51 protein-coding genes and 1 pseudogene (2 of these 52 cut by a window edge) are annotated in these 57,671 nt (G+C 54.8%); 35 read left to right on the top strand and 17 right to left on the bottom strand.

Going from position 1 to position 57,671, the window contains the following annotated elements; all coding sequences use genetic code 11:
* From BISA_RS06560 to BISA_RS06550, 3 genes are all read left to right on the top strand, one after another.
* Positions 1-1,455, top strand: the 3' portion of a protein-coding gene (locus tag BISA_RS06560) for a hypothetical protein (protein WP_033890926.1). It extends 1,203 nt beyond the left edge of the window; only the last 1,455 of its 2,658 coding nucleotides appear in the window; its start codon lies beyond the left edge, outside the window; it ends in the stop codon at positions 1,453-1,455.
* Positions 1,456-1,539: 84 nt separating this feature from the next.
* A complete protein-coding gene (locus BISA_RS06555; protein WP_161786499.1) occupies positions 1,540-2,385 on the top strand; it encodes an HAD family hydrolase in 846 nt (281 codons plus the stop codon).
* A 2-nt stretch (positions 2,386-2,387) separates the two neighbouring features.
* Complete coding sequence (locus BISA_RS06550; RefSeq protein ID WP_033890923.1) at positions 2,388-3,221, top strand: nitrilase-related carbon-nitrogen hydrolase; 834 nt, start codon at positions 2,388-2,390, stop codon at positions 3,219-3,221.
* Between the two features lie 248 nt (positions 3,222-3,469).
* Here BISA_RS06550 and BISA_RS06540 read toward each other — a convergent pair whose 3' ends face one another.
* Positions 3,470-4,321 (bottom strand): SDR family NAD(P)-dependent oxidoreductase, encoded by an 852-nt coding sequence (locus BISA_RS06540; protein WP_033890920.1) that lies wholly within the window; start codon positions 4,319-4,321, stop codon positions 3,470-3,472.
* A 166-nt stretch (positions 4,322-4,487) separates the two neighbouring features.
* Positions 4,488-5,336: an aldo/keto reductase gene (locus BISA_RS06535; protein WP_152597207.1), complete on the bottom strand. Its 849-nt coding sequence runs from the start codon at positions 5,334-5,336 to the stop codon at positions 4,488-4,490.
* A 301-nt stretch (positions 5,337-5,637) separates the two neighbouring features.
* Between BISA_RS06535 and tenA the strand changes: the two genes are divergently transcribed.
* The gene (tenA, locus tag BISA_RS06530) at positions 5,638-6,375 is read left to right on the top strand and encodes a thiaminase II (RefSeq protein ID WP_033890919.1); all 738 of its coding nucleotides are present in this window, start codon (positions 5,638-5,640) and stop codon (positions 6,373-6,375) included.
* Between the two features lie 77 nt (positions 6,376-6,452).
* Here tenA and BISA_RS06525 read toward each other — a convergent pair whose 3' ends face one another.
* Together BISA_RS06525 and BISA_RS06520 are read right to left on the bottom strand one after the other, a co-directional pair.
* A complete protein-coding gene (locus BISA_RS06525; protein WP_033891192.1) occupies positions 6,453-7,073 on the bottom strand; it encodes an alpha/beta hydrolase in 621 nt (206 codons plus the stop codon).
* Positions 7,074-7,104: 31 nt separating this feature from the next.
* On the bottom strand, positions 7,105-7,476 hold the full coding sequence (locus BISA_RS06520; RefSeq protein WP_033890918.1) for a nucleotide pyrophosphohydrolase: 372 nt from the start codon (positions 7,474-7,476) through the stop codon (positions 7,105-7,107).
* Between the two features lie 68 nt (positions 7,477-7,544).
* Here BISA_RS06520 and BISA_RS06515 point away from each other — a divergent pair, with 68 nt between their 5' ends.
* The 18 genes from BISA_RS06515 to BISA_RS06430 all read left to right on the top strand — a co-directional run bounded on the left by BISA_RS06515 (position 7,545) and on the right by BISA_RS06430 (position 28,338).
* A complete protein-coding gene (locus BISA_RS06515) occupies positions 7,545-9,686 on the top strand; it encodes a DUF2075 domain-containing protein (protein ID WP_033890917.1) in 2,142 nt (713 codons plus the stop codon).
* Between the two features lie 94 nt (positions 9,687-9,780).
* Positions 9,781-10,872, top strand: coding sequence for a tRNA (adenine-N1)-methyltransferase (locus tag BISA_RS06510; protein ID WP_033890916.1), 1,092 nt, complete (start codon positions 9,781-9,783; stop codon positions 10,870-10,872).
* A 140-nt stretch (positions 10,873-11,012) separates the two neighbouring features.
* Positions 11,013-11,570, top strand: coding sequence for a SixA phosphatase family protein (locus BISA_RS06505; protein ID WP_033890915.1), 558 nt, complete (start codon positions 11,013-11,015; stop codon positions 11,568-11,570).
* A 181-nt stretch (positions 11,571-11,751) separates the two neighbouring features.
* Entirely contained in the window at positions 11,752-14,055 is a 2,304-nt protein-coding gene (gene metE, locus BISA_RS06500; protein ID WP_033890914.1) for a 5-methyltetrahydropteroyltriglutamate--homocysteine S-methyltransferase, read from the top strand.
* A 201-nt stretch (positions 14,056-14,256) separates the two neighbouring features.
* Positions 14,257-15,102: a methylenetetrahydrofolate reductase [NAD(P)H] gene (metF, locus tag BISA_RS06495; protein ID WP_033890913.1), complete on the top strand. Its 846-nt coding sequence runs from the start codon at positions 14,257-14,259 to the stop codon at positions 15,100-15,102.
* A gap of 99 nt (positions 15,103-15,201) precedes the next feature.
* Positions 15,202-18,438: a bifunctional [glutamine synthetase] adenylyltransferase/[glutamine synthetase]-adenylyl-L-tyrosine phosphorylase gene (locus BISA_RS06490; RefSeq protein ID WP_420308640.1), complete on the top strand. Its 3,237-nt coding sequence runs from the start codon at positions 15,202-15,204 to the stop codon at positions 18,436-18,438.
* Between the two features lie 133 nt (positions 18,439-18,571).
* Positions 18,572-19,534, top strand: coding sequence for an aspartate carbamoyltransferase (gene pyrB / locus BISA_RS06485; protein WP_033890910.1), 963 nt, complete (start codon positions 18,572-18,574; stop codon positions 19,532-19,534).
* Positions 19,534-19,953 carry an aspartate carbamoyltransferase regulatory subunit gene (locus BISA_RS06480; protein WP_033890909.1) on the top strand — a complete coding sequence of 140 codons (420 nt, stop codon included), beginning with the start codon at positions 19,534-19,536 and terminating at the stop codon, positions 19,951-19,953. The genes pyrB and BISA_RS06480 overlap by 1 nt, the downstream gene beginning before the upstream one ends.
* Entirely contained in the window at positions 19,950-21,470 is a 1,521-nt protein-coding gene (locus BISA_RS06475; protein ID WP_033890908.1) for a dihydroorotase, read from the top strand. Before BISA_RS06480 ends, BISA_RS06475 begins: the two co-directional genes overlap by 4 nt.
* A 155-nt stretch (positions 21,471-21,625) precedes the next feature.
* Entirely contained in the window at positions 21,626-22,600 is a 975-nt protein-coding gene (gene pyrF / locus BISA_RS06470) for an orotidine-5'-phosphate decarboxylase (RefSeq protein WP_033890907.1), read from the top strand.
* A gap of 32 nt (positions 22,601-22,632) precedes the next feature.
* Complete coding sequence (locus BISA_RS06465; protein WP_033890906.1) at positions 22,633-23,457, top strand: dihydroorotate dehydrogenase electron transfer subunit; 825 nt, start codon at positions 22,633-22,635, stop codon at positions 23,455-23,457.
* Positions 23,445-24,437 (top strand): dihydroorotate dehydrogenase, encoded by a 993-nt coding sequence (locus tag BISA_RS06460; RefSeq protein ID WP_420308631.1) that lies wholly within the window; start codon positions 23,445-23,447, stop codon positions 24,435-24,437. The genes BISA_RS06465 and BISA_RS06460 overlap by 13 nt, the downstream gene beginning before the upstream one ends.
* A 5-nt stretch (positions 24,438-24,442) precedes the next feature.
* On the top strand, positions 24,443-25,138 hold the full coding sequence (gene pyrE / locus BISA_RS06455; protein ID WP_033890904.1) for an orotate phosphoribosyltransferase: 696 nt from the start codon (positions 24,443-24,445) through the stop codon (positions 25,136-25,138).
* A 116-nt stretch (positions 25,139-25,254) separates the two neighbouring features.
* Positions 25,255-25,449 (top strand): hypothetical protein, encoded by a 195-nt coding sequence (locus tag BISA_RS06450; protein WP_051917381.1) that lies wholly within the window; start codon positions 25,255-25,257, stop codon positions 25,447-25,449.
* An 87-nt stretch (positions 25,450-25,536) separates the two neighbouring features.
* The gene (locus BISA_RS06445; protein WP_033890903.1) at positions 25,537-26,688 is read left to right on the top strand and encodes a DUF2974 domain-containing protein; all 1,152 of its coding nucleotides are present in this window, start codon (positions 25,537-25,539) and stop codon (positions 26,686-26,688) included.
* Positions 26,689-26,777: 89 nt separating this feature from the next.
* Complete coding sequence (locus BISA_RS06440) at positions 26,778-27,476, top strand: hypothetical protein (protein ID WP_033890902.1); 699 nt, start codon at positions 26,778-26,780, stop codon at positions 27,474-27,476.
* A complete protein-coding gene (locus tag BISA_RS06435) occupies positions 27,473-27,748 on the top strand; it encodes a hypothetical protein (protein WP_033890900.1) in 276 nt (91 codons plus the stop codon). Before BISA_RS06440 ends, BISA_RS06435 begins: the two co-directional genes overlap by 4 nt.
* Positions 27,749-27,774: 26 nt before the next feature.
* Entirely contained in the window at positions 27,775-28,338 is a 564-nt protein-coding gene (locus BISA_RS06430; RefSeq protein ID WP_033890898.1) for a hypothetical protein, read from the top strand.
* Positions 28,339-28,400: 62 nt separating this feature from the next.
* Here the strand turns inward: BISA_RS06430 and BISA_RS06425 are convergent, their stop codons facing one another.
* On the bottom strand, positions 28,401-29,324 hold the full coding sequence (locus tag BISA_RS06425; protein WP_033890897.1) for a LysR family transcriptional regulator: 924 nt from the start codon (positions 29,322-29,324) through the stop codon (positions 28,401-28,403).
* Between the two features lie 148 nt (positions 29,325-29,472).
* Between BISA_RS06425 and BISA_RS06420 the strand changes: the two genes are divergently transcribed.
* Positions 29,473-29,700 carry a helix-turn-helix domain-containing protein gene (locus BISA_RS06420; RefSeq protein WP_161786500.1) on the top strand — a complete coding sequence of 76 codons (228 nt, stop codon included), beginning with the start codon at positions 29,473-29,475 and terminating at the stop codon, positions 29,698-29,700.
* A 145-nt stretch (positions 29,701-29,845) separates the two neighbouring features.
* Here BISA_RS06420 and BISA_RS06415 read toward each other — a convergent pair whose 3' ends face one another.
* Positions 29,846-30,475: an HAD family hydrolase gene (locus BISA_RS06415; protein WP_033890896.1), complete on the bottom strand. Its 630-nt coding sequence runs from the start codon at positions 30,473-30,475 to the stop codon at positions 29,846-29,848.
* Positions 30,476-30,534: 59 nt separating this feature from the next.
* Positions 30,535-32,379 carry a bifunctional ADP-dependent NAD(P)H-hydrate dehydratase/NAD(P)H-hydrate epimerase gene (locus BISA_RS06410; RefSeq protein WP_033890895.1) on the bottom strand — a complete coding sequence of 615 codons (1,845 nt, stop codon included), beginning with the start codon at positions 32,377-32,379 and terminating at the stop codon, positions 30,535-30,537.
* A 235-nt stretch (positions 32,380-32,614) separates the two neighbouring features.
* Between BISA_RS06410 and BISA_RS06405 the strand changes: the two genes are divergently transcribed.
* Entirely contained in the window at positions 32,615-34,216 is a 1,602-nt protein-coding gene (locus tag BISA_RS06405) for an ABC-F family ATP-binding cassette domain-containing protein (RefSeq protein ID WP_033890894.1), read from the top strand.
* Between the two features lie 11 nt (positions 34,217-34,227).
* On the top strand, positions 34,228-34,935 hold the full coding sequence (locus BISA_RS06400) for an SDR family NAD(P)-dependent oxidoreductase (protein ID WP_033890893.1): 708 nt from the start codon (positions 34,228-34,230) through the stop codon (positions 34,933-34,935).
* A gap of 201 nt (positions 34,936-35,136) precedes the next feature.
* Here the strand turns inward: BISA_RS06400 and BISA_RS06395 are convergent, their stop codons facing one another.
* On the bottom strand, positions 35,137-35,778 hold the full coding sequence (locus tag BISA_RS06395) for a hypothetical protein (RefSeq protein ID WP_152597198.1): 642 nt from the start codon (positions 35,776-35,778) through the stop codon (positions 35,137-35,139).
* A gap of 95 nt (positions 35,779-35,873) precedes the next feature.
* Positions 35,874-36,848 (bottom strand): AbaSI family restriction endonuclease, encoded by a 975-nt coding sequence (locus tag BISA_RS06390; RefSeq protein WP_033890892.1) that lies wholly within the window; start codon positions 36,846-36,848, stop codon positions 35,874-35,876.
* Positions 36,849-36,920: 72 nt separating this feature from the next.
* Between BISA_RS06390 and BISA_RS06385 the strand changes: the two genes are divergently transcribed.
* Positions 36,921-38,003, top strand: a complete 1,083-nt coding sequence (locus BISA_RS06385) for a helix-turn-helix transcriptional regulator (RefSeq protein ID WP_051917380.1) — start codon at positions 36,921-36,923, stop codon at positions 38,001-38,003.
* Here BISA_RS06385 and BISA_RS06380 read toward each other — a convergent pair.
* The 6 genes from BISA_RS06380 to BISA_RS06355 form a co-directional block, all read right to left on the bottom strand.
* On the bottom strand, positions 37,991-38,518 hold the full coding sequence (locus BISA_RS06380) for a hypothetical protein (protein ID WP_152597199.1): 528 nt from the start codon (positions 38,516-38,518) through the stop codon (positions 37,991-37,993). The genes BISA_RS06385 and BISA_RS06380 overlap by 13 nt on opposite strands.
* 290 nt (positions 38,519-38,808) lie before the next feature.
* Positions 38,809-40,338, bottom strand: coding sequence for an ABC transporter ATP-binding protein (locus BISA_RS06375; protein ID WP_033890888.1), 1,530 nt, complete (start codon positions 40,336-40,338; stop codon positions 38,809-38,811).
* Positions 40,338-41,090, bottom strand: coding sequence for an energy-coupling factor transporter transmembrane component T (locus tag BISA_RS06370; RefSeq protein ID WP_033891186.1), 753 nt, complete (start codon positions 41,088-41,090; stop codon positions 40,338-40,340). The genes BISA_RS06375 and BISA_RS06370 overlap by 1 nt, the downstream gene beginning before the upstream one ends.
* Positions 41,091-41,179: 89 nt before the next feature.
* A complete protein-coding gene (locus BISA_RS06365) occupies positions 41,180-41,830 on the bottom strand; it encodes an MptD family putative ECF transporter S component (RefSeq protein ID WP_033890887.1) in 651 nt (216 codons plus the stop codon).
* A gap of 291 nt (positions 41,831-42,121) precedes the next feature.
* The gene (locus BISA_RS06360) at positions 42,122-43,531 is read right to left on the bottom strand and encodes a sensor histidine kinase (protein ID WP_051917379.1); all 1,410 of its coding nucleotides are present in this window, start codon (positions 43,529-43,531) and stop codon (positions 42,122-42,124) included.
* A gap of 75 nt (positions 43,532-43,606) precedes the next feature.
* Complete coding sequence (locus BISA_RS06355) at positions 43,607-44,278, bottom strand: response regulator transcription factor (RefSeq protein WP_033890886.1); 672 nt, start codon at positions 44,276-44,278, stop codon at positions 43,607-43,609.
* Between the two features lie 184 nt (positions 44,279-44,462).
* Here BISA_RS06355 and BISA_RS06350 point away from each other — a divergent pair, with 184 nt between their 5' ends.
* The 9 genes and pseudogenes from BISA_RS06350 to BISA_RS06310 all read left to right on the top strand — a co-directional run bounded on the left by BISA_RS06350 (position 44,463) and on the right by BISA_RS06310 (position 55,968).
* Complete coding sequence (locus BISA_RS06350) at positions 44,463-45,365, top strand: hypothetical protein (RefSeq protein ID WP_033890885.1); 903 nt, start codon at positions 44,463-44,465, stop codon at positions 45,363-45,365.
* 130 nt (positions 45,366-45,495) lie between these two features.
* Positions 45,496-46,329 (top strand): hypothetical protein, encoded by an 834-nt coding sequence (locus BISA_RS06345; protein ID WP_033890883.1) that lies wholly within the window; start codon positions 45,496-45,498, stop codon positions 46,327-46,329.
* A 19-nt stretch (positions 46,330-46,348) separates the two neighbouring features.
* Complete coding sequence (locus BISA_RS06340) at positions 46,349-47,464, top strand: peptidoglycan-binding protein (protein ID WP_033890882.1); 1,116 nt, start codon at positions 46,349-46,351, stop codon at positions 47,462-47,464.
* Entirely contained in the window at positions 47,461-48,141 is a 681-nt protein-coding gene (locus BISA_RS06335) for an ABC transporter ATP-binding protein (protein ID WP_033890880.1), read from the top strand. The genes BISA_RS06340 and BISA_RS06335 overlap by 4 nt, the downstream gene beginning before the upstream one ends.
* 10 nt (positions 48,142-48,151) lie before the next feature.
* Positions 48,152-49,351: an ABC transporter permease gene (locus BISA_RS06330; RefSeq protein WP_033890879.1), complete on the top strand. Its 1,200-nt coding sequence runs from the start codon at positions 48,152-48,154 to the stop codon at positions 49,349-49,351.
* Positions 49,352-49,411: 60 nt separating this feature from the next.
* Entirely contained in the window at positions 49,412-50,965 is a 1,554-nt protein-coding gene (locus BISA_RS06325) for a DUF3375 domain-containing protein (protein WP_033890878.1), read from the top strand.
* A pseudogene (locus BISA_RS06320) lies at positions 50,940-51,579 on the top strand (DUF4194 domain-containing protein); the annotation flags it as partial. The gene BISA_RS06325 and the pseudogene BISA_RS06320, both read left to right, overlap by 26 nt.
* A gap of 212 nt (positions 51,580-51,791) precedes the next feature.
* Positions 51,792-55,316: an ATP-binding protein gene (locus tag BISA_RS06315; protein WP_033890877.1), complete on the top strand. Its 3,525-nt coding sequence runs from the start codon at positions 51,792-51,794 to the stop codon at positions 55,314-55,316.
* A gap of 37 nt (positions 55,317-55,353) precedes the next feature.
* Positions 55,354-55,968, top strand: coding sequence for a pyridoxamine 5'-phosphate oxidase family protein (locus BISA_RS06310; protein WP_051917378.1), 615 nt, complete (start codon positions 55,354-55,356; stop codon positions 55,966-55,968).
* A 21-nt stretch (positions 55,969-55,989) separates the two neighbouring features.
* Here the strand turns inward: BISA_RS06310 and BISA_RS06305 are convergent, their stop codons facing one another.
* A complete protein-coding gene (locus tag BISA_RS06305) occupies positions 55,990-56,868 on the bottom strand; it encodes a nucleoside triphosphate pyrophosphohydrolase (RefSeq protein WP_051917377.1) in 879 nt (292 codons plus the stop codon).
* Positions 56,869-57,000: 132 nt separating this feature from the next.
* A protein-coding gene (locus BISA_RS12535; protein ID WP_081890045.1) for an MFS transporter crosses the window boundary here: on the bottom strand, positions 57,001-57,671 show its 3' portion. Its footprint extends 646 nt past the window's final position; only the last 671 of its 1,317 coding nucleotides appear in the window; its start codon lies off the right edge, out of view; it ends in the stop codon at positions 57,001-57,003.

Below are 57,671 nucleotides of genomic sequence, written 5' to 3'. Positions count from 1 at the left end.
TATGTGGACCCGATTGTGGAAGATTGCGAGGAACTTATCCGCTCTGCCGCTGCTGGTATAAAAGCACGATGCAGACTAATCATCTCCCGGCGATTCACATCTACAATCCGCGCCACCATCGCACGTGATCTGTTAAGCGACTTTGCAGAGAGCGACTGTGTGGTAGTCCATTCAGACAGTATTATTTTGGAACGTTCCATCGCGATGGTCGAGCCACGTGCGGATCGTCTGGCGCGCACGTTTCTCGTCGATGACGATGTAGTGGTGTTCACCGTGCCACTTGATGAGGCCACGCTACAGACCGAACGGCCGCAAGACTTTATGGAGGCGCTGCGACTTGCCGATGTCGTTGATGGAATGCCGCTTACCCACGAAGGCGGTCGCAACGGAATCCTTGACCAAAACCACGCCACTGATAAGGACCTTGATATCGTCAGACGAGCGTTAAAAAAGCGTATCGAGCATGCCAAGACTGAAGCTCGTTTCAACGATATTGTCACCAGTGCAGACGACGACTATGACGCTGAGCGAGACCCCGCGCTCAAGGGACTGCGTGAATGTCTTGATGTGCAGATTAACGCGTTGTTCGGGGCGCGATTCTCTCTGGAGTCCGTCAAATGTGATGACCTGTTCGACCCACCCGTCACTATGGGGCAGCGTAACAAATGGTTGCGTCCCACAGCCGGGCAACTAGGCGTGTGGGCGGCTAATTACGTGCTCAATCTTAGGCGTCATGAGCTCAAGGAGCTTGACAAGTCAGTGTATCTGCCGCACTACCTTGCTGCGAAAGGACTGAAAAGCGCCATGATTGGTATGCTCGATCATATGCTTGGTGTTACCGCTATGCTGGGCATCGAACGGGCTCAGGTGGACGTTGACGAATACCGTGCATTGCATCTACTGCGCATCGACCAACATCCTGAAGATACAGATGCGCATGGCCACGCTGCCATACTTAGGCCGGACCGGGATTTCACCGTGTCGTATCTGACCAATGTGCTGAGTCACGCTCGTCCGGGTCTGTGTCTTGTAGATGCCTACAACGAGTGTAGCGTACAGGGAGCTGTGGAAGATTTGCATATGCTGCTGCAAGTTTCTGATGGCGATTATGCACGTCAACATGGTTTTGATGATGATTACATTGTGTACTCCAAACAAAGGGCGGATGATACAGCGCTCGCTCTGATGCTTGCCACAATTGAGAATCTGGATGGCATACAGCCGCTCATCAAGGATTACGATGTAGCGCGAGCTGTTGCCGAGCAGGCAAAACAGACGTATATGATGTTCTGGCATGCACGAGATGAGAACGATGCTGTACCTGCAGATGATGTCGACGATATTGCCGGTCATGAAGCTGATATCACCGATGCCGGTAACATGATGCTGATGATGTTGGAACAGGCCTACACGCGTCTCATGGAAATAGCTGAGCCAGGGTATAAAGACTGGTGAGGGCCTTGTTGAAGAGCATTACAACAAGAGACAAAAACTGGTGTATTCAAGCCTTGATGATTGGGTATGCGATGAAGGGACATTTTGATGGTTTCGAGCAAACTCGTTTTCATTGATATCGATGGGACTTTGGCGGATGAGAACCATGTGGTGCCCGAATCCGCGCAGGAGGCCTGCCATGAGGCGCAGCGCAACGGGCACAAGCTGTTCATCTGTACCGGTCGCTCTATGCCGAAAATCGAGCGCAGTATTTTGAATCTGGGCTTCGACGGCGTGGTGTCCGTAGCCGGTGCGCAAGCGAACGTTGGCGATACCATCCTGTTCCAGCACTTAGTGCCGGCTGCGGCAGTGGATGCGGCGATGGAATACTTCAAGCTGCACCACATTGAAAGCTATCAATGGCAGGGTGCGGACGGCATGTATATTTCCGAAGGATACTGCCGCCATTTGGAGTCCAAAGGCAAAGCATTCAACCGTGGTGAGTTTGCGAAGTTCTGGCATCGTATCGACGAGGTGGAAGTGCCGTTCGGCTCAACGCTGGGCGAGACCATCAAAGTCAGCAAAGGCTCGTACTTCACCGGTCCGAACCCGGATGTGACGTTTGAACAGACCAAGCGTGATTTGTCGCCCTGGTTCGAAACTGTGCACGGCTCATACGACAAGATCTCTCCGAACAATGGCGAACTGCTGATCAACGGTATCGATAAGGGTACTGCCGTGCGCAATGTGGCCGATGCGCTTGGCTACACCATCGCAGACACGATTGCCATCGGTGATTCGGACAACGACACTGCCATGCTGAAGGCCGCCGGTACGTCTGTGGCGATGGGCAACGCTATCCATGACATCGAGAAGTTCTGCGATCTGCAGACCACTGATATCCACGATAACGGCCTTGCCAACGCCTTCCGCACCCTCGGGCTGGTGTGACAATGCGCGAAAAGCAATGGTGCACTGCGGAGCTGCCGGCAGCCATCGCGCAGTTCACTGTGGCACGGGGACCAGAGCGCAATCTCGAGATCATTGACGGATTCGCTGGCGAGGCAGCCGCCCAAGGTGCGCGATTGCTAGCGCTTCCCGAAGGACTAATCGCGCGCGATGGTGATGATGATGCGTTCGCGGCAACTCATGCGCAACCCATTGATGGACCGTTCGTTTCCGAGCTCAAAGCCATAAGTGCCAAACGAAATATCACGTTGATGGGCACGGTTCATATCGCTCCAGCCGAAGATTCGGCAGACGCCCGCGTATCCAACGTGTTCCTGGCGATTCGTGACGGCGAAATTATGGCGGCTTACCGCAAACTGCACTTGTATGATGCGTTCTCGGCCAAGGAGTCCGCAGTGGTCAAACCCGGTGAGGCATTGCCGCCCATCATCGATATCGATGGTTGGAAAATCGGTGTCATGACCTGCTACGACGTGCGTTTTCCTGAAACCGCGCGCTCTCTGGCCGTGCGCGGAGCTGATGTAATAGTGGTGTCAGCAGCATGGGTACGCGGTTCGCTCAAGGAATATCACTGGAAACTGATGACTGCTGCGCGGGCGGTGGAGAACACGTGCTATGTGCTGGCTTGCAGCGAGGTAAGCAGTCGCAACATCGGTTGCAGTCGTATCATCAGCCCACTTGGCGAAGTGCTCGCCGAAGCCGGAAGCAGCGCCGCGGAACTCATCACCGTTAATCTTGATCGCAATGCTCTCGATGCAGCACGGCGAGCGCTGCCGGTCCTGCGCAATCGTCGTTTTGCCGATCCGCAACTACGATAGACGGTTTATTGAACGATAGAACGACAAGGCGGTACGTGTATGGATGAGCGATGGGTAAAAGCGCTGCAGGCTAAGAACATTACTGTTCGAGGGAATGCAAATGGTGCGAATACCGAAGTCGGTCAAGCTGGGAATAAGAAGAACAGCGCATATAAAACGGCTGCGCGTGGAACGTCGAATGTATCGATGAGGCACGCACAGCCGTTCAAAGCCACAGGTCACAAAGGTGGCATCAGTCGGCAGGGAAGTTAGTACACGGAATAGCCGCCATCTACCTGCAGATTCGTGCCGGTGACATACGAGGATGCGTCGCTGGCGAGGAACAGCACTGCGGTGGCGATTTCCTCATTCGTGCCGAAGCGTCGCATCGGCACAGGAGCGGTCATCATATCGTGTGCTTCGGGAACGATACGGCCTTCGAAAATACCAGACCACACGTAGCCGGGGGAGACGGCGTTCGAGCGAATGCCATACGGTGCCAATGCGGCCGCAAGATAGCGCGCATATTCATAGATACCGGCTTTGGAGGCACCGTAAGCGGCCACTGGGGAAGGACCGCCGGCGATGAAGTTCGCATTATGCGCAGACAATGACGAGGTGAACACCAGAGAGCCACCGTGATTGTGCTCGCGCATGATGTGCTGGGCAATCTGTGCGGTCAGGTAAGCGCCAGTCAGATTGATATCGATGGTTTTCTGCCAAACTTCGTATGGCTCGTCAGCATCATCGCCGGGCACATTCACACCGGCATTGATGAACGCCACATCTACGGTGCCAAGCGCGTCAACCAGCGAGGTCTTCAGCGCATCGACCTGTGCTTTGTCGGACACATCGCAGTAGAGCGGCACGACCTTCACACCATAACGCTCAGACAGTTCTTGAGCGAGCGGCTCAAGCGTTTCCTTGGTGCGCGGCAAATCAACAATTGCCACATCGGCACCGGCTTCGGCCCAGGCAGCGGCCACATTGCGGCCGAGTCCGCCCGCGCCTCCGGTCACGAATCCTTTCTTGCCAGCAAGCGAGAAGCGGTCCATGATGCGGTGGGATGGTTCTTTCCATTGATCAAGCGGGTACTGATCGAAGACGGATGCGTCGGTCATAATGTTCTCCGTTCTATTCGGTGGCGGCGTCATTGTTGCCATCAACGTCAGCGAGCCTATCACAGATAATCGGGTTATCTGCGATAGGCTCGCGTAAAAGTTCAGGAAGTTAACATTTATGTAGTGAACAGTATGTGAAGCTGTGCACCACAGTCACTGCAGGAGGTCAGTCTTCCTCATGCCAATGTGGATTCTGACCGAAGGTGTAACCCTCCGGATTATCCATTGCGGCGATGTCTTGCATATCCTGCTCATCCAGCTCGAAACCGGTCAGCTCAAGGTTTGCGCGCTGACGCTCGGCATGCATCGACTTCGGAATTGCCACATCACCCAACTGCAGATGCCAGCGCAAAATTGCGGCCACAGGGGAGACACCATGCTTTTCAGCGATACGCACGATGGTCGGATCCTTGAGCATCTGGTTGGCGCGGCCAAGTGGGCTCCATGCCTCGGTGATAATGCCATGCGCGTCATCGTAGGCACGCTGCTCGTTCTGCTGGAAGAACGGATGCAATTCGACCTGATTCACGGCCGGAGTCACGCCGGTGGCACGAATCAGCAAGTCGATATGACCGGGCAGGAAATTGCTCACGCCAATATGCTTCACAATGCCTTGCTTTTGCGCATCGACCAGTGCCTGCCATGCTTCCACGAACTGGCCCTGGGACGGGTTCGGCCAGTGAATCAGATACAGGTCGATGTAATCCAAACCCATGCGAGCCACGGATTCCTCAATGGTCACGCGGGCCTGATCATACTGATGATGACGGCCCGGCAGTTTTGATGCCACGATGATATCCTCGCGCGGCACTTCGGATTCGCGAATCGCCTTACCGACGATGCCCTCATTCTCATAGTTGAATGCTGAATCAATCAGACGGTAGCCGACCTCAAGCGCAGACTTGATAGCCTCAGCACCCGTGAAACCATTGACCTTATAAGTGCCGAAACCAATGGCCGGCAGCTCCAGACCATCATGCGCCTTGCGAACAGGAATCGCAGGCGGTTCCATCAGTGCCATACTGAACTCCTTTGTTATAGTTCGTCGATGTTTGCGCCGCTGTATGCGCATTCAATCGGCATGTAATCGGTTACTTCAGTGTCCACTATAGTGAGGCGATTTCGAGGATTATTGCATTACGCGGGCTGTGGACGGGCTGTTGCAAACAGTCCTGACCCCGTATAATGAGGCCGTTGCAGGGGAACTCGATGCGTTCACGTTCTGGCGAACTGGCGGAAGGTGAAGTACCGGGTTGAGAAAGGCGAGACGCCTGACCCTTGGAACCTGTTGGTCAACACCATCGAAGGGAGCAATTATGGCATTCGATGCCGCCCAATTCGGCCCGATTACGCTCGATCATCTGCCGCCATTCGCCGAGCGTCTGCGCCAGGCCGCCAATCATGTGTGGGAGGAAGGCTACAACCAGCCATTCCTGCGCGAACTCGGCAATGGTACACTGGCCCGCGAAAAATTCGCATTCTACCTGTTGCAGGACTACCGTTATCTGAACGATTACGCCAAAGTGCATGCGCTCGCACTCACCAAGACGCAAGATCCTGAAATCATGCGATTCATGGCCAACGTGCAGAACGCGATCTTCAACGTGGAATCCGCCATGCACCGCAAGTACATGGCCAGCTATGGCATCAGCGCCGACGAGATGAATAATGTGCGCCAGTCCGCATTCGCTCGTGCCTACACGTCGAACATTCTTTCCATCGCCTACGGCAACCCTCTCGTTGATATTCTCGTGGCTGTACTACCGTGCGCGTGGGTGTACGCCGATTACGGCCAGCGTCTTGCTGCCGAGTTTGCTGACTCGCTCGAAGGCAACCCGTACAAGAGCTGGGTTGACATGTATAAGACCGAAGAGTTCTGGAGCTCCTCGGCATGGCTGATTGCGCATATTGAAGAACTCGTTGAGGGCCTGAGCGAGGAGCGCAAGCAGGAGCTTGAGGACATCTTTGTGGTCGGAGTGGAGAACGAATACATGTTCTGGGCCTCCGCCTACGACATGCAATATTCCTGGAAGCCCGAATGGGACGTGCGCTAAAGCACAGGCAAAGTCAAAATATTGATTAGAGTGCGGTGGCATCTTGCAGATAAATACGATGCCACCGCATTGTGTTGTTATAGATTGTTGATGAAGTCGCGAATATCGGCAATTTCCTTATCGCAGATGGCGTGGGTCATGCTTGGGTATTCATGGTGAACGAAATCTCTACTGGATTCCAGTACCTTGCGCGCGTTGATTTGATCCTGAAGTGGAATGGTACTGTCCAACGAACCATACGCTAGGAAGAATCGGGTGTAGGAATCCGGGAGCCGCGCTCCTATTTCGCCTTGAAATGATGGGCTGAGCAATATCGCTGCGTCGAATAGGTACGGGTGTGACTTGACGAGACGGTACGAGAGATAGCCGCCTTGTGAGAATCCGATAAGCACCTTGCGTCGATTCCGGAAAACCGGTGCGTCAATCAATTGCGTCAACGCTTCGCCAACCGCTGTGCATTCGCGCTGTCGTTCATCCACGCCGCATCCATCCGGATACCAGTAATGCCCGCCCATATATGGCCTTGAATAGGTGCCGCGGAACGACAGATAATCGGGCTGCTCGCTGGTACCTGCATACACCGCGTCAATGATGCGCACCATTTCACTCTCGTCGTTCCCATACCCGTGGAACATCAAGAACAACGGAGGAGCATTGTCTATAGGCCCATCAATGCGTACGCTGATTTTCCCATTCATCTGAAGTCGCATGGTAGTGCTCCTATTGCAATTATTCTTTAATAGCTTCTTTGCTGTCCGATCTTGCATTGAGATGTCTAGTTTCATATTCATTGAAATTATTGCGAACGGCTTCGGATGGATATTTGCGCTTTGTTTTAGCTAATTTATTCATGATGATGTTATCCATATCAACACCGAGTGCGTCGGCCATCATAATGCAGTATGTGAGTACGTCGGCCAATTCTTCTTGAGCGTGTTCCGCATCCGCGGCAGGGGCTTCCGGAACCCATTGATAATACTCCAATAGTTCCGCTGCCTCAATGCAAATGGATTTCGCTAAATTGGCCGGTGTATGAAACTGTCCCCAATTACGTTCTTCTGTGAACTTATGTATCGCCTGGATAGTGCTGTCGCTAATCATATCTGTCATTCTAGAACCTGCTGGATGTCGTTAACGCGGACTTTGACGACGATGTACATAATGTATATATGGGCATTGAACATTTGAAACCGACCATCATCAAACTTCCGTATGGTAAATATGCGGAAGAAGATTTCGAAGATGCGTTGAACAAACGTTCTCATAGCCCTTTAAAGGACATGATTGGGTACGGTTCTAACTTGGAAGAAATCATGTCTTACATTCTGTCGTATCCAACGGTATACATCGTGTATTCGGAAGGAAAGAACCGGTATTCCAGCAAAAAAGAATATACGGCATATATCGGTGAAACAAATGATATACGGCATAGAACATTAGAACACCTCGCGCAGGATTCTCGGAAACGGGATGATTGGCGGGAAGTTGCTGAAGCAGTTGACAAGGATGTTGATGCGTTCGAGCAGTATGTGATTGCGCATCCGATGTTCAACAAGTCTTTAACCCTAGATGTTGAAAATCGTCTTATGCATTACATGTCGAGTACTGAGTCAGTCAAGAGACTCAATAATCGACGTACGAATGCGCAGGGAAAATATTACACATCTGATCAGTTCGACAATATTTTTTCCAAAATATGGCTGGGATTGCATCAGGATGATCCTGAACTTTTTCCAACAGAGGAAATCATCCGTGATTCGGCATTATTCAAAGCCTCGCCTTTCCATCGTCTCAGTTCTCACCAAATCGATGCTGAAGAGGAGATTCTTGCACAACTTGATGCATTATTCATGGCACGCCAGCATGATGCTGATTCGGTAAAGAATTCCAAGCTTATTTTTGTCCAGGGTGCTGCCGGAACAGGGAAGACCGTGCTGTTGAGCCACCTGTTTTACCGTATTGCTACGGAAATTGGTATTCAGGGTGATACATATTCCGAAGATGAAGAACAGCCAACATTGAATTCTTGGCGGAAGAATAGTCTCTCCACATATCTTCTGGTCAATCACAAGGAGCAGGTACACGTTTACAACCAAATTGCTGTAAAGCTTGGATTGCAGAAGAAATCAAACGAAGTGGTGATGCTGCCTAGTCAGTTCATCAATCGTTTTAGTGAAACGAATGGTCATGGGCGAGGCATCCCCGATAAGCCGAAAGGTGAAGCAGATATTGTGCTTATCGACGAGGCCCATCTTCTTACGACGCAAGGTACTCAGGGCTACTCAGGCAAGAACCAACTTTATGATATTCTCCGACGCGCGCGTATGGTCATCGCGGTATTCGATCCGGAACAAATACTTCAGGCGCGGCAGCAATGGCATTCGTCTGCTCTTGAACGGTTGTTCCCAAAGGAAATTAATAAGGCGATGAATGAGGAAAGCGCTCAGAGTGTCGGGAAAATCGGTGATTTCAATACTGTTTGTTTAGGTGAAGAAGACGGGCTGCCATCCATGCCTATCGATGTTGCTCATATTCAGTTGAGGGACCAGTTCCGCATTGCGGCAAGTCAAGAAATTGTCGATTGGATTAATCGGTTTGCTGAAGGAAAGGATTTTGGGCCGATTCCGCAAGACCATGCAAACTGCGGTCCCGATAGCCGGCCTTATGACATTAAGGTGTTCGATTCCCCTGTTGCGCTCTTTGAAGCGATAAAGGAGAAATCGCAACTTACTGCTGGTGGATGGAATGGTTCCGGATTATCCCGTGTGCTCGCTACATATGATTGGAAATATTCCTCATCTGCCAATGACGATGATCCCAATGGATACTGGAATGTGATGATGCATTGTGATGACTCAGGACACTGGCATATGGGCCTTAATAATGGTGACGATAAAGGGTATATTTTGGGCGATACGGATCAAAGTCGTTTCTGCAAGCCTTGGAACTATCAATTGACCGATCCCGCCCCAAAGTCTATCGATAAGGATTTGGCATGGGCGGAAAAGGAATATACCATCGATGAAATTGGTTCCACCTTCACCATCCAAGGTTTTGATCTGAATTACGCTGGAGTAATCATTGGCCCTTCAGTGCAATATCGAAACGGAAAAATTCTCTTCAATCCTCAAAAGAGCCACAATTATTTAGCAACCAACAAACGTAAGGATTTGGAGACAAACTATTCTGAAGAGAACATTAAGCATGAACTGAATGTTCTCCTTAAGCGTGGAGTGCATGGCTTGTACCTGTTTGCGGTTGATGAGGGACTGCAACAGCATTTGAAGGAGTGCTGTGCCCTGGCTCGCTAGAGTAAGGAGAGATTTTCTCATGACATCATTAGACTGAGTCGTCTTATATCAGATTTGAAAGCGAATTCATTGAGCTATCATCGAGGAGTAATCCATGAATCCTAGGCGTGGAGCGTTTGTTGCGGGCGAGAAGGTGCAGTTTACCGACCGCAAAGGTAAGAAGATCACCGACCAGCTGGTGCCGGGCGGCTCCACGCAAACCGAGCATGGACTCATCTTGCACGACGATGTGATCGGCGCCGTGGAAGGCACAGTGATCACCACTGTGCATGCCAAGCGTGAGGCGCAGGTCAATCAGGTCTATCCGGAGAAAGACAAGAATAAGCCGTGGAAATCCTCGCGTGCCATCGGCGGTTGGGAGTATGCGGCGATGCGCCCGCGTTTGGCTGATTATGTGCTTTCGATGCCGCGCGGCGCGCAGATCATGTATCCGAAAGACATCGCTCAGGTGATTCAGCTTGGCGATATACGCTCTGGCTTGCGTGTACTGGAATCCGGCGCAGGTTCGGGCGCGATGAGTCTGAACCTGCTGGATGCCGTGGGGGAGTCCGGCCATCTGACCACCATCGAATTGCGTTCCGAATTCGCCCGCGTGGCTGAGGCGAACGCCACACTGTATTACGGTGAGAAGCCGACTTGGTGGGATTTATTGACCGGTGACTTCGACTCCGTGGCCGCCGATTTGCCAGAGCATTGGTTCGACCGCATCATGCTCGACATGATTGACCCGTGGAATCGTTTGGAGCATGCGTATAGGGTGATTGCTCCCGGTGGTGTGCTGGTCTGCTACGTGACCACCACCACTCAGATGAGCCGACTGGCTGAGGCGTTGCGTGCGGCAGGCTGCTGGACCGAGCCGCAGATTCAGGAGACCCTTGAACGCACTTGGAAGGCGCAAGGTTTGGCGGTCCGTCCGGATCATCAGATGATTGGCCACACTGGTTTCTTGGTAATTTCGCGTGCAATGGCACCAGGCTTCGCCGCTCTGAAGAAGCGTGAACGCTACTCGAAGGACACGGTAACCGACGTGGATGAGCTGACCGACGAGCAGCGCGAAGCACGCTTGGAGGAGCTGGAATTGCGCGACATCTCCGACCACAAGCTGCGCAAGGTGCTGCGCGATTTGGATCGTCAGGTGAACGAGCTGGGTGAGCTTGATAAAGGCGAGGAATCTGCTGCCGCCTAGAAATTCAAGATGTTTGTCGACTGATTTTTCTTGTGGATGCATGCCGATGAATATGTGAACGCTCACAACGGGCTATACTGGAATGACTTTGTGTTGTTCGTTGTGAGCTGTGCAAAACCTTGAAGAGAGGGAGCCTCGAAGTGGGCATCAAGCTGAACAAAGTCGCCAAGGCGGCCAAGAAATACAAGCATATTCTCATCATCATGAGGCATGCCAAAGCCGAACCCTTTGGCGGCAAGGATGATTTGGAACGCGAGCTCACCGATAAAGGCCTGAAGCAAGCCAAAACCGTTGGTAAAGGTATTGAGGCTCTTGGGCTTAAGCCTGACCAGATTTCCTGCTCGGCGGCAACGCGCACACGTCAGACCTTGGATCGCATGCTGAAAATTTTCGGCGACGATCCCATTGTGGACTATCGCATCAACCTGTATGACGGGGGAGTGCAGGCTGTTTTCGATGAGCTTGCCCACGTTAAGCCAAAGCAGCGTGTGTTCATGATTGTTGGTCATGAGCCTACAGTGTCCATCGCTTCGCAGTGGATTGCCTCTGCGGATTCTGATGCCGAGCGTCTCGATCTGCTGAACCTTGGTCTCTCGCCAGCGTCTTTGGTGATTTTCGGCTCTGATAAGCCGTTCGACGAATGGCAGGTGCATAGCGGCGATCTGCTCGCCGTAATCAACGTCAAGGATTTTGACTGATTCCCTTTGACCGGTCTGACTACCCCTCAGTCGGCCAAGCCGACAGCTCCCCTGACAAGGGGAGCCAACGAGGACGGCTATAAGTTTGCTCTATAACGACACTCAAAGTGTTCTTATGAGTCTGAATCTGTGATGTTTTGGTAGCCTAAGTCGGGTTACGAACGCATACATTGGAGGATTCATGTCCACTCTGACTTCCGTCTCCGGCTTCCCGCGCATCGGGCAGAACCGCGAACTGAAGAAGATCATCGAAGGTTACTGGAAGGGCGCCAACGATCTGGCCGCCGTCAAGTCTACCGCCGCCGAGCTGCGCGCTAAGCACTGGAAGCTGCAGCAGGCCGCTGGCATTGACCTGATTCCGAGCAACGACTTCAGCTACTACGATCAGATGCTGGATACTGCCATCCTCCTGAATGTGATTCCGAAGCGCTATGAGCGTCTCGCCTTCGAAAACCAGGAAGACACGCTTTTCGCAATGGCGCGTGGCTATCAGGGCGAAAAGGGCGACGTCACCGCTCTGCCAATGAAGAAGTGGTTCACCACTAACTACCATTATCTGGTGCCCGAAGTTGAACCCGGCGAGGAGATCAAGCTCAACTCCACCAAGCCGTTCGACGAGTTCAACGAGGCCAAGGCCCTCGGCATCCTCACCAAGCCGGTGCTCATCGGCCCGTACACCTTCCTGAAGCTCGCCCGTACCGATCAGGCCACCGAACTTGAATACGACAAGGGCCTCGTCAACGCGGTTGCCGCCGTCTACGCTGAAGTGCTCACCAAGTTCAACGAGCTGGGTGCCGAATGGCTGCAGCTTGACGAGCCGTACCTCGTGCTCGACAAGGAGCCGGGCGACGTGGAACTCTTCAAGACGCTCTACACCAAGATTCTGGCCGCCAAGGCCGGTGTCAAGGTGTTGCTCAACACCTACTTCGGTCATATCGCCGACGTGTACGAAACCGTGAATCTGCTCGGCTTCGACGGCATCGGTCTGGACCTGAACGAAGGCCGCGAAGAAAACCTTGAAGCCGTGGCTAAGTACGGCGTTGCTTCCAACACCACCATCTTCGCCGGCGTGGTCAATGGCCGTAACATCTGGCGCAACAATTACGCCACTTCCCTCGGCCTTGTGGACGCACTGAAGCAGGTTACCGACAATGTGGCCGTCTCCACCGCATCCTCCCTGCTGCATGTACCGTTCAGCACCGAAGGTGAAACCGGCATTCCGGCTGAAGACCTGAAGCACTTCGCATTCGCCGTCGAAAAGCTCGACGAACTTAAGGAAGTCGCCGTACTTGCCGACGCTACCGAAGACGAGAAGAAGGCTTCCGAAGCCCTCGCCGCCAACCAGGCCTTGTTCGACGGCACTCGTGTAGCCGCCGACCCGGCAGTCGCCGATCGTGTCAACGGCCTGACCGCTGATGATTACGTGCGCCAGCCAGCTCGCGAAGAGCGTCAGAAGCTGCAGCGCGAAGCCCTTGGCCTGCCTCTGCTGCCCACCACCACCATCGGCTCCTTCCCGCAAACCAAGGAAGTGCGCGCCGAGCGTGCCAAGCTGCGCAAGGGCGAAATCACCAAGGAAGCCTACGATGAGTTCATCAAGGCTCAGATTGACGCCTGCATCAAGCACCAGGAAGAGATCGGCCTCGACGTGCTGGTCCACGGCGAATTCGAACGCAACGACATGGTCGAATACTTCGGCCAGAACCTGAACGGCTTCCTGTTCACCAAGAACGCTTGGGTGCAGTCCTACGGCACCCGCTGCGTGAAGCCTCCGATTGTCTGGGGCGATGTCTCCCGTGCCAAGCCGATCACCGTGGCATGGTCCGCATACGCTCAGTCCCGTACCAACCATGTGATGAAGGGCATGCTTACCGGTCCGGTGACCATCCTGAACTGGTCTTGGCCGCGTGAAGACATCACTCATGAGGAGCAGACCAAGCAGCTGGCCCTCGCCATCCGCGACGAAGTGCTTGACCTCGAAGCTGCAGGCATCAAGGTCATCCAGATTGATGAGGCCGCTCTGCGTGAGAAGCTGCCGCTGCGCAAGTCCGATTGGCACGTCAAGTACCTCGACTGGGCAGTGCCGGCCTTCCGTCTGGTGCACTCCGCAGTGAAGCCCACCACCCAGATTCACACCCACATGTGCTACTCCGAATTCAACGACATCATTCGCGACATTGACGCGATGGATGCCGACGTGATCTCCTTCGAAGCCTCCCGTGGCGATCTGGTGGTGCTCGACGCCATCCACGATGCACACTTCGAAACCGAAGCTGGCCCGGGTGTCTACGACATCCACTCTCCGCGTATCCCGTCCGAGAAGGAAATCGAAGACCGTATCTACGAAATCTTGAAGAAGATGGACGTTGAGAAGGTGTGGATTAACCCGGATTGCGGTCTGAAGACCCGTGGCAACGCCGAAACCTGGCCGAGCCTCGAGCATCTGGTCGCCGCCGCCAAGGCAGTCCGCGCCAAGCTCGCTAAGTAAACCAAATGAGGCTCCCTCACGAGTGACTATCAGTCAAGCTGGGGCCTAATCTCGATAGGCTCCCTCTGATGAGGGAGCTGTCAGCGAAGCTGACTGAGGGAGAGAGTATTCCATCATCGCAAAACTTCTCTCCCTCAGTCTCACTGCGTTCGACAGCTCCCTCATCAGAGGGAGCCATACTATAACCAAAAGGAATCCATTATGCATACGCCGATGTTTTCATTGGAAGTTTTCCCGCCTAAGCGAGATGCTCCGGTGGGAACCATCTATGACACGTTGGATGGCATTGAAGATCTGAAGCCGGACTTCATCTCCGTCACCTACGGTCACGGCACGCATTCCGACCGCACCGCCACCGCACGCATTGCTAACACCATCGTGAACGAATACCGCATTCCGGCAGTCGCCCATTTGACTGCCCTCTATTCGGACAAAACCAAAATCGATGAGGCGTTAGACATGTTCGAGAACGCCGGTGTGAACACCGTTTTGGCCTTGCGCGGCGACTACATCGACGGCGAACAGGTAGTCGGTGCTTTCGAGCATGCCAGCGATTTGGTGGCCTACATCCGCGAACGTAAGCCAAACTTCACGGTGTTCGGCGCATGCTATCCCGAAGGCCACTATCAGGCTGAATCTTTGGACAAAGATATCGAACATCTGAAAATCAAGGTTGATGCCGGTGTCACCCATCTCATTACCCAGCTGTTCTACGATAATGATGATTTCTACCGGTTCCGCGACAAGGTTCGCGCAGCCGGTATCACAGTGCCAATCGAAGCCGGCATCATGCCAGTGCGCGGTGCCAAATCAGTCCGTCGTATGGCAGAGCGCAATGCTTCGCGCATTCCAGAGCATCTCGATGCGCTGCTCAATCGTTGGGAAGGCAATACCGAAGCGCTGCACAACGCCGGCATCCTGTATGCCTCCGAACAGATTGCTGATTTGGTGGCTCACGGCGTCGATGGCGTGCACCTGTACACGATGAATCACCCGGCCACCACCCGCCGCATCTGGCGCAACGTCAAATCACTGTTCAACGAGTAGTTTGATAGCGGGCTTGTAGGCCTCTATACCATGCATTCGATCTGGAGAATGCGCGGTATAGAGGCCTACATGCGTATATAGTGGAAACTTATGGAAGCAATGACGACGTTCAAACCCAGTGCCATGTCGTTGATCAGGGCAGGATTGCAGGATCTCGATAAGGCCCGTGAGCTGTTCGATCAGTTGAAGATGGACGGGATTTCGGATTCCCATCGCAGTGAACTTCTGGGATACCTTTCCCATGCCGGCGACCCGGACATCGCATTGCGCAATTTCGTAGACATCGTCAACGCCATGCAATCCAGCGGTCGTGACCTGAAGCAGGTCATGCCGGATGGCGATGCTCTCAAACGACTCATCACTGTGCTGGGCGTCTCCGATGCGATGGGCAAATTCATGCGGTTCAAGCCGGACTTGGTGGAAGCGGCAGCCGTAGATAACTGCAACAGTCATCTGTTCAACCATGCGCAACGCAGGGCTCACCTGCTTGAAGCAGTCGGTGCCGACCCCAATGATTTGGCACATCCAAAAGCCACCAAGGATTTGGCTGAAGCCGCTACAGCATTGCGAGCCAGCTATCGTAAGCAATTGGCCGCCATCATTGCGCAGGATGCAGTAGCCGATGATCCAACCGTTATTCAGCCGACCATTAGCCATGAGCTTTCAGACCTTGCCGACGCAGCGTTGGAAGGCGCACTGGCCATCGCCCGCAACGAGGTAGAGGGCAGTGAGCAGGTACGGTTCACCATTATCGGCATGGGCAAACTCGGTGCCCAGGAATTGAACTATGTGTCCGATGTGGATTTGATTTACGTGGTGGAACCAGCCAGCAAAGAAGTTGATCATCAGACGTTGATTCGTGTGGGAACCAAGATGGGCACCACCTTGCAGCGCGTATGCCAGTCGGCGATTATGGGTGTGGCCGAACAGCCATTATGGCAGATTGATGGTGGCCTCCGCCCGGAAGGCAAGGATGGCCAGCTGGTTCGTGTGCTTGAATCGCATAAGAACTATTACGAACAGTGGGCGGAAAACTGGGAATTCCAAGCATTGCTTAAGGCTCGACCGGTGGCCGGCGATCCGGAGCTCGGCCAAGCTTACATGGACATGACCCGCCCGTTCGTCTGGAGTGCATCCAAGCGTAAGAACTTCGTCTATGACTGCCAGAAAATGCGCAAGCGCGTTGAGGATTTGATTCCAGCCCCTTTGAAAGATCGTGAAATCAAACTTGGTCGCGGTGGTTTGAGGGACGTGGAATTCACCGTGCAGATGCTGCAGCTGGTGCACGGTCGAACCGATGAATCACTGCGCACCAGCAATACACTCGATTCACTGCAGCGACTTTCCGATGGCGGCTACATCTCCCGCAAACAAGCCGTGCGCATGTCCCAGGATTACCGTTTTGAACGTGTGATGGAGCATCGCCAGCAAATCTGGTCGTTGAAGCGTACGCATTTGTTCCCAGACTTGGGGCGCGCTTCCATAGGCGGGCTCGAGAAGAAGCGTGATATTGACATTGATGCGCTCAATCAGAATCAGGAACTTCGCCGACTGGCCCGCGCCTTCGGCCTGCATCCAGAAGAACTGGTCGAGAAATACGATGACACTCGCCGCGAGGTTCGCCACCTGCACCTTGACATCTACTATCGTCCGATGTTGCCGGTTAGCGCTCAACTTGAGAATGATCAGATCACGTTGAGCAATGCTGCCGCACAGGAGCGTTTCGCATCTATTGGCTTTGGCGATCCAGATGCCGCCATCCGCCATGTGCAGGCGCTTACCGCAGGAGTCGGCCGCGCCGCGAAAATCAACCGCATTATTCTGCCGGCCGTACTGCAATGGTTGGGAGAGGGGCAGAACCCAGATATGGGTCTGCTCAACTGGCGCAAGCTGGAGGAAAACTTCGGCACCCAATCCGGCTATCTTGGATTCCTTCGCGATTCCACGTCGGCCGCACAGCGCCTGTGCCATATTCTTTCCAATTCCAGATTCCTTGGCGATGCACTGAACAAGTCGGTGGAATCCATCAGTTGGCTTGGCGATGATGATAATCTCAAGGCCCGCACTCGTGAGGCTCTGGACATACAAACGAATTCCACGCTGGAACGTTTCGGTTCAAGCATGAACGAGTTCGCTAATTCCGTGCGCGCGATGCGCCGCCACGAAATCGAACGCATCGGTTTGGCATGGATGAGCGGCGTGATGGACGATGCCACCTGCCTGAAGGCTATGACTGACGTCTATGATGCCATTATCGATGCCTCGCTCAAGTGGGCAGTACGCCATCAGGTGAGCGCATTCGGTTTGGAATCCGCCCCAGCGGATATCGCGGTGATCGCTATGGGCCGTTACGGCGGCCGTGAAGTGAACTTCAGCTCCGATGCCGACGCCATCCTGATTTACCGTCCGGCAGACGATGCTGACGATGCCCAGGCGAACGCGTTCGCCAAGAAGGCGGTAGAGGACTTGCGCAATATTCTGCAAGGACCAACCACACTGGAACCGAAGATCGAACTCGACCTTGATCTGCGTCCAGAAGGTAAGAACGGGCCTATTGTGCGCTCGTACGCCTCCTGCGAGGAATACTACGAATCCTGGGCATCTACTTGGGAGCATCAGGCCCTGTTGCGCGCCCGCTATGCGGCGGGAGACGCGGAACTGGCTCGCGATTTCCTCGTCAATATTGCGGACCCACTGCGCTACCCGACCCAAGAACTGACTGACGCCGAACTGCAGAGCATTCGCAAGCTCAAGGCTCGTATGGAAGCCGAACGACTGCCGCGCGGTGTGCGCCGTGAACGCCATTTGAAGCTCGGCAAGGGCGGGCTCTCCGATGTGGAGTGGACCGTGCAACTGCTGCAACTTCAACATGCCGGTGATATCAAAGACCTGCGCGTTAATGGAACTTTGGAAGCATTGCAGGTGCTGGAGGACAAGAAACTCATCAGTGCCATCGATGCCATCCAACTGCGTAAGGCATGGACCACCTGCACGGCGGCACGCAACGGCAACTATCTATGGTCCGGCCGTGCCAATCAGGCGGATATTCTGCCCGATGACATGTATTCGCTCGGTGGCATTGCCGTATACCTTGGCTATGGCGCGCATCGTGGCCAGCATTTCGAGAACGACTTGCTTGGCGTGATGCGCAAATGCCGTGACGTATGCCAGCGCCTGTTCTACGGTCAGGCGGAAGAAAGCAGCACTATTGCCCCGTCCGTTGCCGGACGTTCGGGCATCTCGGGTACTTCTGGTAGTGCGCAAAAGCCCGCGAAACCGCGTATGCACGTTATCGCTCCACGTTTGGTAGCCAACCGTCGCCGTGCCCAGCGATAGGGTGAACACTCGGTGAACACGTCTGTCCGAAAAATGGCGTAAGTTAGATAAGGTCACATTAGTGGCCACCTTATCCGCTTCAACGCACGAAAGGTGAGCCGTGTCAACTCCACAAGAGCCGGCGGAGACGCCGATGATCGGTAAAAGCGTTATCTCGCTTGATGATCTCTCTATCGCACAGATTCAGGATTTGCTGCACAAGGCGCAGTACATTGATGCCCATCGCAAGGAGGTGTCACACACCTGTGAGGGTAGGGTGTTGGCAACACTGTTCTATGAGCCTTCCACTCGTACGCGCCTGAGCTTCGAAACCGCCATGCTGCGTCTCGGCGGTAAGGTGATTGGCTTCGCCGGTGCGCAGTTGGCCTCCGTGACCAAAGGCGAAACGATTTCCGACACGTTGAAAACTGTGTCCAACTATGTGGATGTGGTCGCTATTCGTCATCCCAAGGAGGGCGCTGCTCTCGTGGCTTCCCGTGCTGCTTCCGTGCCAGTAATCAATGCTGGTGATGGCGGCCATATGCACCCCACGCAAACATTGGCTGATTTGGCCACGCTGCAGTCCCGCTTCGGCCGTGTGAACAATTTGATTGTGGGCCTGTGCGGTGATCTTATGTTCGGTCGCACCGTGCACTCCCTGATTGAAACTCTGTGCCGTTTCGGCAACGTGCGGTTTGTACTCATCAGCCCGGAAGAGTTAAAGACTCCGCAGTACGTCATCGACCGCATCAACGCCACGCCAACCTGCTCTTACGTAGAAGTGCGTGACCTGGCATCCGTGATTGGCGATCTTGATGTGCTGTACATGACCCGCGTGCAGAAGGAACGCTTCTTCAACGAAGACGACTACCTGCGTCTGCGTGATACCTACATTCTCGATGAGGATAAGCTCTCCTTGGCCAAGCCGCATATGGCTGTGCTGCACCCGCTGCCGCGCGTCAATGAGATCGCCGTGGAAGTGGACGACGATCCGCGTGCCGCCTATTTCGAGCAGGTCAAGAACGGCATGCTCGTGCGTATGGCCCTCGAAAGCTCCGTGGTGGGCGATGACCTGCCCGGTTACGAACCGCTCAACCCCAAGGAGGTTCAGGCCTGATGGAAGTCACCAGCATTCAAAACGGCATCATCATCGATCATGTGCCGGCCGGCACCTCGCTGAAGGTATTGGAATACCTGAAGATCGATCCGGCCAAAACCAAGCTCGCGCTGATTATGAACACCACGTCCAAGCGCTTCGGTTCCAAGGACATCATCAAAATCGAGGATGACAAGGACATCGACCTCGATGTGCTTGGTTTCGTGGCACGTCAGGCCACTGTGGACGTGGTGCGCGGCGGTCATATCGTCGAAAAGAAGCAGCCGCACCTGCCTGAGCACATTGTTGGCGTGATCAAGTGCGTGAACCCGCGCTGCGTCACCACCAGCGAGCACGACATCAAGCAGATGTTCCACTTGGTGCATTCCGATCGCCTTGAATACCGCTGTGATTACTGCGACGAGGAAGCCAAACTGTGAGCATCACCCTGCGCAACATTAAGGTCTGGAACACCGGCGAAATCATCGACTTGGTGATTCCAGGCCTTGCTGACGCCTATTTCGCCGATACCGACACCGTGTACGATGGCGCCGATATCGATGCCACGGGACTGACCGTGGCCCCCGGCTTCGCAGACCCGCATGTACACTTCCGCGATCCCGGCCAAACCTATAAGGAATCGATGATTTCCGGTTGCCGTGCTTCGGCATCCGGCGGTTACACGAATGTGCTCATCATGCCGAACACACTGCCTGCGCTCGATGGACAGCCGGTGACTGAAGCTGATGCAGCAGCTGACAAGCCTGGTGCGCGCGAAGTTCGCGAGGCTGGTTTCGGCAATGTCATTGATTTCCTGCAGAACTATGATGCCGCGCATGGTGTGAGGCTTCCGGTACGCTACGACCTGTGCGTATGCGCGTCCAAGGATCGCGCCGGCAAGGAAGCAAGCGACACTGCCGATTGGCTCAAGTATGTGCCTGGATTCGATGATGAGGCCAAGACCCCAGCCATGAACGAGCATCCGGTCACCGCAATTAGCGATGACGGTGCTGCCGTGCCTGAGCCGATTCTGGATCAGGTGCTGGCTAACGCGAAGGCTTCTGACCTGTATCTGATTGAACATTGTGAGCATCACGATACCGGTGCAGTCAATGAAGGTCCGGTTTCTCACCGGCTTGGTGTTCCCGGTATTCCGGAGGATACCGAGCTCAAGATTGTGGCTCGTGATATCGAGGCTGCGCGTCGAACCGGTATCCATGTGCACTTCCAGCATGTGAGCACTGCGATTTCGTTCGAAGCGATTCGCAAGGCCAAGGCTGAAGGCCTGCCAATTACTTGCGAAACCGCACCGCACTATCTGGCCCTGAGCGATGAAGCGTTGCTGGAATACGGCACGCTGGCCAAGATGAATCCGCCGCTGCGCTCCGAAGCCGACCGCAAGGCCACCATCGCAGCCATCGCCGATGGCACGGTTGACCTGCTGGCCACCGATCACGCACCGCACACGATGGATGAGAAGGCGCTGGGCTTCCTCGAAGCCCCCAATGGCATCATCGGCTTGGAATGCGCGTACGGCGTATGCCACAAGGTGTTGGTGGATGGCGGCCACATTTCAGATGAGCGACTGATTGAACTCATGTCCGTAGCACCGGAAGCGCTAATGGGCCATGATGCCACCGATATTGCTGCACTCGTGGAGGACTGGGCCGAGCCGGCACCCACCGGTGACGATCCGGAAGGCGTGATTGCCGAGGAACGTGAGGCAGGGGAGAACGGCACGGCTAAGCGGGAAGGTGTGAACCGTCTGCTTGACCTGAGCCGCGTGGAGAATGCCGAGCATGTGGACTTGGCCATTCTGAACACCGACGAGGAATGGACTGTGGATCCGGAACAGTTCCACTCCGCTGCACGCAACACCCCATTCGGCGGTTGGAAAGTCACCGGACGTCCGCTCGCCACCATTATCGGCTCCCAATTCATGTTCAGCCGCCTGTAGTGAATAAGGCCCCCTCTGACGAGGGGGGCTGTCATGCGAAGCATGACTGGGGGAGAGACCCAGTATGGATGCTAGCCATGTAACTATTCACTCAGTCTCATCATGAGAGATAGCTCTCTTGGACAAGGGGAGCTATACCAACAGAAAGGACTTCGATGGATCGTCTGATCGAAGCAATCAATAACGTGCAGAACCCATCCGTCGTGGGTCTGGACCCTACTGAAGCACTGGTGCCGCCTCAGGTTGTGGACAGCTTCGCCGATGAAGTGCGCGATTCGGTGGATTCCCCGGAAGAGTTGCCTGCAGCTCAGCTGGCGGTCGCCTACTTCGAATTCAACCGCACCATCATTGATGCAGTGGCGGATATCGTGCCGGCAGTCAAGCCGCAGATCGCCATGTACGAGGCACTCGGCCCAGCCGGCGTGGATGTGTACACAATGACCTGCGAATACGCGGCCCAGCAGGGTCTGTATGTGCTCGGCGACGTGAAGCGTGGCGACATCGGCTCCACTGCAGCTGCCTACGCGCATCACTTGAACGGTGTGGCCGCTGCTGTGGAAGACGGCTCTGCTTTTGATCCGTGGCATGAGGATGCCGTGACCGTGAACCCCTATCTCGGCACGGATGGCATCACGCCGTTCGTTCAGGCTGCCACTGAAGCCGACAAGGATATTTTCGTGCTGGTACGCACCTCCAACCCGTCATCTAGTGAACTGCAGATGCTTGATCTGGCTGACGGCAAGAAGGTCTACGAGCATGTGGCCGACCTCGTGGAAGGCTGGGGTGCCGAGACCATCGGCGAGCACGGATACTCCCGCGTTGGTGCCGTGGTTGGTGCCACGCATCCGGAGGAAGGCCGCGCACTGCGCGCCCGCATGCCGCACACATTCTTCCTGGTGCCGGGCTACGGCGCTCAGGGCGGTACCGCCCAGGACGTTGCCGGCATGTTCGATGCCGATGGCAGTGGTGCGCTCGTCAACTCGTCCCGTGGCATCATTGGCGCATGGAAGAAGAGCGGCAAGTACTCCGAATCCATGAGCGCCGACGAAGCGCTGGATTTGGTTGCCGAAAGTGCCCGCCAAGCCGCTCTCGATATGCGCGATGCCCTGCGTATCGCCGTCTACCGCTGATTTGGCAGACTAGAACTTAGACAAGGATTCCCATGACTACCTTCACCCCAACGCATGATGTGGTGGCTGAAGCCACTGCAGCGGGATTTTTCCCGCCGCGTCACACCGTGGAAGTCACGGCTATACGCGAATTGACTGACCATGTGATGCGCTTGACTTTCCGTGATGCGTTCATCGCGTCTCATGCCAAGCCTGCCCAGTTCGTGAACCTGTTTACGAACGACGATTTCATGCTGATGCCACGCCCGTTCGGTGTCAGTGAAGTAGTAGGCGATGAAGTCAGTGTGATTTTCGCCGTCATCGGCCACGGCACGGAACAGCTCGCACAATTGCAGGCTGGCGATACGGTGGACGTGCTCGGTCCGCTCGGCCGTGGCTTCAACCTGAAGCAGGATGCCAACTACATTTTCGTCGGCGGTGGCCTTGGCGTGCCGCCTCTGGTGTACGCGGCACAGAAGATTGCTGATATGGCCGGTTCTGTAGCGACCTCGGTTATCGGCTACCGTGATGCCCACTTCGGTGAGGAATTTGTTTCCCGTTACACCGACCGTTCCTTCAGCATCGACAATGCACAGGGCAATGTAGTAGACCTGTTGAACCAGCTGGAGCAGTCTGGTGATCTCTATGTCACTGATCATGCGCCGATTATTCTCTCCTGTGGTCCGCTGCCGATGATGAAGGCAGTCGCCCAATGGGCAGCCGAACGCGATATGCCGGCACAGTTGAGCATGGAACAGCGCATGGGCTGTGGTTACGGTACTTGCGTGCTCTGCACTGTGGACACTGTGGACGGTCGTTTGAAGGTATGCTCTGACGGTCCGGTATTCACACGCGAACAGCTTGGATGGGGGAAGTGACAATGAGCGCCAACACTGCTGCAACCACTGCACAGCAAGCCGACAAGCACATCAACATCTATGAGCCGCACGAGTGGAAGCATTCCACTCAGGTGGCCGGTGTCACCTGGAAGAACCCGGTCGGTACCGCTTCCGGAACCTTCCAATACGCTGCCGTCCGCTGGTTCTATGATGTCAGCCAGCTCGGTGCTGTATGTACCAAGGGATGCTCTCCAATCCCGTGGGAAGGCAATCCGTCTCCACGTACCGCGGAAGGCCCCGCATCCAACCTCAACGCAGTCGGCCTGCAGAATCCCGGCGTGGATCATTATCTTGAAGACGATTTGCCCAAGCTCAAGAAGGCTGGGGCAATGGTCATCGCCAACGTGGCCGGACACTGCGATGACGATTACATGCAGGTAGTCGCCAAGCTCGCTGACTCCGATGCGGACATGCTTGAAATCAACGTCAGCTGCCCGAATGTGACCCACGGCGGCATGAGCGTCGGCACTGATCCGGTGGCCCTGGCCACGTTGATGGACAAGCTGCGCCCAATGACCGACAAGCCGATGATCGTCAAGCTCACGCCGAACGTTACCGATATCACTGTGCCGGCTCGCGCAGCCGTGGAACATGGAGCCGACGCGTTGAGCATGATCAACACCGTGCTTGGCATGAGGCTCAATATCCGCACGGGTGAGCCGATTATCGCCAATAAGACCGGTGGCGTTTCCGGTCCGGCTGTGCTGCCCATCGGCATCGCAGCTGTGTACCGTGTGCGTACCGCGCTGCCGGAGATTCCAATCATCGGTCTCGGTGGCATTGACTCCGGCGAAAAGGCATTGGAATACCTGTACGCCGGCGCGAACGCTGTGGAAGTGGGTGCGGCAGCACTCTTCGACCCCGTGGCACCGTTACGCATCGCGCGAGAATTGGACGACTTGCTGGACGAGCGTCCCGAGCTCGCTGCTAAACTGGCCGCAGGCAAAACTTGGAGGTAAATGCTATGGCAGAAACGCTTGCACATCGTTTTACGGAATTCCTGCTGGAATCTAACGCATTGAAGTTTGGCGACTTCACGTTGAAGTCCGGCCGCAAGAGCCCGTACTTCATCAACGCCGGCGCATTCGACGACGGCAAGAAAATCGCGACTTTAGGCGCCTTCTACGCTGAGAAGATCAGCCAGGCCATCGTGCACAACATGATTCCGCGCGACATCGACACCGTGTTTGGCCCGGCATACAAGGGTATTCCACTGGCTGTTTCTACCGCCATCGCACTGACCGCAGGTCACAACATGACCGTTGGGTACACCTTCGACCGCAAGGAAAAGAAGGATCACGGCGACGGCGGTTGGATGGTCGGTACCCCGCTCACTGACGGCATGAAGGTGCTGCTCGTGGACGATGTGATGACCGCAGGTACCGCAGTGCGCGAAGTCATCCCGAAGCTCAAGGCCGAAGCCAACGTCGAAGTCGTGGGTCTGGTGCTGTCCGTGGATCGTATGGAGAAGACCAAGGATTCCGACCTGTCCGCAGTCAAGGCTGTGGAGCAGGAGTTCGGCTTCCCGGTGCTCGCCATCGCCAACGTGCGTGAGATTTTCGACGCTGCCGCCAAGATGAAGAAGGCCGACGGCACTCCGTTGCTCAGCAATGACATCAAGCAGCGCGCCGAAGCCTACCTCGAACAGTACGGCGCATGATCGTGTAACGGCATTCGCTGTTCACCACCATTGGAAACGCTCCTTGTACAAGGAGCGTTTTTCATTTACGGGACTATTATGAACATGCACACGTTTTACAGTGCAATGAAGGGGCGATGACCATGGAAATAATGGTTGCGGTTCTGGCGATAATCGTAATGGCGCTGTCGTATTTCTCAGGCATGCAGCATGCCATTGACTCTAAAGCGGACAAGCTGTCGAAAGGTGGGACTCTCGACAGGCAGAATGCCAAGGGAATGCGAGAACTTGCCGACAAGGTTGATGTGCACAAGTATTATCCGTCGATATGATGATGCGGCGTTTTGAAATGTTGCAGTAAAGGGAGGTTCTCGTTGAGAATCCTCCCTTTACTTGCCTAAGCTATACAAGGAAATGCCATGGGAAACATCACGGATGATATTCGGGAGCATTTTGACACCTTTGCCGAGCTGCCGTTTAACGAGACGGACAGCTTGGCGTTGGCGCAATTGGCGTATGCGCGTGTGCCGGATAACGTGCCGCGATATCAGTCGAATCCACAGGTATCAGTCGAATCCACGGGGCAATCATCAATGCTGATGGTTTCTATTCGCGATTTACTGCGAGCCGAATGCTACGACGCCATGTTCGGTAAAGTATGGTCGCCGCAGATGAACGTGGATTTGTTGCGCGCAATGTGCGAAAACCCACGTTGGCGGAACCTGCGCGTTGGCGAATACGTGGATGAATTCGATCCGGAAACCACCAAACAATTCTCGGCATGTGCGTTCGCGCTCGGTGATGAAGCCAATACCCTGTATGTGGCGTTCCGCGGCACCGACAGTTCCATCATCGGTTGGAAAGAGGATTTTGCGATGGCCTTCCGCAGGCCGGTAGCCTCTCAGGAATCGGCAACAGAATACCTCACCAATGTGGCGCGATGCTGGAATGGCTCAATCATGGTTGGCGGCCATTCCAAAGGCGGCAATCTCGCGGTATATGCCGCCGCTGGTGCGCCAAAAGAAATCCAGGATCGTATCACCGCAGTCTTTTCGCATGACGGCCCTGGTTTTGACGATGATTTCTTTGCTTTGCCTGGCTTCAAGCGCATCGAATCCAAGGTGCACAAATCCGTTCCTGGTTCCTCGATTATCGGTATGCTGTTCGAAACCCGCGAACAGCTGAGCGATGGCTACACAGTGGTCAATAGTGACGGCATTGGCATCATGCAGCACTTCGCCTTACATTGGCAGGTTAATCATGGCCAATTCGTCCAAGCAGAAGGACTTACTTCCAGCGCACAGTATCTTGCCCGCACGGTCAACGGTTGGATGGCGAAATACGATGATGAGCATCGTCGTCGGTTCATTGAAAATCTGTTCGCCATTTTCGAAGCCAGCGGATACCGAACGTTCGGCGAACTGACCGCACACTGGGCGCAGTCATTGCCATTGATGTTGGCGGCAGCGCGCAATATCGATGCGGAAGACCGCGATGTGATGATCGAAGTGGTCAAAGGATTCGCTGCAACCGCTGCCAGTGCGGTATTGCCCACATTGCCTGCTAAATAACGCATTGATTGACACAGACTGCTGATATCCAAAATGAACTTTAGGTGACTTCGCCTTAGCGAAACAATCAACCTCAGTACAGTGGAGGTATGAGGGAAGGTTCCAGATTCTGGCGCATCGTTGGGATGATCGTGGCGGTTATCGCCGCCGTAACATTAACGTTTGGTGTAGCATTCGCCATCGGACGTGCCACTAAAGATCCCACCACTGATCAAACATATCTGGCTTTGGCAGCACAAACCAAGAAAGTCAAAGGCGAGACTGCCGAAAATCGCAAGAAAACCAAAGACCTGACCGAACAGCGTGACGATTTGCGCGCGAAAGTAGTCGAGCAACAGAAGAAGCTTGACGAAGACAAAAAACTCTACCAACAGTATGCGGCAGATGTTCAGGCCGGTCAGCCTGGACTGATTGTCGAATCCATAAGTCCAGATATCGACCCGTGGTACACCGAATTAGGTGGAGGCTTTGACCTGTACTATTACCCTAAAATCACTGTACGAAACAATACAGGCCATGTGATGTATGGCGCCTATGTGGATTACCAGATCATTGGCAAAGACGGCACGATACTTGACGGTGATGGACACGCTTATGCCTCAAACATCGTGGTATATCCGGGCAAGACGGTGGTAGTGGACGATATGCTCAAAGACGCTGGATTCCCCGGTGCCACTATCAGGCCAACGAAATATGAGGCAACAATAGCAAGCCCCAAGTATCCTAATTCAACAGAAGGAATCGATGGCCAATATACCGATGACGTTAAGACGGCGGTGATTCCATGAGCGATGAGCAACCACAGCGCGACGACGCTAAGATGCCGTGGAAGACAAACGGCGAAGGCCGTCAGTCTAATGACAACAACAAGCAGTGGCATCCATTCTTGCGTGAACGAGATGTCTACAATCGGTCTTTCTCAAGTCGATTCTTCGATGTTTGCAATGATGCCATCAACACTGTGAAATCGATGATTGAGCATGATGAGAGTGGTCTATTAGCTCGACGACTTGTGGTGGTAGCACGAGTATTGAGGCTTTGGCATGTGCCGCCGCCCTGATAGGCATAGGCATTGCTGGATGGAATATGGGCGGTCGCTCTGTGGTCGTCCAGGAAAGCCCGCAATACCGTAAAGAAGCCGAGAACCTGAAATGGGCGAACAGTGATCTCGAAGAATCAAAGCAGGATGTGGACAACCGGCAACGGCAGCTGCGTGAAGCGGGAAGTCAGGTCGATCAGCTCAAACGAGACCAGGAAAAATACGGGCAGTTGATTCAGGAGATTAAACAGGCCCAGCAACAGTCCGAAACTCCGGTGCTGACGGTAACCGCAATCGGTGATATCTTGCAGCGGTCAACGTTCTCATATCGAGTGCCAATCACGGTGCATAATAATTCGTCAAGCGCATTGACATTTTTTGAGGTGTATTACCAGGCTGTGGATGGCGCAGGCAATGTAGTGGATGCAGGTTATGCAGTGGGTAGCAGTGGTACTACATGTGAGCCGAATGCTGATTGTGAGGTCACGACGTACAGCAATTACAGCCCGGCAGGTACACGAATCGTTCCCACGTATTGGAGCACCAACACCGCAAGCAGCGATTCCCAGTTTGGCAGATATGGTGCTGATGTAATGAGCAAGCAGTTCTGAAAAAACAACGTGGCTTCCTTTCCCAGAAAAGGAAGCCACGAATAATAATGTGATGATGGCGCTTAGTCGATGAGCTTGTAGCCGTGGTCGGCGACCACGGACTTGAGCTTGTCAAGGTAGGTTTCTGCAGCCTTGGAAAGCTTGGCTCGTTCGTTAGTGATCCAGCCGACCAGCATGGTCTCGTCGGAATCGAGCGGGACGGTCACGATCTTCTCGTTGTTAAGATCGCCGTTGTCGATGCCGGTGCACACGGTGTAGCCGTTGAGGCCGATGATGAAGTTCAAGATCGTGGCACGGTCGGTCACATTGATCTGCTTGGGGGAGTATTCCGGCCAGACCGCTTCCTCGTAGAAGTAGAAGGAGCCTTCCTCGCCCTGCTCGTACTGGATGAACGGGTACGGCTTTAAATCCTCCATCGTAATGAGTTTCTTGGCGGCCAGCGGGTTATTGCGTGAGATGAACACGTGCAGTGGGGCGCGGAACAGCGGATGGAATTCCAAATGCTTTTCGCGCAGCAGCTTGCCAATCACATCCTTGTTGAAATCAGACAGGTACAGGATGCCGATTTCGGACTGCATGTTGGCGACTTGGTTGATGATGTCGCGCGTGCGAGTCTCACGAATGGTGAACTCGTATTCGTCGGACTTGATGGAGTTGATCATCTCCACGAATGCTTCGACGGCAAACATGTAGTGTTGGGTGGAGACCTGACACAGCTGCTTGCGCGGCTTGGCGTGCTTGTAGCGCTCTTCCAAAAGGTCGGCCTGATCAAGCACCTGGCGAGCATAGGTCAGGAATTCGGCGCCGTCCACGGTCAGAGCGATGCCTTGAGATGAGCGAGTGAAGATTTCGATGCCGAGCTCGTTTTCCAGTTCCTTCACGGAAGAGCTCAGTGCCGGCTGGGAGACGTAAAGGGCATGGGATGCCTCATTCATCGAACCGCATTCGACGATTTTGACGATGTATTTCAGCTGAAGCAGAGTCATAAGTACCGGTTATACCAGTGAGCATGGCCGTGGAGTGCGGTTATACCCGTTATCTTCCACCACGGCGAGCGAATAGTGAGATATGCAAGTTCTTCAGTTTATAATTGCGTTGGTTTTGATTATGCAGCGGAGCATAAGGGGGTCAGTGGTGGCTGATAAGGAACATGTGTACCCAGAGGTTGGTGAGGCGTTGCGTAAAGCCCGAGAAGATGCGGGCATGAGCCAGGATCAGCTGGCGGAGAGCTCCGGTATTTCACGCATCACCATTAGTCGCATCGAACAGGCGCATATTAACCCGTCGTTCCGTTCTCTGGAAGCCTTGGCACAGGGAATGGGCCGCAAGCTGACAATCAGCTTTGACGCGTTAGACGAATAATCCTTTGTATGTTCGCGCAATGCAAGATAGCCGCGCAAACAAACAAAGGATTTTGGCGTTGAAAATGTTTGTATGTTCGCGTGGGGGTTGATTGCTGCGCGAACATACAAAGGAAATAGAGCGATACAGTTGACGCAGCTGCCGATTACAGCTGCACGCCGAGCTGAGCGAGGCTGTCGCGGGCCGCAATCGCGCCTTCAAACAGCACGCCGTGAATGCCGACCTCGTTAGCGCCAACAATATTCTTGGCGGTGTCGTCAAAGAAGACGCACTGTTCGGCCTTGAGACCGAAACGATTCAATGCCAGCTCGTAGATGTCCGCGTTCGGCTTATGCATTTTTTCAACACCGGAGACCACGGTGCCTTCCAGCAGCTGCTCTAGGCGTGGGAACTTCTCGAATGCCAAGTGGAAGGTCTCGTGAGACCAGTTCGTCAGACCCCATACGCCGTAACCATGCGCCTTCAGATCAGCGAGCAACTCGACCATGCCCGGCAGCGTGCGCGGCAGGGCATCCGCATAATGATCGATGTAGTACTTGAAGATCTGGGCAATATCTTCACCCTGTTCACGCACCACGTCTGGGTAAATGTCGGCAAAATCTTCGCCCGCGTCCATACGGTCCTCGTAGTGGAAGAATCCGTGCGGATCGTCAGGTGCGCATATGGCGGTCACCACGTCGTCAGGGAACTTATCTTCCAGACAGGCGCGGGTGTTCCAATCCAGCAGCACGCCGCAGAAATCAAAAATCACATCAGTGATAGGGGAGTTAGCCATTGGAGCTCCTCGGGGATAGGGGGGAACAGTATTTGGTTTCAGTGTACGTTGCGGTGGGGCTAAGCAATCACGTCGGCGATGGCATCTGGAATCGCACGAATCACATCACTGGCAACAATCGGATGACCAATCGTCAGGAACTGTTGACGATGCTCGCGCTCGCCGATCAGTTCCGGCTCCTGCCAGCCATGCTGTTCGGATTCGGATGCGATGGCGGCCGCTGCTCCATGCAGATAGGCTGCTGCAGCTACCGTTTCCGCTGTGGTGATGCCATCTGGCTGCTGAGCAAGCAACGCGCCAAGCAAACCAGCCAATACATCGCCGGCGCCAGCGGTAGCCAGCCAAGCAGGAGCGCTGCCGGATACGTACACATGATCCTCGTCTACCACAATGGTGACCGCACCTTTGAGCAGCACTGTGGCACCGGTTAACTCATGCGCGCGTTGAGCTGCGGCCAGTGGGTGAAGCATGATGTCTTTAGCGGTGTACAGCGCATGTGCTGCGTCGGGGTTAGCAGAGTTCTTAGCCTTGGATGCAGTATCGTCGGATGCGGAGGATTCCAGTTCCTCAGGCAGGGAACCATGCTCCAACCTATTGAGCAGCGCCGCCATCTCGCCGGCATGCGGGGTAATCACCACTTGACCGGGCACACGATCCGGCAGTAAATCGAGAGCGCCGGCATCTACAACCAATGCAGGCATATCGTAAGCAGCATCACTTTCGGCATCTGCTGCCGAGTCTTCGGTATCGGAAGTCTTAACCGAATAATGCTTCAGCAGAGTGGCAATCGTTTCGCGTTGCAAATCGGAGTCAGCACCCTCCGCATCAGCTGTAGGAATGCCAGAACCCACAACCCAAGACTGCACATGACCTTTGCCAAGTACCGCTTCCGGCAGTGCAGCTAGCACCATGCTTTGAGCACGCTCCGGGCCAAGATAGCGAATCATGCCGGTATTGGCGCGGGCTGCTGCACGAGCGGTGAGAACGGCGGCGCCGGAGTAACGTTGCGAACCGGTCACCAAGCCGACCACGCCGCGGGCGTATTTGGAATCCTCAACATGTGGCAGACGAATCGCATCCGAGGCGAACAGATGGTCGACGACCTCCACTTGAGGTTCTACATCGTCAATGGTGAAACCAAAATCAACCAGTTGAATGCGTCCGCAGCCGAACGTGGCGGGAGGCAATACCGCACAGGGTTTCATCGCACCGAATGTCACCGTCACGTTTGCTGGCAGATATGGGCCGGGCAGTGAGCCATCGTCAACGCCAACGCCGGAAGGAGTGTCTACGGCAAGAACCAGTGGGTAGTCACGGGAGGATTCGCGACCGGGCAAAGCAGGCTCGTTTGGCACCTCGCCGTCAAGCCCAACAGCAGCAGCCAATGCTGCTGGAATACCGCGAAGCGCACCCTGAATGCCAATGCCGGTCATCGCATCAATCACCAAGTGAGACTTATTAATCAATGCAACGGCCGCTTGCAAGCGTTCGCCCGCTTCGCCTGCGGAAAAACCTGAAGCACAGCCGGGGATTTCAGCGGCGGGATCAAGCACCAGAACCTTGCCGCCAGCACGCACGAATTCGGCGAATCCAGCCTCATGCAGTGACTTGCCGACAGCTACAGTAGTCACCGCAGCACCCTCCTGAGCCAAGGCCGCAGCGGCAAATAGGCCATCGCCACCATTGTCGCCTGCACCGGCGAGCAACACAATGGCGGAATCCTCAAGCGCCAGATCCTCATCGTCAAGCATGCCGGCAGCCGTATGCGCCACAGCTTGCGCGGCCATGCGCATCAGCGGTATGCCTTTATCGAGAAGCGGGCGTTCCATATCACGTACCGTCTGCGCATCATAAGCGCTGTGCAGCAGCAGTTCGCGGCGGTCGACATCATCGGCGTATTCCATAGCAGTCCCCTTCACGGTGCAGATATGTTCTGGAGTCGATTCTAGCCGTTTTGCTGGCTCACGCCTGTGGCGAAGCTGATTCTTGTCTATGGAATTGGGTTGTGCTGATTGGTTTGCCGCAGCGAGGGGAGTGTTGGCTTCAAAGAACATTTTTCACGCCTTCCGTTACTATGGTCTGTTGGTTATTTTTGAGATGTTGCAGTCACTGCACGGTATGGAAAGCGAAGGGTGAGGTATGGCGATTGAGGCACAAGGTCTGGAGATTCAGATCGGCGCACGTACCTTATTGCACCCCACCAATTTCCATGTGGCCAAGGGCGACAAAATCGGTCTGGTGGGCCGCAACGGTGCTGGTAAGACCACACTGACCCGTGTGATTACCGGTGATATGCTGCCCACCGCTGGCAAGGTGCGCGTATCCGGCAAGCTTGGTTATCTACCGCAGGATACGCATGCCGCAGATCCTTCGCAGACTGCGTTGGACCGCATGATGAGTGCGCGTGACATCGCCACGATCATCAACCGTATTCGTAAGGCCGAGAAGGAGATGACCGACCCGGATCCCGATGTGATGACGAAAGCTATGGCCCGCTATGACAAGGCCATGCAGGACTTCGACAAGGCCGGCGGCTATGCGGCACAGTCCGAAGCAATCTCTATGGCGGCATCTCTGGGCCTGCCGCAAGAGACCATGCAGCAGGAGCTCGGCACGCTTTCCGGTGGTCAGCGCCGTCGCATCGAACTGGCACGTATTTTGTTCTCCGACGCCGATACTTTGATTCTTGATGAACCCACCAACCATTTGGACGCCGATTCCATTGAATGGCTGCGTGGGTATTTGAAAAAGTATGAGGGTGGATTCCTCGTGATTTCCCACTCCACCGAACTGCTCGATGAAGTGGTGAACAAGGTCTGGCATCTTGACGCGCAGCTTGGTCAGATCGACATGTATTCGCTGAGCTGGAAGGCATATCTGCATCAGCGCGTGGTGGATGAGGAACGTCGCCGTCGTGAGCGAGAAGTGGCGGAGAAGAAGGCCGAACGCCTGATGAAACAAGGCATTCGTCTGCACGCCAAGGCCACCAAGGCTGTGGCCGCGCAAAACATGATGCGTCGTGCCGAGAAGCTGCTCTCCGAGACCTCCGAGGCGCAGAAGAAGGAGAAGGTGGCAGATATCCGCTTCCCAGAGCCTGCACCATGCGGCAAAACCCCGATCATGGCCAAGGATATTTCCAAGGCCTATGGTTCCAACATTGTGTTCGCCGGCGTGAATCTTGCTATTGACAAGGGTTCGCGTGTAGTGATTCTGGGATACAACGGTGCCGGTAAGACCACGACGCTGCGCCTACTTGCGCATATTGAGGAACCGGACACCGGTTCGGTGGATTACGGCCACGGCTGCAAGATCGGCTACTTTGCTCAAGAGCACGATACGTTGGATTTGGATGCCACTGTGCTGGAGAACCTGCAGCACGTGGCACCAGAATTGGACGACACCCATGCGCGCTCGATTCTCGGCTCGTTCCTGTTCTCCGGCGATGACGCGATGAAGCCTGCGCGCGTGCTGTCCGGTGGCGAGAAGACTCGTCTGGCATTGGCCACTTTGGTGACTTCTCGTGCCAATGTGCTGCTGCTCGATGAGCCTACCAACAACCTGGACCCGGCCTCCCGCGAGGAGATTTTGAAGGCCATTGCCAAGTATGAGGGCGCCATCGTGCTCGTCACCCACGATGAGGGTGCTGTTGAGGCATTGAACCCGGAACGCGTGCTACTTATGCCGGACGGCGACGAGGATTTGTGGAACGACTCCTACTTGGAGCTTGTTGCTGAGGAATAAAGGAGATAGCTATGACCACTGCAAGCGGACAGAAAATCGCCATTGTTACCGGTAGCGCTTTGGGACTCGGCTACGAGTTCGCCAGTCAGCTGATTGAAGCCGGTTGGTTGGTGGCCGGCGTGGATTTCAATGCTGAGCGTCAGGTCGAGTTGACCGCGCAATGGCCGGCTGAATCCTACCGTGCCTACGTGGGTGATATCACCGACGAGGACTTCGTACGCAAGTCCGTGGCGGAGATTGCTTCTTTTGGTCATATTGATCTGCTCATCAACAACGCCGGCCAGCCGTCTTTCAAGGTGCCGACTGCTTACGGAGCCGCGGACGTGGATAAGTGCCTCAAAGGTTTGAAGGGCATGATTCTGTGGACCGTGGAAACCTTGAAGGCTTGCGGCGAGCAGGACGTTAAGATCGCGCAGATTATGAGTACTGCCGCCACGCGTGGCAATGCCAACGAAAGCGTGTACTGCGCCACCAAGTGGGGTGAGAAGGGCTACACCAAGAGCCTGCAAGCCGCATATAAGGGCACGAGTGTGAAGGTCGTGGCTGTCTATCCAGGCGGCATCGACACCGCGTTCTATCGCGATAGCCACGATTACGTGTCTGAAGAAAAGCAGCACACGTTTATGCAGCCCGGTCCGCTGGCCGAGGTGATTCTGTTCAACCTCATCAACGAGGCGAACCTCACCGTCACCGACATCGAAATCAATCGCAACAGCTGAGGCCGGAGTCCAGCTTCCGCGCAGTTACTGCCTGTTCTGGCGGCCGAAGAGGCAGTAACTGCGCGTGCCAACGATGCAGGCGCGCAGTTACTGCTCAATGTGGTCCTTCAACCGACAGTAAGTGCGCGACGTTCCTGCCAATCCGCGCAGTTGCTGCCGCTTTTCCGCCCAATACCGGCAGTAAGTGCGCGGATTAGTGACTCAGTCCAGATGATGCAGCGCACGAATAATCCGGCAGCGGTCTTCCGCCGTGCCTTCATCCGCGCACATCGTCGCATACCAGCGTGGATTGCGCAGGACCTCTGTACCGGAACCGTCAGCCTCAACGAGCGTGTGTAAGTCGTTGGCATACTGGAAATGCAGGTGACTAAGCAGCCCACCCTCGGCGAATGCGGTGCGCGAAGGCAGTGGTGCAATGGCGATCAACCAGCGGAACGGGCTGTCTTCGGCATGCGGATCATCAGTTACGAACACGTACGTCGGCGAGCCTTCCAAACCATGTTCAATCACATGATCGATGCGATAGTCATAGGCATCAAGGTTGGTGTTGTCTTCCGCATACCAAGTGATGCGCACATCGGCATCCGTGTTTTCCGGCTCGCCAATAGTCCAATACCCAATATGAATGATGTTCTCCGGACTGGTGGTGGAACAGGCCATCGCCCAGAACTTGCGGATGCCGTTAGCTGCCATCGTAGCCATCTGAGGATTGGCAAGTACAGCCCGCTCGGCCTCATTCCATGTGTTGCGAACGGTTTCATCCTCAGCATCAATGTAATGCTCAAAGCTCTCCCAATCGCCAAGCCAGTCGGTCAGATTGAAGTTTATGGATGCGTTACTCATAAATCACCTCATTATCGTTAGGCTTACTTCAAGCATTGAAAGCCATCTTCTCATGAAATTCCATTGGAGTGAAGTCTTTTGGGTCTGCTTCATTCTTATGAATTAAGAATGATAGGGAAAGTGGTTTCAATGCGCTGATAATGATGGAGATATCCGTTCATGCTGCTAGAAATGGGACGGAATACGCCGACAAATTGATATTCCTTTTGCATGGTTGCAGCATTCAAGGTTTCCGCGAAGGTAACCCGTAAGCATCCAGGATTGTCGCCAATCGAGGTTGTTTCATCATTATTATTATTCTCTTGTTTCCATTCATGGATTCGATTACCATCCTCGGAAAGCCACGTATTCCATCCTCGTCGCACCATATCGTGACCTCCGACTGTGAGCCGAGGAAACCAGAGACAGTATCTGGATCCATATGTGCGTCGCATTGAATCCGGAATAATAAATGATTGCGTATTGACATGAGATGCATCGCTGCACAGCGTTTCAATCACTGTTTCGATGCTGGGGAATATGACATTATCCGCAACAATGATTGCATGTTTTTCTTGGTAGTAGTTCGCGTATTCCTTTTTCTTGTCTAATCGAGCGCCAAATGTACCCAGCTGTTTTCTCCTGCTTATTTCATCTTGAATCAACGCGATGCAATCATCAATGGATTGCATGAATTCCTCATAGGAGCCGGAGGCGTCCATTTGCAATGGAAAGTAATCCGTATCCCTGATCTGCAGCAATACGTCGCGAACAGATGTGCGCTGAATCGATTCATGTGGAGCAGGTATGTCTATCTGAGTCGGGCAACAGATTTCTATCCCAAGTTTGATTTGAGGAAGATACAAGTCAACTGATGTGCCGAATCCATTGGAACAGAGGACCCGCTGATCAATGACCATGTCCAAGTCACAAGTATCAAGTTTCTTACGAACTATCTGTATTACGAACTCTTTGAATACCCGTGTAGGGGCCGAGGATTGCCGAAGTAAAAACAGAGTCTTATCCAAAGGCGCATGGTTCCTTACAATGGATTCCTGCTTAGTGGTGTTTTCCATGAGTTCCAGCATCATAGTGGATTACAATAGGCGGTACTTTTCTACCGGTTATTTCATTGGTTCGTGTTTCTTAGAGGAGGGCGAGCAATGGCTGTTTCGCATTATGCAGCAGCGTCGACTGCTGAGATAGTCGTAAGCATTCTTGAATTGCTTGATAGGAACACGGACCGGGAGCATGGCATAACAGCGGTTTGGATTGCTGATCAGCTTGGTGTTACCGAAAAGACCGTGCGCTCCCACTTGCATACGCTGCAGGCGATGCAGCCGTTCGGTCGCAAGATTGGGCGCATTGAGCGCAAGGATTTGAAGCACGCCGAAAGCGCTGATCCTCGCCCAGGCTGGTATATTGAACCGATTTTCGATACCGCACAAATGAGACTGCTCGCTGATGGCGTGGTTCTTTCTCGTTCGGATAGCGATTACCTGCAAGAACTTATCGCCAAAGTGTATGCTTTCGCTGGTCAGTCTAATCAGCTTGGCGCACTCGGCAAGATAAGTACACCTCGTAATTACAATCGTGAGTTTCTCAATAACATTGAGCTGCTTAATGATGCAATTGTTCATGAGCGGGCTATTACATTCCGTTATTGCACTTATGACGTTGACGGCACTTTGGTACCGAGGCGAGATGCTGCAGGTAATGTGAAAAACTATGCGGCTGATCCTTACCGGTTAATGTACCGGAATGGCAAATACTATCTGATTTGTCACATGCATCAATATGAGAATCTGAGCTATCTGCATGTGGAGCGTTTCCGCGATTTGTCGGTAAACGAAAGCGATCATTCGCTGATGCGCACGTTGGATAGCTTCAACCCTAAGCGGGGTGCTCCATTTGATTGGGATAAGCACATGGGGGAGCGTCCCTATCCGATGGATGGTGAGGCTATCCCGATTCACTTGCGCATCAAGAACACCCTGGAGCCTATATACGATTGGTTCGATACCGCACAAGTCACTCAGCTTGACGAGCAAACCTATGATGTGTGGATTACTTCGAATGAGAAAGCAGCGCTTTGGTGGGTATTGCAATATGCCGACGATCGCATCATAGAAATACTATCTCCACGATCTCTGCGCGACACTTTGCAAAAGGATGGCGTATATCTTGCGGGCCTCTATGCGGAGGCTGCGCACGCCAGTACAGGTTTGCCGAATCATGACAGCTGACTGATGCGCATGGCATAGAGTGCGATTTCGAGTCCTTTGTTGAAGTCGCGGAGCCAATGTTGATTCAGAGGGATTACGTATTTTTCAGTTCGTACGGTCATGAATCCTGTTCTGAATTCTGCTATTCGCGTTAGTGCATCTCGGTGAGCTGCAACACTGTTCAGTAGAGCGTATCTGTTGCTCATTCGGATGACATCGTGCTGCTGTAACTGTATGCTACCGTCAGTGAAATCGATACTCATTACTCCTTTCTGGCCAATGCGTTGAACATCCGAGATTAAAGTCAACGCATCTTGCAACTTCCAATCAACATCATCGAACAACGCTTCATCGAGCTCGAATACGTCGTTTGTATGGATGTCATCACTTGCTGAGCATTCCTGTTCCGCATCAATCATCGGAATAATTTCAGCCGAATAATCGTTATACCATTCAACCGTAGTGCTTGTTTCGAGAACGGCATTCAAAAAATCCGACAGAGCCTCGCCCGTCTGATGAAAATCCTTTCGACTCATCCTTCCTCTATGATTCGCGTCAAGAGCATAAGGTGAGTTCGACGGCATATCAGCGGTCCATTCAAGTTTGACTATCATCATGGTTGCCTTACCGCCAATTGGTTGGATGTGTTGACGACGAAATTACTGAAGGCTTGCTTGGTGTCCGGCCATTCTTCGAAATCGTTCGTACTGTTATTGTGCTGTGTTGCTCTGCATCTCATGGCTCGAATATATATGCGCGCAAATCGAGGCAGTAGATATTTACCGGTTTCTAATAAGTCGGGTGCGCAAAGAATGCGCGCATGATTTTAGCTGTTTGGGTTCGTTGTGCTGCCGTTGTGTTCCAGGTTGATGATGGAAGTGCACCAGCCGGCGGCGAGTTCTTCGTCGTGGGTGACTACGAGCACGGTTTTGCCTTGTTCGGCGAGCTGGCGGAGGAGTTCGCCTACCTGTTCCATGTGGTAACGGTCGAGGCCGCTGGTCGGTTCGTCCAGAATGATGAGGTCTTTGCCGCACATCAATGCCGAGCCGATGGCTACGCGTTGCTTCTGGCCTCCGGACAGGCTCATCGGATGCCGGCCGGCGAAGCGTGTGAGGTCAAGGTCTTCAAGCACCTGATCACATCGTTTGATGATTGCTGGGTCGCTTTCGTCAAGGCCAAGTAGCAGTTCCTCACGCACGCTGTCGGAGAACAGCTGATAGTTCACGTCCTGCATGACTAGGAATCCTGCGCGTGTGAGGGCACGAGGTTTGACGGGCTTGCCGTTGAGCAATACTGTGCCGGATGCCGGTTTGATAAGGCCGGTTAGCGTGCGTACCAGCGTGGTTTTACCGCAACCGTTATGACCCATAAGCCCGATGATCTGACCGGGACAGAGGTCAAGGTCTGGAATACTTCTCGAGAAGCTATCGCGTCCTCGATAGCCGATAACAAGATCATGCGTTGACAGCAACGGCGATGAGACTGAATGGGCTGCCGCAGCATCGTCATGTTGCGCCGAAGCAAGGCCTGAACTGTTGGTATCCGAAGTCGAAGCCAATTGTGTATCAGTTAGTGATTCGAGTGCTTTGATACGTTGCCTATACGGCTGCAAATCAAGAGCACGCAATCCCATCGCGGCGATGCAGCCAGGGGAGAGTGCAAGGAATTCGTCGGCTTCGTATTCATGTGCAATATGTCCGTTGTCGAAGATGATGTATCGGTCGGCGATGCCGTTGAGCCAAGCGAGGCGATGCTCGGCTATGACGATGGTTATGCCTGAAGCCTTCAATTGTGCAATGAGCTCGCGCATTTGCGCAATCGCGACCGAATCCAGATTGCTGGTGGGCTCGTCCAGCACCAGTAGCATTGGACTCAGCATGGTTGCCGCAGCCAGGGCGATACGCTGCTTCTGACCTCCGGAAAGATGGAAGATGCTGCGATCCAGTAATGATTCAATATTGAATCGTCGCGCGATTTCAGCGATTCGATGGTTGATTTCTTCCGGCGACAGTCCCATGTTTTCCGCGGGAAACGCCAGCTCATCAATGACTTTGGCGTTGAAATACTGGGTTTTGGGATTTTGGAATACGCTGCCAGCTAGGGGAGTGAGTTTGTCGATGGGGTCGGCAGTCGTATTGATACCGCAAGTATGCTGTTCTCCACTGAATTCGCCGTGGAAGAATTGCGGAATCAAACCATTGACAACACGCGAATAGGTGGTTTTGCCGCATCCGCTGGTGCCGCACAGTACAATGCATTGACCTTTTGGAATGCTCAACATGATGTCGATTAAAGCTGATTTGTCACCATGCTCATAAGTAAACGACACGTTGTTTGAATAAATTTCGGCTGCCATCAGCGAATCACCCCGGCAATATCCAACGCCAGCGGAATCAGTACGACAATCATCATGAGCCAATCCACGAAACGCATGCGGATTTCAGTGCGCGAGGTGTGTGTTCCTTCGCGCCCAAGGCCTTTGGTAAGTGCTGCTACGGACAGGTCCTGAGCCACATTGGTGGCATTCATCAACAGCGGGATGAGGATGTATTCCAATGATTGTGCAGGGTGGCGGACCAGTTCCCAGCCGCCTGCCGCAATGCCGCGTAAGGCCATCGCATTACGAATCTGCCGGTAATCCTCGGCGATGGTGGGGAAGAATCGAATCACGACCACGCAGGGAATCACCACGGATTCAGGTGCATGCATGCGCCGCATCGCACAAATAAACGCGCTTGGGGAGGTGGTGGTGAATGCGTATGCGCCAGTGATGAAACAGGGCAGCATCATTGTGCATCCGACCGCCAATGCGGAAACCACATGGATCCACGGCAACCCCAAAGCTTCAGGGTCTAGGAGACCCAATCCGGTAAGTACTGCATAGGTGAGAGCGAAATTCATGGTCAACTTCCAACGCCCTGCGGCCGCGAGCGGAATCAGAAACAGCACGACCATAATGATCTGCGTAATGACGCTCACATGGAAGAACAACATGAGATTGGCCACCAGGAGCATGAACAGTTTCGTACGCGGGTCAAGCGTACGCGAGGCACGAGCTCGCTGATTGGATTGTTTGGATGCGGAGCCATCAACAACGGCTGAACATATGGGCGCCCCCGGTGTCGTTGCGACCACCGAGGGCTGTAGAGACGTTTGCGAGCTGGATGCCACAGGTTCCGTGGAGGAGCTGGAATGCATCAGACGATGCCGGCCTTGATGAAGTGCTTCTTCATCATCTTCTGACCAAACCAGCCACCGATAATGGCGCACACCAGAATCGCGGCCATCGAGACGAAGAACGTGCCGGTGTTGATGTTGGCGAATACTCCGTCAATGTAGGCCGCATCCTTACCGCGTGCCTGGAGGCTGGCGATGTAGGCGTCCTTCATGAACCACAGCGGCAGGATCGGACCGGTGAGTCCGTAGGAGAAAACCACGTAGCTGACGAGCAGTAGAGCCTTGCTTTTGTACTTGCCGGCTTTGGCAATCAGGTCGGCAACAACCGGGAACACGATGCTGGCGATGAACGAAAGCACGAAATGACCGGAAATAAAGAGGAACAGGCCAATGACCACGCCCATGACGGTAATGCCGCCAAACTTGCCTAGTCGTGCGGCCAGCAGCATGTAGACACATCCGGAAATCAGCGCGGCGATGGCGGGCAGGAAGATGGAACCGAAGCCACCGGTGAACAGGGTGCTCACCAGCGTGGCCACGCACACCATCACGAAGTAGAGCGCAGCGAATACGCCGATGGTGATTAGGTCGGCGACTTCGAGTTTGCCGGATTTGGCTGGCTTGCCGGAGTTTTGGTTGGTGTTGTCTGCGGGCGAATTCGAAGCGGTCACAATACTTTCCGTTTCATACGAGGGAACTAATACCTCTCGCCAATGTATCGGGGATTGATAGGAAAGGCAATACCTAATGTTGGAATCGGCTTGCAGCCGATACTGTTTTCTGCAGACCTACGTCTGCGCTTCTCTCCCTCCGTCATCACTTCGCGATGCCACCTCGTCCTGCAACTATGGACGAACTTCGTTCGCTTGTTGTTGGCTTGACTGCCGTCAAGCACCTCGCCTTCGAATAGTCCACTGGACTATTCGATACACGGCTCGGCCCTTCAGAGGGAGGCAGAGCTTTCAGAATCGAATGGTGGCTTGGAATTTGTTCGGCGTGGGCTGGGTGAGTTCCAGGGTGGCGTGCATGGCTTGGCAGGCGGCATCTACGATGGAAAGGCCGAGTCCGACGCCGGGGGTAGCGCTGATACGAGAATTCTGGCCGCGATGGAAAGGCTGAATGAGTTCAGCCAAATCGTCAGGCAATGCCTCATCGGTGGAATTGGTCACGGTCAGCGATGCTTCATTAGTGGATTTATCGTCATTGCCGTCTCTATTAGTATCCTGCGTAGTGCTTATCGCCACATCGATGGAACCGTTTTCTACGTTATGCATTGCGGCATTGCGCAGCAGATTGCCTACAGCAAGTTTCAGCAATGCCGGGTTGGCTGGTACGGCAGCATTCCCTTCTACATTGACGGTGATTATATTATCGGCAATCACCGCATCGACATCCGTGAGTGCCTGGTTCACGCATTCATGCAAATCGGTGTTGCTTGCTGCCTCGGGAGTCTCATTGTCGACGCTGCCGCCAATGGTGCCGCTTTGAATGCGAGATAGGGTGAGCAGCGCCTGCACCAGTTCGGCACCTCTACGATTTGCTGCAAGCGCGCGGCGAACCGATGGCTCCACGTCGGCAGGGAAACGACCTTGGGCTAGTGGCGCGTCAAGATTGGTTTCCACAGCGGCAATAGGGGTGCGCAATTCATGGGAGGCGTTGGACACGAACCGTCGTTCGGCTGCCGCGCTGGCTTCCACACGTTCGAGCATGCCATTGATGGAATCAACCAGTCGGTCGATATCGTCATGGCCGGGTTTCACGTCGATTCGTGCGCTCAAATCGTTTGGTTGCAGGGCTGCCACTTGGCGGTCCACTGCGGTGATTCGTCGGGAAAGCATTGTGCCGATAAACCATGCCGCAAGTACTGCTATAAGGCCAAAAATCGCTAGTGTGACGATGGAAACCGTGCGCATGGTGGTGGTTAGTGTGTTGGTGACCGCGTTCGCCGTATTGATCATCACGCCGTTATATTCGTCGAGAATCCACGGGCTGCCGTTTTGGGTTTGTTCCTTCGCCGTATCCCATTCTTCGGAATTAAAGGGCACGTATAGTTTCATACCGTCAAGGTTCCGTCTTGTACCCGTGTAGCAGACTAGTGCGCTGTCTCCGGTGCCATTGGATGCGGGGCCGGTTTCGGCATCCGTGCCCGTGGTGACGGAGATGGTACCATCCGAGTTCGCGCACATGGTCATCGTCTGGCTGGCTTCCGCAGTGGTATGTGCCACGATGACGTTCTGTGTGATGATAAGTGCCGTCATCATCACGATGATGATGAGTGCAATGGCCAGCGTGATTTTGGCACGGAATGATTGTGGCGTGAGTTTGCCGGCAACAGCAGCGAGGTGCGTTCGTAGCGTTTGGATTACTTGCATATGACTACCCCTCAGTCACGCTTCGCGCGCCAGCTCCCCTGGCAAGGGGAGCCAGAACCCAACTAGAAAAACACCTCATGCGAGTCGGTATCCTTCCCCGCGTGTGGATTCGATGGTTTGGGCATCGCCCAGCTTGCGCCGCAGTGAATAGATAGTGGTTTTGACCACATCGGCCGGTTCGGCGGCTGCAGCATCATCCCAAACGGTTTCGTAAAGCTCATTCACGCTCACGTACCCGCCATCGGCGCGCATAAGTTCGAGCAGTATGCCGTACTCCTTAGGAGTGAGTTTGACGAGCGTGCGGCTGTGGTCGCGAAATACGAGCCGTCGTGTGGTGTCGAGGGTTAGATCGCCGTGCGTGAGCACCGCGGCCGTAGCCTGGCCTTTGCCTGCACGGCGCTGCAGTGCTCGGATTCGAGCCAAAAGTTCCGGGTAGGCGAACGGTTTGGTCAGATAATCATCGGCACCCAAATCGAGCCCGCTCACCCGGTCGCTTATTTCGGCGGCGGCCGTAAGCATGATCACCGCCGCAGGAATGCGATTCGCGGCGATGGTGGCCATTACCGCATCGCCGGAAAGCACCGGCAGATCTCGGTCCAGCAGCACGATGTCTACATTCTGCTCGGCGAGAATCCTCAACGCTTCAACGCCGGTCGTGGCCATGCTCGTCGCATATCCTTCGTAGCGCAGGGCATCATCCAATGCGGCCGCCAGTTCGCGGTCATCTTCAACAATCAGAATCCTCATGCCTTGCCCCTCACCGTGTTTGATACATCCAATTATCTGCCCATTCATGCGTTATTCGTTCATTCTCGAGCGTTTAAAGTAAGGCGAAAGTAATCCTTTTGCTCACTGTCGGAGTACCGGAACAGGGATTGAATGGAAGTAACCGCAACGAAGCGGTGGATTTATTCGGTGGAGGCAAGAGATCATGACACGCGAACGGAATGGCAACAGAACACATGACCGAAAGATTATCCGCAACATGATGGCGAGTCTGGCGGTGCTGGCATGCTTGCTCGGAACGGCCTCCTGCTCATCTTCTGCCGCGAACGCCGATAAGGATAATACCGGCATAAACTCCGGTGGCAAGGGCACTGATACCACAACAAGTACAACGGATGACTCTGGCAACAATCCATCCGCCAATTTCAGCACTGCCGAACTGGAGACTATCGCCAAACGGTTCGCGGCTTGTCTGGTTGAGAAAGGATTCGACGCCAAAGTCACAGGAAGCTATGCGTTATTGTCTGTCGGCTCATCTGATGATGAGGCACCGCAAACCACGGTAGTGGTTCGCCGACTCGGAGAGGATGGCATGCCGATTGTGCCCGGCCCCGGAGTGGTGATCAGCGCGGACTCTGACCCGCTGTACCCGGATGTGATGTATACCATCGTCTCTGCCAAGGAGGGCGCATGGGTGGGATTCAAGAACTCCAAAGCGCTTGGAGGCTCCATCTACGCGGACCAACAAACCGATTACGCGGCATGCGAGGCCTCGAATCCGGATTTCGCACAGCCGAATTATGCGAGTACCAGTGCTTCAGGCGGAGGCGCATCCGGTTCGACTTCCTCGGATTCCGATAATCAGCAGATATTGATTGACTTCGCCAAGAAGGCCCGCTCCGATGGATTTACTTGGATGGCCGATCCCGAACCCGGTGAAACTCAGGCCGTAACGATTCCGTCCGATGTGTCCTATGAAGAACTGAAACGGTTCTTCGACACCTATTCCGGCGATCAGTGGCCCAGCCATGATGGCATTCCGTTCGGCACCTCCTGCTCCGGGAAATGCGCCGCCTACAACCAAATCCTCAGCGAACGACAGCAGTGAACTTTACTGCCCCGTAAATTCCAAACCCAGGTAAGGCGAAAGTAAAACGATTCTTCACCGACACACCACTGCAAACGGAGTTTGATGAAGTCATCGCATACATACGAATCGTTTGCCGAAAGGAACCGTCATGACCAGCGCCTTTAATCGCATCCCAAACCAAACTTTGAGACGCACATTGGCAGCCGCCTCCGCATCGGCATTGTGCCTGATCGCACTCGCCGGTTGCTCCATGCCATTCACCAATCAAGCATCGAATGCCAGCGATACTGGTAACACTTCTGGATCTACGGATAATCTCGCGACCGACGCCAACGCTAAGAAGTTCGTTTCCTGTCTGACCGGCAAAGGCTTCGAAGCACAAGCCGCGGTTGCACCCGGAATACCTGATTCATCCGGCAAAGCGAAAACCCCAACCACCAAGAACATGGTCATGCTTCGTATGCTCGACGCGAATGGTCAGCCGGTCGAAGCCGGTGATAACGGCATGAGCGTGAGCACCGACTCCGCCACCCAGCAGATGTACGCCAATTCCATGTTCACATCCATCGACTATGGCACGGTATGGGTGGCGTTCAAAGATTCCACTGCACTGGTCGGCAGCCCGTATGAATCGAAACGGCAGGATTACGCGGACTGTGAAGCCAAGAATCCAAACTTTTCTCAGCCTGCTCAGGACTTGAGCCAGACTCCAACCTATTCCGATGCGGATAAGCAGGCAGCGCTTGACTTCGCTAAGAAGGCTCGAGAGAAAGGCTTCAGCTGGGTAGCTGACCCTACCGGCGATGAACCGACCACCATTCTCATTCCTAAAACCGTAAGCGAAGATGAACTTCGTCGATTCTTCAAGGAATGCCCTGTCGGCGACGCGCACATCACCTACGGCTTTGACGGAACGCCAGATGATTTCGGCTACGACTACACCAAAGTCATGGATGAGGTCATGGGAGTGGTGTCCCATTGAAGACTGATTGGAGTTTATCATGACCAGAACGGAAGCACGACGATTCTCCAAACGCCGCAGAATCATTACCACTGTCATAGTGCTCATCGCCGTGATAGGTCTCGCCGCAACCTGTGTGATCACACGCCCGTGGACGCTTATCAGCCATATGACCGCGGCTAGTCAATCGCCCACACAAAACATAGATGTGACCACGTTGCGCGCGCAGCCAGTCACTAAAGGTGTGCTGAATGCTGAAACCCGGCTAGGGGCAACATTGAAATATGATGATGCCTCCGATTTTGCCGCCGCCATTGGCATCATCACCCAATTGCCGGTGGCCGGCAAGCAAATCAACACCGGCGAACAGGTCTATGAGATGGATGGCATACCGGTGCCGCTCTTCCACGGCGAGCGTCCCTTCTGGCGCACCATCGAAGAAGGCATTGCAGACGGTCCTGACGTAACCCAGTTGGAACAAAATCTCAAGGAACTTGGTTTCTACAATGGCGAAGTCGGGCCACATTACAATTGGCTGACCCGCGAAGCCATCAAACAATGGCAACGGTCTCTCGGACTTACCGGCGATGCGGTCAATGGTGTGTTTAACCCCGGTTCTGTGGCTTTGACGTCTACGGCTCCGATCCGCATCAAAACCGTGAACGCCAAACTCGGGGACACCAATGTGAGCCCGGCCAGTTACACAGGCGTGACTTTGCATGCGCAATCCACCATCACCGCGACCCAGGCCGCCACGTTTAAAGCAGGCGATAAGGCGCAGGTGATTCTGCCGGATAACACCACGGTTGACACCGCGCTCACAGCTGTTGACCAGGGAGGCCAATCCACTGGCAAGGACGGGCAGGTCACCTCGCCTTCCGTACGCATCGATTTCCCCGACCAGACGCAGGTGGCGCAATTCGGCCCGGCAACCATCCAAGTCATCGTTCCAAATGCGAACGTCTCCAATGAGGAGACGCTCATCGTACCGGTTACCGCGTTGATTGCCGGCACCGGCAATTCGTACGCGGTTGAAGTGATTCGTGGCAACGAAATCAAACGCATCAGCGTCGAAATCGGATTGGTGGCTGGTGCCCAGGCACAAATCACCAAAGCCGATGGTCTGAAGGAGGGAGACAAGGTGGTGGTCTCATGACTGCATTGCTGAGTCTGGACCATGTTACCAAAGCGTTCACTGGCAGGGACGGCAATCCGCTGGAGATTCTGCACAGCACGACGTTGACCATTGGCCACGGCGAGCGCATCGCCATCGTGGGACCATCCGGTTCCGGCAAATCAACCTTACTGTCTTTGCTTGGCACGTTGGATATGCCTACCTCCGGTACGCTTGCTTACGATGGCGCGAACGTGGCTGACATAGGGGAGAAGCGTCGTAGCGAGCTCAGGGCTTCGCGCATCGGATTCGTATTCCAGCAGTTTCATCTCATCGCCACCGTTTCGGCTCTGGAGAATGTGATGACCGGACTGCAATACACTGCACTGCCGCGTGGCGCTCGTCGCGAACGAGCCACCGAAGCACTCGAGCAGGTGGGACTCGGCGAACGCGTATTCCACAAGCCCTCCCAACTGTCCGGTGGAGAGCGGCAACGCGTCGCCATCGCTCGAGCTTTGGCCAAACAACCCGACATCATCTTCGCCGATGAGCCTACCGGGGCACTCGATACCGATACCGGCCATACCATCATCGAACTGCTCATGGGGGCTTCCGATCAAGGCGCAAGCCTTGTAGTCGTTACCCATGATCCCAGCATCGCCGCACGATTCCCACGCCGTCTGCATATCCAGGACGGTGTGGTTACGGAACTTGAATAAGGAGACAGCCATGCGTAAACCATTCGTCACGCGTCTGGCCGATCTCCTGCATGCGGCATGGATTGGTGCCGCAGGCCGTGTTTCTCGCACCATTCTCGCCTCGCTGGGCATTGCACTAGGAGTCGCCGCCTATGTGGCGCTTTCCGGCATCGCCGCTTCCAACCAGGCCGCTCTGCTTGCGCAACTCGATGCGCTTGGCGCGAACCTGCAGGTCGTGGCCCCCGGTCAGGATGCCACAGGCCAACCCGTACCATTGCCCGCCTATGCGCCTGACACCATCGCACGGCAAACTGCCGTCGAACAGGTCGGGGTGTTCCTTACCCCGCCCAAGGATGCGCAGGTCTTCAAAAACGAGCTTGTGCCGAAAACCAACGGCAACGCACTCGCTGTATCCGTAATGAAACCGGGTGCGCTCAAAGCCGTTGACGCCACGTTTGCCCAAGGGCATGGGATCAACAAGCACAATGAAAATCTGCCGGTCGCGGTCCTCGGCTCTGAAGCCGCCTATCGACTCGGCGTCAACCAGCCGGGCGACCGCATCCTCATCGACAACGAATGGTACGGCGTCATCGGCATTCTCGAATCTGCTCCGCAAGCGCAGTCCATCAACTCATCCGTCATCATCGGAGCCAAATGGGCGATCAACCACTATCCCGATCAAGAGGACTCGATACGGCAGATCAGCCAGATCTACGTGCGTACCAAGCCAGGCAACGCCGAATCCCTGCGCCGCATCATCGCCCATGCGGCGAACCTTTCCGGAGGCAACGTATCCGTTGCGGCTTCTGCGAACCTGTCCCAAGCGCGTAATGCCACCAATGACTCGCTCACCACGTTAGGACTCATGATCGGCGCCATCGCGCTCGCCGTGGGTGGCATGAGCATCGCGAACATGATGATTGTCACGGTGATGGAACGACGCGGGGAAATCGGATTGCGACGTGCGCTCGGTGCCACGCCCGGCAACATTCGTATGCAATTTGTTACTGAGGCGGCTTTATTGTCAGCTATCGGTGGACTGGCAGGTGTTGTGATTGGTGCGGCTACTGCCATAAGCGTTGCCATGAACGCCAGCCAGCCATTGACCTTGGATTGGACTGGATTGCCAGCCGCATGGGGTGCCGCGGTGCTGGTCGGCATCATCGCAGGCTTCTATCCGGCATCGCGCGCGGCTCGTCTGACGCCCACGGAGGCGTTGCGCGGAGAGTAGTTCTTTCCTCCCAATGTGCTAGCGTCGATACGTCATTCTGGCACGACGCAAAGGAGACGCATGGGCGATATCAGACGGGAAATGGAACGTCTGCGGCCGATTTACGAAACCGGCGTGCTTCGTCTTCTTTTGCGTCAGCATGCCATGCTGTATGTCGCATTACTGCGTGCCGCCTTCGACCCGTTGACCGGCGAGCTGCCGCGCGAAACCGTAGAGGAACGCTTCGCTCATAGCCTGGAACTGCTGGCCTCCAGCGGCGAATACACGTTGAAAGACCAGTCCTACAGCGAAGCAGCCCATCGTATCCTCGCCGATTTGACCCGCGAAGGCGAAGGCGATTACGCATGGCTCGCCAACTCGCACGATGCCGCATCACACCGATTCCTCTACAGGCTCACCGCCCGCGCACATCGCGCCATCGAAGCCCTGAGCCGTCTGGAGGATGAATCCCGCGCATTGTCCGGCGCACAGGCGAACAGCATCATCATGGAAATCGAGCATGCACGCATGCAATTGACCGCCGACCCCGGCGAACGAGTCCGACTGCTCAACAGTGAGATCAAAGAACGCAAGCATGAGATCAAACGCATCCAACAGGGGCAGCAGCATGCCACACTGAGCCAGGCTCAGGTAGAGGATGTGATCGCCGTTATCCATAACACGCTGCGTGGCGTGCCGATTGATTTGCGCGAGCTCGTACTCACCGAACGCGACAACGGCGATGCGTTGCGCCGCCGCATGCAGGCCGGCGACATGAGCGTGGACGAAACCCTGAACCGGTATCACGAGGAATACCGCCGCTCATTCAGCGAATCCGATTCCGGACGCCGATTCGAAGACGCCTTCCAAGTGATCATCACCGACGAAGGCCGCCAGCAGATCGACTCCGCGCTGCGTGACATCGCCAAAACCCCGTATCTGGCAGGGGAGTCCGCGGCATTGCTGGGACAGATTCGAGATGAACTTTCTAGGATTTATGACGGCATAGAAGCGGTACGTCATCAGATGCGCGTCTCCGACGAGGCCATCAGCCGACTGGTGCGTCAACAGACCGACACGCGTTACCGTACGATGATGAGCCGATTGAACCGACTCTATGTGAACCTCAACGCCGACGCGAAAGCCCATGCCGGCGATACTGCACGACCATATGCAACCAACACGGCGAGCGCCCTGTTCGCCCCATTGCCAATGCGTCCGGCACGTTCGATGACCTATACCGAAACCCCAGGCTTGGAATCCTTGGATGCTGCCGATGCTCAGGTCCCGCAGGTCAATCTCAAAGACATGGTCGAAGGCGGAGGCCCGCGCCTCAAGCACATGGTGGAACTGATTCGCCGCAATCCTGCCATCGAACATGGCACAGTCAATGTTGCCGACAGCTTCAATCGTCTGCCGGAGAGGGAACGCCGTGAAAGCGAAATCGTCGGATTCCTCGGGAATCTGCCAGCGGCGAGTGCATCAAACGGAATTCCAAGTAACGAGTCAACGGCAAGCGCTGCTGCCGGCGTGGTCTGGCATTGCATCGCTTTGGATGGGACACCAAGAGACTGGATCACCAGCCCGGTTTGGGCAACATTGGAAGAACTTGACAGTATCGTGGAGGAAGGATGAGCATGAGCGAACCAGTCGCCAACCCATACGCCCTGTTTGAAGACGACCACGGCGATATGACCGCGGACGCGCGCATGTCCGCCATCGCCTTGAAACGCGAACGTTATATTTCCGGCCAGCTCTATGATTTGGTCAATGACAATCGCGAGGCAGTGGAACGCTCCCTCAACAACGATCTGCTCGCGTTGGTGGTCAACGAACGCTACCGCATCATGTATGCCACTCCAGTGGCCAATGACAACGTGGCGTTGCGCGCGCTCAAAACCCGAGCCAGCTTGAAACGTGAGGAAGCGGCCTTGCTCGCGTTCCTCCGTATTCGCGTGCTCGAATACGAGAACACGCGAACCGACCAGTCCGAATGGCTAGTGAGCTTCGAGGAGATTCGCGCCGCGCTCGCCTCGGGTGCAGGATATCTCGCCTCGCGCAACGATGAGGAAGGCGTACTGAAACAGGTCAGCGCCATCGTCTCCGCGATGATCACCTACGGGTATCTGAACCGATTGGATGATGAAGCCATGTATCTTATCACCCCGCTGGTGCCTGTAGTGCTTGATCGTGAACTGGCTGATACCTGGTTGGATACTGCAGCGAGAAATCTGGGTGATACGGCTGATTTGAACGAATCGAATGTCATAGATGCCGGACCGGCAGAATCCTCAGATGCCGATTCGAATGAATCAACTGACGATATCCCAGACGAAAGCCTCTTTACCGAACCATTGTTCGATGCTGCAGACGGTAACGCTCAAACGACGATCGGCGATATCGAAAATGAGCATGACGCCGCGAACGATACCGACAGCATTATGAAGGAAGGGGAGTGACGATGGCAGCCGCAGAACTGCAGATGATCGCCGACCGTTGGATGATGGTCAGCCGCAGACTCATCAACTGGGGTTCCTACGAGGGCTACCATGAGTTCCGTCCATCCACGGACTCCACCCTCCCTGTGACCCTGCTCGCCGGTGCCAGCGAATCCGGTAAATCCACATTGGTGGATGCGCAGATCTCCCTGCTGTATCCGACCGGCACCCCGTTCAACAAGGCATCCAACTCCGGGCGCTCCGAGCGCAGCGACTACACGTATTTGAGAGGCATGATCGGCGTTGGCAGCACCGAGCACGGTGACGAACCCATCTACCTACGCGGAAAGGACAAGACGACCGGCGCGCCACAAGCGGTATGGGGCGCCATCGTGGACACCTACCGGAACCAGACTTCCGGTCAAATCCTGTCCTGCGCCAAATTCCTCTACCTGCAGCCCGGCGACGGCCGCGCCGACGTCCGCCGTCAATACGCGGTCTGGGGCAAGCCCATCGATCCCAGGCTCATGGACCAGTATCGCGAATCCCCGTTCACGCCCGGCCAGTTGCGCGACACCTACCCCGACTGCCTGACTTTCCCCAGTGCGGAAGCTTTCCACAATCACATCTGGTCGATCATGGGCCTGAGCGAGGAGGCCTGCCGACTGCTGCACAAGATCCAGTCCGCAGACGCTCCATCCAGGCTCGACGACATCTTCAAACAAGGTGTACTTGGTGTGCCGGAGGCATTGGAACTCGCACGCACCACGGTCGAGGATTACGAACGCTACGATGCGAACTTCCATGCGATGGAGGAGAAGACCAAGCGCATGGACGCGTTGCATGGCATCCAGGATGCCTATGGCGAGTATGCCAAAGCCAATCAGCGCGTACATATGTTCGATATCGTTGCGGGCGGCGATGGTGAGACCGTTCCGGCGTCACTGCGCGACTGGGTCATGACGCGCATGCGCGCGGAAGTCGGCGCACAGCTGCCTATTGACCGCAGCGAGGCACAGGCCTACGAATCCGAAGCACGCAATGCGCGACGCAATGTGGAAAGCTTGCGTAGCCGTATCGATATGATCCGCAGCCAAATGCAAGGATTGGACGGCGGCAACCTCACCCGTCTCGAAATGGAGCTGAGCCAAGCCAAGCGCGCATTGGAAGAAACCGAATCCACCCGCAAACACATCGAACAAACGTTCGCATCCATTGATGAGCAGTTGCCTGACAGTGAACAATCATGGACCGCACGCCGCATCAACGCCGTCGAATTCAAACGAACCTACGATGAGCGCGTCAGCGAATGCGAGGAGCAGCTCGCCAAGACAATGAACGCGCGCGCAGCCGCCCGAGACACACTCGAAAAGCTGCAGCGCGACTACGATCGACAGAAATCCCAACGCACACGCATCACCCAGCACATGGACGAAACCCGAGCGATGCTGGCCCGCGCCACCGGACTCACGCCGGCGGATCTGCCCTATGTCGCAGAACTCATGGATGTCAAGGAGGGTGACGAACGTTGGCGCATCGCCATGAACGTGGCCTACGGATCTTTCGCGCAAACCATTCTGGTTGATAAGCGCCACGAACAAGGCTTCGCCGCAAAAGTCAGCACCATCGACCCGCACGCGATGAGCCGACGCACCTGGCAATTCGTGGATACCACGAGCGATTACGGGAACGTCGATAAAACCGACGTCGCCGCGTCTGACGAAGATGAATGGCTCTCTGACAAACTGCGTTACCGCGAAGACTCGCCATTCGCCGGATGGCTGCGCTCGCAAACCCAGTCCGAGCGCTATGACGCATTGTGCGTAAAGGCCATCGATGATACCAATCGCAACACACGCCAAGTGCAGACAGACGGTCAGATTAAATCCGGTGCCCGCGGTCAGCACGGCATCAAAGATCGCGCACAAGTCATCGGTTTCGTCAACAAGGCTTATCTGAAGAGTCTCGAACAGCAGATCAACGAGTCTCAGGAAGCATTGAAACAGGCGGACGCCGATTACACAACAGCCAAGAAAAACTCAGATAAACTGCACCGCGAACTCGAACTCGCCAACCAGCTTGCCTATACATCCTGGGAGCGCATCGACATCGATGGCGCTCGCAAGACTATCACGGATATCGAAGACTCCATCGCTTCTATCAAGAACGATCCTAAGCTTGCCGAGCTAGCCGCTCGCAAGGATGAGCTGACCGCTGAACTCGAGCAATTGGATGAACGCCGCATGCAAGCCGAACAGGTTGCAACCTCGGCCTCACAAGCTGTGGAAGCAGCACTGCTGTGGCTGAATCATCATGCAGACACAGCGGAAGAGCAGAACGGCGCAGAACATTCGACTGCACAAGCCATGCCAAGCGATGTGACTGCCGTACTGGCTGAGGCCTATGAGAATCGTTTCGCAGGTCTCGAAGATGCTGCAATGCGCGCACACATGATTATCGGCGCGGGGGCTGCTTCGTCCAACTTCGCTGAACGTGTGCTCACCGGCATGGCCAAGGACATCGGCGCACGTATCACCATGCTCCAGACTCAAGCAACCGCGGCTCGTACCGCGGTGGAATCGAAGATGAGCGCCTATATTGGCGTCTGGGCGTCGGACGACGATGCACTCACCGCCAGCGTGGAGGACTACCGTTATTACCTTGATGAGCTCGAGAGCCTCACGCAGCTGGCTGCCACCACGGCCACAGAAGCTGAATACCAGCGTTGCCTCGAACAGTTGCTGATGAGTTTCCTGACCATCAAGCGCGCTATTGATACGGATGCCACCGATATTCACGACCAGCTCGATCGCATCAACGCCATGCTGGAAGGTCAGCAATTCGGTCCCAAGCACGGCAGCCTGTCCCTGCAGGCGGATGTGCGCCGGCCGGAACGTGTGTTCTCCAGTCAGCTTACGAGAGCCATCGGCACGCTGAACGATTGGAAGAATGCGAACGGTGAAGCGGACGACGAAACAAAACGCGCTGAGTCTCGTCGAGCCTTTGCCGCGTGCGCGCCGATGATCACGTTGCTGAAGGACGAGCTCGCGCAGGTCAAGGACGCCAACGGCATCAAACAATATGGTGCCCGTAATCTTGATCCGCGCTGCCGCTCCTCGTTCTACGCCATCGTGCATCATGCGGACGGCCCGGATGAGCGCATCACCTCGACCGGCGGCCGATCAGGCGGCGCATTGCAGGAACTCACCTCGTTCGTCTATGGAGCTGCACTGATTTACCTGCTGGGCGGTGGCATGGAGAACCGGTTGAAGCCAAGCTACACCACACTGTTCCTTGACGAGGCGCTGATCAAGGCGGACGGTCGGTACACGCAGCGTGCGTTGAGCGTGCTGCCGCGCCTCGGCTTCCAGGTCATCGTCTCCGCTCCGGAAAGCAAGACCGGTGAAATCCTCGAGGTGTCCACCAAGGCCTACGTGACCTACAAGGATCCCGACACCGGCCTCACCTCCCTCCGCGAAGCCAGCCTGGATGGCCTTGACGAAGAGGATACGGAAGCGACTGAAATGTCGCAATCCGTATCCGAATAGTTTGTGATGCAACTATGAGACGAGAAGGATATCAATCATGACTGGCATGGATGATGGCTCCAATCCAACGGATAGTCTGCATGCGCCAAAACGCCGAGACGATGAGCGCACTATTGCTGGCGAGCATCGCAGAATGCGGCGAGCGGATCGGGAGATTATCGATTTCGCTCGGATAGGTGAGATTATCAGCCGATGCGATATCGTCGATGTTGCCTATGCGGATGCCGAGGGTCTGACGATGGTGCCGCTCAACTTCGGGTATGACTATGATTTAGCGTCCGGCGCTCTCACGCTATGGATTCATTCGGCGTCACATGGTCGCAAACTCGACGCCATTCGCGCTGCAAACAATCGTCTGCCCGTATCGTTCGCCATGCGTACTGACTGCGAGGTCATCGAGGGGCGCACAGCCTGCAATTGGGGCGAAGCGTTCACCTCGGTGATTGGTAATGGCATCGCCTCGATTGTGAATGGTCTCGAAGAACGTCGCCGCGGACTGCAGTTGCTTATGGCGCATCAGGCGCATATGCCCCACGTCGAATTCACCGACGCGCAGATCAACGCCGTTACAGTCTGGAAAATCGAAGCAACTCGGTTAACGTCAAAAGTACATGCCAAGCCGAACCATGCGCATACTCAACGTTTTACATAGCGGAGAGGTTCCTAACAATAATCATGCTTCTCCGTCAAATTCTTGCTCATGCGAGGCGATGGCGGTTTCTACGTCACGCAGTCGGTTGCGTAATGCAGCTTCGATGTCGATTCCCTCAGATTGAGCATGGCGTACGATGGCGAGGATTTCATCGGCATAAGTCGAAGCATTCGAATCAAAAGGATTCGTTGTGATTGGTGAATCCGATATGGCTTCTTCGTGGCAATTCTGAACATCATTCGTCTTGATTGCATCATCGAAAACGGCGAGTAGTTCATCCTTGTGCGCTGATTTCGTGATGCGAGAAACCACTTTGGCGGCGCGAGGCAACGCACCTTGTGCGTGTGAGATGCCTTCGAGCACGGACTTGCGATGCTTCTCCTGCTGTTTCATCCGCTCCCACAGAGCGAGTGTTTCCTCCGGGGAAAGCGTAGCCTCATTTACTTGCGCCTCATCTTCTGCATCATCAGCGTCATCATCAGGCTCGAAGACGTGTGGGTGGCGGGTAATGAGTTTGTTCACCAGACGATCGGCCACCTCGTCAATATCAAACGGATCGGTTGAGTCGGCTGCACATACCCGTGCTTGGAACACCGACTGCAGTAACACGTCGCCCAGCTCCTCGCGCATGTTATCCCTGTCGTTCGTTTCAATTGCATCCACATACTCATAGGTCTCTTCAAGCAGCGGTTTGAGCAGCGAACGATTCGTCTGCTTGCCATCCCACGGGCAGCCGCCCGGTGAATACAGAATGTCCACAATGGCTTTAACCCGCTCCAACGCACTCGGAGCCTGTGCGACTGGTTTCAGCTTCGAGCACCGCTCAAAGCCAGCCGGCAGACGATATCCGCGTTGTGCATTCGAAGTCTGTTCTTGGTTGCATTCTGTGCTGCCATCCATGTTGTTTTCCCTTTCACTCGAAACGTGAATCTGACTGCTCTAGACATACCAATTATGGCAACGTATCGGGGCCTCACGTTCATTGCCATCCATTGCCCAAAGACAGCAACGGATGACAATGAAACTTTTGCCTTAAAGCTCAGCTTGTTCCCACTGCGCCGGCAACGGGATATTCCGCGTCGGAGTGATGCAGGCAAGCAGTAGACCAACGCCCGCACAGGCAACAACCAGCATCATGACCGCCTGGAAACCAAACTGAGGCGTTTGCAGCAGCCATCCGACCAGTGCGGGCGTCAAAGCTCCGGGGATACCGATTGCGGTCTCGAATACGGTAGACACTCTTCCTTGCATATCATCCGGCGTCTGTCCGTAGATGAATCCGAGTTCACCGGCATTGAGCGCCGGGAACAGTAGGGAAGCCGCCACCATACATGCGACGATTACGATGTATGAATCGGTAAACAGCAGGGGAATCATCGCCAGTGTGAACACGGCGAAAGTAAGCATGATGAGCTTGCCAGTCGGGATATGGTCGACCAGCCAACCGGCAGCCAGCGAACCAATCAATGCGGCAATGCCTGTGGCTGTGCCGACCAGGCCGATGAGCGCCGCGTCCGTGCCACGTGAGGCAAGCATGATTTGCACGCCGATAATGCTTCCGTAGCAAGCAACATTGATGACCGCTCCTTGGACGATAGCCGCAAGAACCGTTCGTCTGGTCAGCGTCCATTGCCAACCTTCAATGAACTGGTCGAGAAATGACGAATTCGTCGTTGCGCTGCTGTCAGTTCGCTGATCTGCTG

Origin of the sequence: Bifidobacterium saguini DSM 23967 (genome assembly GCF_000741715.1) — a bacterium.
Lineage (GTDB): Bacteria > Actinomycetota > Actinomycetes > Actinomycetales > Bifidobacteriaceae > Bifidobacterium > Bifidobacterium saguini.
This window is presented reverse-complemented; position numbering and strand designations above follow the sequence as displayed.

Bases quoted from the DNA above. Each gene is read 5' to 3' on its own strand.
- BISA_RS06550 (WP_033890923.1), top strand. From the start codon at position 2,388: ATGCGCGAAAAGCAATGGTGCACTGCGGAGCTGCCGGCAGCCATCGCG.
- BISA_RS06540 (WP_033890920.1), bottom strand. From the start codon at position 4,321: ATGACCGACGCATCCGTCTTCGATCAGTACCCGCTTGATCAATGGAAA.
- tenA (WP_033890919.1), top strand. From the start codon at position 5,638: ATGGCATTCGATGCCGCCCAATTCGGCCCGATTACGCTCGATCATCTG.
- BISA_RS06525 (WP_033891192.1), bottom strand. From the start codon at position 7,073: ATGAATGGGAAAATCAGCGTACGCATTGATGGGCCTATAGACAATGCT.
- BISA_RS06520 (WP_033890918.1), bottom strand. From the start codon at position 7,476: ATGATTAGCGACAGCACTATCCAGGCGATACATAAGTTCACAGAAGAA.
- BISA_RS06515 (WP_033890917.1), top strand. From the start codon at position 7,545: ATGGGCATTGAACATTTGAAACCGACCATCATCAAACTTCCGTATGGT.
- BISA_RS06510 (WP_033890916.1), top strand. From the start codon at position 9,781: ATGAATCCTAGGCGTGGAGCGTTTGTTGCGGGCGAGAAGGTGCAGTTT.
- metE (WP_033890914.1), top strand. From the start codon at position 11,752: ATGTCCACTCTGACTTCCGTCTCCGGCTTCCCGCGCATCGGGCAGAAC.
- metF (WP_033890913.1), top strand. From the start codon at position 14,257: ATGCATACGCCGATGTTTTCATTGGAAGTTTTCCCGCCTAAGCGAGAT.
- BISA_RS06490 (WP_420308640.1), top strand. From the start codon at position 15,202: ATGACGACGTTCAAACCCAGTGCCATGTCGTTGATCAGGGCAGGATTG.
- pyrB (WP_033890910.1), top strand. From the start codon at position 18,572: ATGATCGGTAAAAGCGTTATCTCGCTTGATGATCTCTCTATCGCACAG.
- BISA_RS06480 (WP_033890909.1), top strand. From the start codon at position 19,534: ATGGAAGTCACCAGCATTCAAAACGGCATCATCATCGATCATGTGCCG.
- pyrF (WP_033890907.1), top strand. From the start codon at position 21,626: ATGGATCGTCTGATCGAAGCAATCAATAACGTGCAGAACCCATCCGTC.
- BISA_RS06465 (WP_033890906.1), top strand. From the start codon at position 22,633: ATGACTACCTTCACCCCAACGCATGATGTGGTGGCTGAAGCCACTGCA.
- BISA_RS06460 (WP_420308631.1), top strand. From the start codon at position 23,445: ATGGGGGAAGTGACAATGAGCGCCAACACTGCTGCAACCACTGCACAG.
- pyrE (WP_033890904.1), top strand. From the start codon at position 24,443: ATGGCAGAAACGCTTGCACATCGTTTTACGGAATTCCTGCTGGAATCT.
- BISA_RS06450 (WP_051917381.1), top strand. From the start codon at position 25,255: ATGACCATGGAAATAATGGTTGCGGTTCTGGCGATAATCGTAATGGCG.
- BISA_RS06445 (WP_033890903.1), top strand. From the start codon at position 25,537: ATGGGAAACATCACGGATGATATTCGGGAGCATTTTGACACCTTTGCC.
- BISA_RS06440 (WP_033890902.1), top strand. From the start codon at position 26,778: ATGAGGGAAGGTTCCAGATTCTGGCGCATCGTTGGGATGATCGTGGCG.
- BISA_RS06435 (WP_033890900.1), top strand. From the start codon at position 27,473: ATGAGCGATGAGCAACCACAGCGCGACGACGCTAAGATGCCGTGGAAG.
- BISA_RS06430 (WP_033890898.1), top strand. From the start codon at position 27,775: ATGGGCGGTCGCTCTGTGGTCGTCCAGGAAAGCCCGCAATACCGTAAA.
- BISA_RS06425 (WP_033890897.1), bottom strand. From the start codon at position 29,324: ATGACTCTGCTTCAGCTGAAATACATCGTCAAAATCGTCGAATGCGGT.
- BISA_RS06415 (WP_033890896.1), bottom strand. From the start codon at position 30,475: ATGGCTAACTCCCCTATCACTGATGTGATTTTTGATTTCTGCGGCGTG.
- BISA_RS06410 (WP_033890895.1), bottom strand. From the start codon at position 32,379: ATGGAATACGCCGATGATGTCGACCGCCGCGAACTGCTGCTGCACAGC.
- BISA_RS06405 (WP_033890894.1), top strand. From the start codon at position 32,615: ATGGCGATTGAGGCACAAGGTCTGGAGATTCAGATCGGCGCACGTACC.
- BISA_RS06400 (WP_033890893.1), top strand. From the start codon at position 34,228: ATGACCACTGCAAGCGGACAGAAAATCGCCATTGTTACCGGTAGCGCT.
- BISA_RS06395 (WP_152597198.1), bottom strand. From the start codon at position 35,778: ATGAGTAACGCATCCATAAACTTCAATCTGACCGACTGGCTTGGCGAT.
- BISA_RS06390 (WP_033890892.1), bottom strand. From the start codon at position 36,848: ATGATGCTGGAACTCATGGAAAACACCACTAAGCAGGAATCCATTGTA.
- BISA_RS06385 (WP_051917380.1), top strand. From the start codon at position 36,921: ATGGCTGTTTCGCATTATGCAGCAGCGTCGACTGCTGAGATAGTCGTA.
- BISA_RS06380 (WP_152597199.1), bottom strand. From the start codon at position 38,518: ATGAGTCGAAAGGATTTTCATCAGACGGGCGAGGCTCTGTCGGATTTT.
- BISA_RS06375 (WP_033890888.1), bottom strand. From the start codon at position 40,338: ATGGCAGCCGAAATTTATTCAAACAACGTGTCGTTTACTTATGAGCAT.
- BISA_RS06360 (WP_051917379.1), bottom strand. From the start codon at position 43,531: ATGCAAGTAATCCAAACGCTACGAACGCACCTCGCTGCTGTTGCCGGC.
- BISA_RS06355 (WP_033890886.1), bottom strand. From the start codon at position 44,278: ATGAGGATTCTGATTGTTGAAGATGACCGCGAACTGGCGGCCGCATTG.
- BISA_RS06350 (WP_033890885.1), top strand. From the start codon at position 44,463: ATGACACGCGAACGGAATGGCAACAGAACACATGACCGAAAGATTATC.
- BISA_RS06345 (WP_033890883.1), top strand. From the start codon at position 45,496: ATGACCAGCGCCTTTAATCGCATCCCAAACCAAACTTTGAGACGCACA.
- BISA_RS06340 (WP_033890882.1), top strand. From the start codon at position 46,349: ATGACCAGAACGGAAGCACGACGATTCTCCAAACGCCGCAGAATCATT.
- BISA_RS06335 (WP_033890880.1), top strand. From the start codon at position 47,461: ATGACTGCATTGCTGAGTCTGGACCATGTTACCAAAGCGTTCACTGGC.
- BISA_RS06330 (WP_033890879.1), top strand. From the start codon at position 48,152: ATGCGTAAACCATTCGTCACGCGTCTGGCCGATCTCCTGCATGCGGCA.
- BISA_RS06325 (WP_033890878.1), top strand. From the start codon at position 49,412: ATGGGCGATATCAGACGGGAAATGGAACGTCTGCGGCCGATTTACGAA.
- BISA_RS06315 (WP_033890877.1), top strand. From the start codon at position 51,792: ATGGCAGCCGCAGAACTGCAGATGATCGCCGACCGTTGGATGATGGTC.
- BISA_RS06310 (WP_051917378.1), top strand. From the start codon at position 55,354: ATGACTGGCATGGATGATGGCTCCAATCCAACGGATAGTCTGCATGCG.
- BISA_RS06305 (WP_051917377.1), bottom strand. From the start codon at position 56,868: ATGGATGGCAGCACAGAATGCAACCAAGAACAGACTTCGAATGCACAA.